Source organism: Lacticaseibacillus camelliae DSM 22697 = JCM 13995 (assembly GCF_001311195.1).
Lineage (GTDB): Bacteria > Bacillota > Bacilli > Lactobacillales > Lactobacillaceae > Lacticaseibacillus > Lacticaseibacillus camelliae.
The window spans coordinates 1-44,130 of the sequence record NZ_BBAJ01000013.1; the positions used below are offsets into that span (position 1 = coordinate 1).

The following is a 44,130-nucleotide window of genomic DNA, read 5'->3' on the forward strand; positions in this document are numbered from 1 at the left end:
TTTTTTTAAGTATTACGCAATCGATGCGGATAAAAATCAGCAGCCCTCTGAGAACATTACCATCAAGCGTTGTCTGATAAACGATATCGGCCGGCTGATCAGCTACAATCGCGGCGACAAATCTGTCATGCAAAACGGCTCTTACATGCGGACACTGACTTTTGACTCTTGCGTGATCGATCACGTCTCGGCGCCATCCGTCATTCACGGCAACGGGACCGCGTTGACCGTCACCTTCACCCATGTTCAATTTGGGCATAACGAAGCGACCCAGCTACTTCAGCTGATTCCTCAGTCGCAGTCATCTTAGAAGACGTCACCTTTCTTGAACCAACCATGATTAAGCAAGGCACCGATACGTGCTCGCTGTGCGGGCATGTGACTCGCATGGTACTGTCCGATAATGGCTAACTGGTATTCCTCGTTCATGGCATTAAAAAAAGCAGCGTCTGCTCGCTGCTTGGCAACTCTATCCTAAGGAGGGGGATAAAAGACGCTGGAGGAAACGTCTTCGTGGAACCATCTCATATTGGAAGTGTCTTATCTCTTCCATAAATTAAGTTTACCAGATGAACGGATCACATTGCAAGCGCTTTCTGGAAAATCTTAATAGCATTCACCAATCCTGCTAGAAGGCGCTGTTATCGACCAGCACGACCGCAAACCAGTTGGACAACCCGGGCCCAAAACGCAGAGCCGTCGCGGTGCAGCGGCAGCCGCATAAAAATGCGTGAATAAGTTCAGTATCAGCAGCAAAATCACTCACCGAAGCGTAAGATTAACTGCAATAACGGACTGGCTGACACGTCAGCCTGCACAAACGGTTAAGGAGCTTTAACATGACCAATATCCAAATCATCCCTGTCACCGAACCCCAAATCCCCACACTGGTGCGCCTGGCCCGCACCACTTTTGCCGATACCTTCAACGCCAACACGGCCCCGGCCGACATGGCGGCCTTCCTAGACACGGCGTACTCGCCCGAACAGCTCACTCAGGAGCTGCACACGCTGGGCACGACTTTCTGGTTCATCACAGTCGCCGGCACCCCGGCCGGCTACCTTAAGCTCAACGTCGACGGCGCGGTGACCGCCGATGTGAAGGCGAAAAACGCGCTGGAGCTGGAGCGGATCTACATTTTACCAGCGTACAAGCGCCAAGGTCTGGGCAGCAAGCTTTACGCTCATGCGCTGAAAATGGCAAAGGACCGGCACAAGGACACCATCGCGCTCGGCGTCTGGGAACATAACGAACCGGCCAAGCTTTTTACGCCGCACGCGGCTTCCACAAAGTCGGCGAGCACGCCTTTGTCGTGGGCAGCGACCCCCAGCGCGACTGGCTGATGGAGGCGGCGGTGTAGCACCATCCCTTACCAATCTTTCGAAATTAAAGTAAAAACTCTCCTCACGTTTGCGTATTCCTGCAAACATGGGGAGAGATTTGCTGTCATTTAAATTTAGTTGCCGCTTAGATGGAACGTGATGGGGACGCTGGTGATTCCGCGGGCTGCAGTGCCTTTTTATCTCTCACAGCCTACGCGAAGAACCAGTTGCTGGCGTCCGCGTATACTTTCTCGACTGTCACAGGCTTGTCATCGCCCGGCAGATCCGCACTGCTCTTGAGGCCGGTCCGGGCCAGGACGTAGCACAAGCCCTGGTAGCTTTCGCGGTAGGAAGCCAGCTCCTGCGTGTCGATCTTGATCGGTTGGCCAGGGACGACCGGGACCAACTCATCGCGTTCGTAAATGCAATCGCCGGACAGGATCTTCCAGACCCCGTTTTGCTTCTCCAACCGGGTGAAAATGCGCGCGTAGGAGTGCAAATCAACGGCCTGGCCGTCCAGCTTAATGCGCGGCGACAGCATCATCACCGTCATCTCACCAATCGCCTTGGTCCCATTGACCCAGACAGTGGTGTAATTGATTTTGTGTTTCGACCCACCGCCGTTGGCCTGCGCCAATTTTTCAAAATAACCCTTCGCGGGGCCGTCATACCAGGACACGTGAATCTGGGCGTCGTCACTGTAGCAGGCCGCCTCTTGGGCATACAGGCCGTTGTCCCGCGTGTAACGCTCGTACTCGAGTAGTTCGCGGATCTCGGCCCGGTCGGCGAGCGCTTGCTTATCAGTTTGATCCAGCGGGGCATCATAGAATTTTTTATCAGTCATCATAAAAACCTCCTAAATGTTGAGTGCGTTATACATAATGACAAAAGTCGTGCCAGCAATTTTGTGCGTCCGCGGATGCATGGTGTCACTGTCGGTGACTGGCCCGGTCGGCATCTGCGTAATCGGCGTATCGGTTTGACCGCCGCCCGCCTTGATGTCGGCGACCCCTTGGATCAAGGTGCTGAGCACGTGAGGTGGAAACGCGTCAACGCGGTGACCGCTGTAAAGCTGTGCGTCATCCCCGACCAGGTGTTGAAGCTTAGCCAACCCATTCGCCCAAACGGTGAGCGAGGCACAGCGCGCATCGTAAAGCTCGCTCATGGTCAGGGTAGCCAGCTGTCGCCAGTAAAGCCCAAGTGCCGGTCAACATCGACAAACACCATGCTGCCGGCCGAGTGGCCTGGCAGAGCTAATGCGGTCAATGTGGTGCCGCCAAGGTCGAAGCGGTCGCCATCATGCAGCGGCTGATAGCTGAAACTGGCGTCTTGCGGCTCTTCGGCTTGCATGTGGGCAACCAGCTCAGCGTTGTGGCCACTGGCCACGTCAATCGCGTGCAGGCGAAAGCGCGGATCAAACGCGGCTTCATCACCGCGTCGTCGGCGGGATTCATGTAAACCTGGTCGAACAACTCCGCTCCGCCGGTATGGTCGGGGTCACCGTGCGTCAGCAGGCAGATGACCGGAAGTTGGGTAATTTTACGAATTTCCTTCAGCAGGTCCCGGTCAATGCCGAACCCGGCATCGATCATTGCGGCGCGCTGAGTACCGACCACGAGCTGCTGGGAGAACTTGATGGGGCGATCTGTAATGTTTTCGCTGATGTTGTAGACGCCAGGGTCAACTTGCGTCAAGGTATATAAGTTTTTCATGAGGCCCCTCCTTAATTCAAATGCAGCAACGCGGCCGCATTCTGATTGGCGATTTTTTCCTGATCCGCTTGCGTCAAGTCAGATTCAGTCAGAAACTTCTGCGCGTCCGCCGGGTGATTGTAGGGGTAATCCAGCGAGTAAAGCAGATGATCGGCCCCGACCTCGGTCATGGCCAGCGTCAGCTGCGCCGGGAAGAACATCCCGCTTGGCGTGATGTAAAAGTTGTCGCGGTAGGTTTGGCTGATGCTGCGGTCGAGGTGGACAGTCAGGCCCAACGTTTGGTCCATCCGTTCGAGGAAATTCGGCACCATTTCGCCCCAGTGGCCGGTGATGATTTTGAGCTTCGGGTGGCGATCAAACACACCGGCCAGGATCAGGCGGATCATCTGCACGCCGAGGTCTTCGTGCCAGCCCCAGCCGGCGCCGGCAAAGGTGAAGGCGGTCAGCTCCGACCAGCCCTGGCCCTGATAGTAGTGCTCACTGATTTCTTCAGGGATCACTGCCGGATGGAAGTACAGCGGCACATCGAGTTCTTCAGCCTTGGCGAAAATGGGCTCGTACATCGGGTCGTCGAACATGTGCCCATCGTAGTAACCGTGAATCATCGCACCTTGCAGGCCGAGCTGCTTGACGGCGCGTTCGAGTTCCGCGGCGGCCGCTTCGGGATTGCCAACCGGCAACGTCGCCCAGCCGCCAAGACGGTCGGGATGCGCACTGATGGCCTTCGCTAAATCGTCATTCGCCATTTTGCACAGGTCAATGGCGACCTTTGGATCCAGATTTTGTGGCGTGTCGTCGCCGTAACCCATGATCTGCATCTGAATCTCGTTTTGATCCATGAAAGCCAGGCGCCGCTCACCGGCGCTGATGAGCTCAGTGTTGTCGCGCTTGGTCTTAGCAACAAACTCTTCAATGCTGTGGTCATCCGAATTTTTGTGCGGATTGGCCGGCTTTGGCATGTACGGCTTAGCAGCGTCATTAACGCGCTGTGATTCCCAGTGTTCTTCTAGTGTGATTAATTTCATGTTGGTTGCCTCCTGATTGAATAAACCCATTGTATGAGGCAGCACCTACTAAAAATAGCCGTGTTTGTTGTCAAACATGGCCATTCTGTCATTTTTCTTCGAATTGGGGTTATAGGTCGCGGAAAATCTTGGCCGGCGCCGGCAGCATCTTCTGAAAAATTGTGATCAACTGACTGCGGCTCAGCTCAGGGTGTTCGTTGACAACATCGGCGAAAGCGAGATACATGCGCGCCAGCAGGTCGATCATGATCCCCTTCATCGGAATGTTGGTCCCTTCAATACTGCTCACACGCCGAATCTCGCGGCTGAGGTACGCAACAATGAGATCGCCGGCGTGGGCCCAGCGGACCATGGCGATCAAATCGCGATGTGCAAGCAGCAAATCGACCTTCAAAGGCGCCCCTTCCTCACTGGGATCGAGAGCTTGATCGGCTTTTTGCAGGGCCGAATTGATGACCCGGGCGACGGTGACTTCGATAATTTCGCCAATACTGTCGTAATGCTGGTAATAGGTCTGGCGGGCGATTTTGGCTGTTTGACACAAGGCGCTCACGCTGATGTTGGCAAACGCCTCACCGGCATCGAAGTGCTGTTTCAAGGCAGCGAACAGCTTGTCCTGGGTCGCCTGCAGCCGCTTGTCAGGCGCCTGATAATAGGCAACTGGAATGTGAACTTTACTCATGACGCACCCTCCCTTGGTCGATGCAGCAATTGCCAGACTTTACATCTATTATACGGTCTAAATAGAAAGCATCATCGTGCCGCCAGAATTCAAGCGGTGAGTTCGAAGTCTCCCCCCTGACAGAGTTCCTTTGATTCCTTCGGCTAAACCAGAATTTGCCGTTGACAAGGCAAGTGCTGCCGTTATTTAATCGGCTGCTTTCTCACCTGGCAAGTTTGCATCATCGCATCCAAAAAGGCGTGCGCGGCCGGTGACAGCTGCCCTGCTTTCGGCCAGATCAAGCTGGCATGTCCTTCCAGCTGTGGGTTCAGCGGAACGAATTGCAGATCCGTCCCTGTCGTATTGACGATGCCATCTAAACACACGGCCACACCGATCCCAGCGCTGACCATGAGTGATGCGTTATACAGCAGGTTGTAAGTCGCGACCACTGGAAACTGCTTGGCGCTGGCCCCCAGCCAATCCCGCAAACGGTCGACGCTGCCCCGCTGCCTGGTCATGATGACGGTTGATTGTGCAAATCACTGGCGGTGACACCCTCAAGCTGCGCCAGTGGCGAAGTTTTTTTCACTAACACGCCCCAGCGGGTGGCGCCTGGCAGATTGATAAAATGATAATCCTGCTTGTCCGTCGGCTCCATGACGACCCCAAAATCAAAGAAGCCGGTCTGCATACGGGCGTGCACATCCTCCGCGTCGGTGCTGTAAATATTCGCTACGACTTTCGGGGCCGTCTCCCGCATGTGTCTGATGGCCGCCGCCACACTGACCATCATCGGGGCCTCAGCACTGCCGATCATCACGCTGCCGCGGACATCGTGCTTGCGCTGGACGTTTGCGACAGTTTTGTCCGCCAACAAAACGATCTGCCTTGCCTGCTGGGCGAAGTATTCCCCGGCGACGGTCAGCTCAATGCGACGCTGGCCGCGTTCGAACAGCGTCACGCCCAATTCAGCCTCCAGCTCGCTGAGCTGCCGGGAAATCGTCGGCTGCGACACGTGCAGCTTTGCGGCCGCCCGTGAGATGTTGCGCTCGTCGACCACCATCAGAAAATATCGCAGAACACGCAGCTCCATTGCGCCCACCTCCATGCTTTTTAGCTATAGTGTAGCATCCGACATAGGTATTAGACAGAACAGCCGGCCGTCTTTATGATAAATCTTGTCATCAAAAGGAGGTCATCTCGTGAGTATCCCATTGCCACAACTAATCAATGCCGGGGCGGTCAGCTGGACCGGCGCGCTGCCAGCGCAGGTTGACGCCATCGTGGCGCAAACTAGCGCGCAGCTGATTAGGTTCAATCAGACCAGCGAAGACGCCGCGCGCCGCACCCTGCTGGCTCACCTGCTGAATGCCCCACTACCTGCCACCTCGGCAATCAACCCACCGTTTCAAACCGACTTCGGCCCGCACACGTTTATCGGCGAGCACGTGTTCATCAACCGCGACTGCTTTTTCGTCGATTTGGGCGGCATCACCATTGAGGACACGTCTTGCTTGGCCCGCGCGTGATGCTGATCTCCGTCGGCCATAACGAGGACCCGGCCTTCCGCCGCGACTTGGTACTCAAGTCCGTCCGCATCAAAAAAAAGGCGCCTGGCTGGGCGCCAATGTGACGGTCAATCCTGGCGTGACGATCGGCGAGAACGCCATCGTCGGCTCCGGCGCAGTCGTGACTCACGACGTCCCGGCCAACACCGTTGTGGCTGGCGTCCCGGCCAAAATTATCCGGCCCATTCGTCAAAATTAGGAGGAAATACTTATGATCGAAAATAAAGTTGTTGTCATTACCGGCGCCTCAAGCGGCATCGGTGCCGAAACCGCCAAGCTGCTCGCCAGCCACGGCGCCAAGGTCGTGCTGGGCGCGCGCCGCGAGGAAAAACTCAAGGCACTGACTAACGCCATCAACAACGCCGGCGGTCAGGCTGCTTACCGCGTCACTGATGTCACTAAGCCCGAGGACAGCAAGGCACTCGTGCAGCTGGCCAAGGATACGTTTGGCGGCATCGACGTGATGTTTTTGAACGCCGGCTTGATGCCGAACTCGCCTCTGTCCGCGCTGAAAGTTGAGGAGTGGAACCGCATCGTCGACGTCAACCTGAAAGGCGTGCTCAACGGCATCGCCGCCGCCCTGCCGATTTTTAAAGCGCAACAGTCCGGCCACTTCATCGCGACCAGCTCCGTCGCCGGCCTCAAGGCTTACCCTGGCGGTGCCGTTTACGGTGCGACCAAGTGGGCCGTTCGCGACCTGATGGAAGTGCTGCGCATGGAATCCGCTCAGGATCAAAGCAACATTCGCACCGCGACGATTTACCCCGCCGCGATCAAGACTGAGCTCCTGAACACCATCACGGACAAGGGAGTCGCCGCTAACATGAAGCACGAGTATGACACCTACGAGATTACGGCGGATCGCATCGCCAAAGTTGTCGAATTCGCCATCGATATGCCAGAAGACACCAACGTCAACGAGTTTACCGTTGGGCCGACGAACCAGCCGTGGTAAAGGCCACACTCAGCTAACAATGTGCACGCTTCTACGCGGTGATCCCTGGTCTCACTTTCTTCTGACTAAGGGGAACCGGACATAATAAATAGAAGTTACACAAGTGAAAGTACACCACAGGGTCAGGCGCGATTCTCACGCCCCCCAGCCCTGTGGTGTTTTTAGTTACAGCGTGGCTCAGATCTGCATCGAATTATTCCGGCTCGGCAAAATAATCTTCAAAATCCGCTTGCCTTACAGCTACTGTAATGGACTATGCTTCTTCATGAGCAATCCGGTTTGCCCATGAAGGAGGTCGATCATTTGAACAAAACACTAATTGCCTATTACTCTTGGTCTGGTCACACAGCGGCTTTAGCTGAGCGGTTGCACGCCCAAACTCATGCAGATCTATATGAGATCAAGGCCCCTGCAGACACCTTTTCAGTTGACATGTACGAAACCGCCGACATTGCAAAAGCGCAACTAAAGGCTGGTCAGCTGCCGCCACTGGCCGAGCCGCTACCAGACCTGAGCAAATACGACACTATCTTGGTTGGTGGCCCGGTCTGGTCCGGCGCCCCCGCTACGCCAGTGCTGAGCTTTTTAGCCGCAATTCCAGATGATGATGTTCGACTCGCCCCGTTCTATACCGACGCCGGTACGCCCGGCGATTACGAGGCAGTCTTCAAGCGCGCCGCGGGTAAGCATTCAATCGCGTCTGCCCTGGGTCTGCCAGGTTCAAAAGTGGCCACTGCCCAGACGCAAATTCAGCAATGGTTAAACCAACTATAAGGAGCAAATAAAAATGAAAACGACAGTATTTGAGAAACCTGGTAAAGTCGTCCTCAAGGATTTTCCCATGCCAGAAATTCAAGAACCCAAGGACGCGGTCGTCAAAATCCTGCGTGCCTGCGTCTGCGGCTCTGACCTCTGGTGGTTCCGCGGTCTCGACAAGCGCGAAACGGGCACCACGGCTGGGCATGAAGCAATTGGCATCGTGCAATCGGTTGGCGATGGGGTCACCCACGTTCAGCCCGGCGACTTCGTTATCTTACCGTTCACACATGGCTGCGGTCACTGTGCCGCCTGCAAGGCCGGATTCGAAGGCAACTGCCTGAATGCCAAGGGCCATGGCAGCAGCAGCTTTCAGGGCGAGTACGTTCGCTACACCGAGGCCGACTGGTCTCTGGTCAAGATTCCGGGGCAGCCTGAGGATTACACCGATGAGCAGCTCAATGACCTGCTGGCCCTCTCTGACGTCATGGCCACCGGCTACCACGCGGCGGCCAGCGCCGAAGTTCACCCAGGCGACACGGTCGTGGTCATGGGCGATGGTGCGGTCGGCCTGTGCGGTGTGATCGCCGCCAAGCTGATGGGGGCAACGCGCATTATCGCGATGAGCCGTCACGCCGATCGGCAAGCCATGGCACGCGAATTTGGCGCCACTGACATTGTCGAGGAACGCGGCGACGAGGCCGTTGCCAAGGTCCTCGCCATGACCGACGGCGGCGCGGACGCCGTGCTGGAATGTGTTGGCACAGCGCTGTCCGTTGATACCGCGATCAAGGTCGCGCGGCCAGGGGCCATCGTCGGCCGCGTGGGTGTGCCGCAAGAAGCGACCAATGCTAACGCGATGCCGTTTTGGACCAACGTCGGTCTGCGCGGCGGGATCGCCAGCGTGACGACCTACGACCGCGGCGTGTTGCTTGACGCAGTCCTGCAGGGCAAAATTCACCCGGGCCACGTCTTCACCCAGCGCTTCGACCTAGCAGATGTCCAGTCTGCCTATGAGGCCATGGACAAGCGCGAGGCCATCAAATCTTTGCTCATCGTCAGCAAGTAATTAACAAGCCACTCGCTGCCTAATCCAGAAAAATGCACGCTCACCTTGCCTGGTGGGCGTGCATTTTTCTAACTAGCTAACTATGCTTTGGTGAGCTGCATGTCTGGTGCTTTGTCCGGCGCTTCGGCCACGTTTGAAGGCTCATAACTATCCGGCTTTTGGTTGATCAAGACGTCAGCGTAATGGGCAACCTTCTTATTGATGGTTTCCAGATGGTGATTTAACTCATCGATTTCCTGAAGCGTCCGCTGCTGCTGGGCCAGCATAATCTGGTATCGCTCAGGCACGGTGTCACTGCCTGCAATGACCAAGTCCACATAATGCTTGATGTTGGCCAGCGGCATTCCTGTCTGGCGCAGGCACGTGATTAGGTGCACCCATTCCAGATCCACATCATCGAACACGCGATTGTTGTTCTCGTCCCGCTTCACGTATGGCAACAGGCCGTGATCATGGTAAAAGCGCACCGTATATGTGGTCAATCCCATTTTCTTTGCTACCTCTTGAACCGTGTATGTCATTGGTCTACCTCGTCTCTTGATTTTCTCTATCATAATCCCTTAGACCCACTGTAAGCCAAGCCCTAATTACAGTTACTTTAACCCCCGTGATGAAGGCATTACCGTTGGGCTACTCGCCAGCGACTAAAGCTTTCCCCCACACAGTTTTTATGCTAGAAGTCCCCAAAAGGCTGTCCTAACGGCGCCCAAAATTATTTTAAAAAAAGGCTTGCGCTTCAACCAACTGTAACCCTTAAGCTGATGACATCAACAAAAAGGGGTACACAAAATAGGAGGAACAACATGAAACTACTCATTTTAGCGGCGAACGGGCAAATTGCCCGCATCGTGGAACACCGGATTTTGACTGAACCGCAATTCAAAGGCGTTGAGTTGACCCTGGGTCTTCGGCGCGCAGAGCGGTTGGCTAGCCTCGCAGATAACCCGCGCGTGAAGGTCGTCGAGACTGATCTTGAGAATCCTGCATCAGTGTCTACCGCCGTCTTCGGACAGGATCTCGTCTTCGTTGCCGTCGTCGATCACGATGCCGATAATGCCATGACCAAAAACGTGATTGCCGCTATGAAGGGGCACCATGTTGACCGCGTCGTCTTCACCAATATCCTAGGGATCTATAACGAAGTCCCTGGTGAGTTCGGCGAATGGAACTTGAACCAAGTCCGCAGCGGCCTAGATGCCGCGATCAACTCGGATCGGCTGCTCGCCGCTTCTGGGCTGACCTACACCACCCTGCGGCTGCCATGGCTGAACGACCGAGACGAGGTGAAATACACCGTGACGACGAAGAGCCAGCCTTATAACGGTGTCTCCGGTTCTCGCCAAAGCATCGCCGATGTTGTGTTGAAAATCGTCGCAGACTCCAGTTACGCGGCTAACGACAGCATTGGCATCGCAGATCCCGATACCCAAGGGCAAACGCGACCAGTTTACTGATCGATCAACAAGGCACCTGGCAAAAAATTCGTCAGGCGCCTTTTGCGTACTTACTTTTCAGTACTTTTGCAGGCCCATGATCACCCAGAAAATGGCGGCAAGCAAGGTGACAATCATCATTGTCGGCGGAAAGGCGAAGGTCAACAGCAATGCCGCGCACTTCACCACCACGTCCCAAAACAGCAGGCGATTGCGAGGCGCATCCCCCAGCACCGACCGGTACAGTGCCAAGTTGGCCAGCGTCACGCCGATGATGATCAGGCCGTAGAAGACTTGCGCGCCGACGCTCATGAAGTGGGCCGAGACGATCCGCGTCGCATAAGGCACCAGCGAGCTAAAAAACAGCAACACGATACCGAGCCACGGCGCAGCCGCGTGATCGTTTTAACCCGGCGCCAGTTGTTGTGCAGCCCGACCCACATTGCCCCGATCCAAAAGAAGCTGATAAAATACGCGATGAACTGATCTCTCAGGGCCCAAAAGCCGCCCACCGTTATTGCTCAGGCAGCTTCAGATCCAACACTAGAATGGTCATCACAATCGCCAACACGGCGTCGATAAACGTGGTCAAACGCTCTTTGCTCATAGGGACTCCTGCCTTTCAGACATGCCTAGCAGATCATACGGGCTTAAAAAGCGCGTTTTCATGATGATTGCGCAAACCGTCTCCGGTGACTCTGGGTTGGCGGACTGCAGCCAGGTCTTGACGATGCTAAACAAGCCAGAAATGATTAGCTCCCAGGCGTAATCTTGGGGAATCGTGGTCGTCACCGCCACCTGTCCTTTGAGTTGATTCAGCCGTTCACTAATCGAGGCGCGGACCATCTTCTCCAGCTGAAATTCAAAGCGCGGATCACCCGTTGGCCCGAACAGAACCTTGAACATGTCAAATTCCGCGGCCACCAAGCCGACGACCTCCCGCACCACGGGGTACGTCATCTCCCCGGTCCTTTCCGCTGTTGCGACAATCATCGTGTCCGCAAAGTCAGCGCGAAAGAACGCCGTGATTTGGCTGACCAGATTGTCCTCGTAATGCTCAAGTAGTGCGTATTTGTCAGCGTAGTGGAGGTAAAACGTCCCCCGATTGATACCCGCCGCCTGCGTGATATCACGCACCGAAATCTGCTCAAATGGCTTCATCCTCATCAAGGCAATGAACGCTTTCTTAATACTGCCCTCAGTTTCCACAATTTTCTTATGCACTGGCTCTGCCTCTCGGATTTAAATTTGTTTCTATTATTCGGCGCCAGTCAAAATAAATCAACACGCGGTTCAGTTGGTCACGAGATGGCCTACCCAATTGTGACAGTGAACTCAACACTTTATAGAAAGATGGTCATTGCCCGGACCCGTGAACCGTCCTACGATGGGTTTGAAATAGACGCGGTGTTGATAAAAAATTTGGAGATGTTCTGATGACTGGTATTATCGATGTTCACACGCACTACCTACCCAAGATCTACACTGAGGCATTAAAACGCCATATCCCAGGTAATCCAGACGGCTGGGCGACTCCTGATTGGACACCGGCAACGACCTTGGACTTCATGAAGAAGAATAATATTAGCTACTCGGTGCTGTCGCTGTCTTCGCCACACTTCAACTTTGGCGATCGGCAGGAGACACTGGAAATCGCGCGCAAGGCCAACGAAGAAGGCGAGCGCTTGACCATTGCCCACCCGGATCAGCTGGGCTACCTGGCCTCACTGCCGCTGCCGTATGTCAACGATGCAGTGACTGAGGTGAACTGGGCCCTCGCCCATCATGCCCGAGGCTTCACTGTCCCGACTAATACTCGCGGCATCTATTTTGGGTCGCCCATATTTGACGAGGTCTATGCGCAATTAAACGCGGCCAAAGCGGTCGTCGCGATGCACCCAAATCAGCCTCAGACCTGCCTAAAAACGTCAATATCGACCTACCTACCCCCTTGATGGGGTTTTTCATCGACACGACGATGACCTTCATGAACTTGCTTGAATACCATTTCTTTGACCGTTTTCCCGACATCAAGCTGATTGTCCCTCATGCCGGGGCTTTTCTCGGGATTCTTGCCGACCGCGACGAGACGTTCGTAAAAGCGCAATACCAGACAGACCTGTTCGCGGCCATGAAGCACGTCTACTTTGACACTGCGGGCGCGGTTTTTCCCCGGCAACTGCCAATGCTGCTGACGCTCGCAGATGAGCAACACATTCTCTACGGCAGCGACATACCCTACACTGAACTGGGGCTTTCCAGTCAGCTGCTCAGCATAATCGTTGATGCCGACGATAAGAAAGCAAGCCGCAAGATGAAGCTGGTGCAAACCGCTCACCGTTTTGATCACTTTTACGCCAAGCACAAAAAAACTCGCCGAAATCCCAACCCTGCTGGACATGGTCATCAAAATGATGAACGGTGCCGAGATCCTGACGCCAACGCTGAAGAAGGAGATTTTGACCGACAATGCGAAAACGCTGCTTGGCCTGTAAGCATACTTATTAGACAATAGCATCCCCGACTAAGCAGGGTTAAGACTTCCACGATGGTGTACCCTTGTTGATGACACCCAGCTGCTCAGTCTGCCCAGGCCTCACAAGAAAACAGGCGACCCCAAAGGACCGCCTGAGTGAAACTAGTATTTTCTCGTCAAGCTTGTACTTTTAATACTTGCCTTCGTTGCTAAACAGATAATAGATCAGCATGCCTGCGCCGAGCAGCGCGCACACCCCGCCGATGATGGGAACGACTTTGCCGAACTGAGTGACCGTCATAATGATGGCGCCGCCCACGAAGAGGAAGCCGCCAGCCTGCAAGTTTTTCATCGGGTATCTCCTTTCACGTATGTGCTCAAAGCTTATCATAATTCTTTATCAACTCGCACCATGAAAAGAGTTATCCTCGCCGACGCAACAAAAGCCTCGATGAGAGCCTTCAGTTCTCCTTCCTCAACTACGAGACTGGTGCATAAGGACGTCGAGATCAGGCCCAGCTACCCTTATCCCGACGTTTTTTGCGTGGCCGCCATCAGCTTAAATATAATCAAAGAACAGCGTCTGACGTGAGGTAAAGGCCCGACTCAACTCAGTGATTTTCTGAGGATCGCCATGAACCTGCCCTAGCCAGGCCAGTTTCTCAAACGAGCGGACGCCAAGCTACCCTTAACCAGCTGCTGGCCAGCGATCTGGACCTGGGGCTCGGCATCGGTGCGTTCAACGAAGACTCGCCCGCCCTCAATCGCCAGTCGCCATGAGCCTGAGTTGACCGGCATAAACTCATCACTAAGCCCAATCACAATCGGGCCGAGGTCATTCGTGGTGTACGGGTAGCGCTGCAGAAAATCCTGCACGTTCAGCACTCGCACCATCCAAACGCACGCGTCGTGCTGGTTAGTGCGCCCGGCTCCGGCAATAAATCTCCCAGCCAACCGGCATCGGGAGTGCGGTAGATATAGGTCTTGACCGTATTGCGGTGGGCGAAAGCAAATGCGACCAGCACCTGAGCAGTCTCAGCATCATCATAGAAGCATTCATCGACACTAAACTCGTCGTCGGCTCGTTTGTAGATTAGGTAGCCACTGGCATTCCCATCACGGTATGCGACTGCGGCCTGCAGCCCAGTATCACGCAACGGGCGCAGCTGCCACCACCATTTTTGGCGCACTAAACCACCGCGCCGGGTTGCCGGGTTTCGATCATACACCGTCTTGAGCGTAGGAATCGCGGTCGCCCATGCCTCACGGCGCACCTCAACGCCCGCCGGCATCTTCACCTTCGGCAGCCGCGCCGTTTTGACCTCATTGGTGGTCTCTGTGATGGCATCCTCAAACCCGAATCGCCGATAAAAAGGCGCTGAAAACGGCATGAGATACGCGAGTGTAAACCCTTGATCAACAAGTGTATCCAGCGCTCGCCGCATGAGCAATTCAATATTGCCTGCCCACTGGCTTCGGGATATGAAGCAACGTCGCTGACGCCGGCCATCTTAAAAGTTGTTTCTCCCATCCGAACATCAAGATGAATCGCGGTGAGCGCACTGACCAGCGGTTCGCCAATACCCCAGGCGCTGGCATGCTGAAATTCCATGATATTTGCTTTTTCCTCATCGTCATCCATCGACCAGTCAAAAGCATATTTAAGCAGCTGTCGGTACTCTGCGTCGTCGCTGTCGTGTAGTTCTCTAATAGTCATACAGCCCTCCCAGACACAATGAAGTTAATATTCTCGTTTAGTTTTGCTTCTATTTTCTCGTTCATTGTAGTTGAAGCTTTGCTCCGTCGCACAAAAAAACGGACGCCCGTAAGCATCCGCACTCAATTTGCCGGTAGCTGTCCGGCTGAGCCACTGGAAATGTTTTCTGAGTGCGCCGGCGCTACCCATCATGCCGCCAATAGTACTTCTCAGTCGCCGCTTTGAACGCGGCCTGCCAGGCAGCCGTGGCCTTCTTCGCAATCGCGGTCTTAGGCGCCACAATGTCGACGCCGTGAAACCAGCCATCGTAAACGTCGCAGTGCGCGGCAACGCCGGCATCCTGCAAATGCTTAATGTAGGTCAACGTTTCTTGGTAAAACGGCTCGATCGTACCGACAAACGTGTACGTCGGTGGCAGATTGCGATAGTCCGTGGCTCTCGCCGGGGCAGCGTACGGCGAAACGTGATCGGTGCGATAAGCCGCCCCCAGGTACAGCCGCCAAGCGTTGGCGTTGCTCTTCGTATTCCAAATCGGCGCATCGTTTTCCGCAGAAGACGCGGTTGGCCGATCATCCAGCATCGGGTAAAGCGGCATCTGAAAGGCAATGGGAATCTCGCCCTGGTCGCGGGCATACAGCGTGAGGGCAGCGGTCAAGCCGCCACCGGCACTTTCGCCAGCGACAAACAACTGCTCAGGATTGATGCCGAGCGCCGCATGATGATCATTCATCCACCTCAACGCTAAATAAGCATCGTCAAGCGCCGCCGGGTACGGGGCTTCCGTAGACAGGCGATAATCGGGCATGACGACGACGGCATTGCTCACGGCTTGCACGTGCCGGGCATACGACAGGTCAATTTCCGGTATCTCCATTGCGTAGCCGCCGCCGTGAAGCCAAAGCACGCCAGTCGCCAGCGGTTTGGGCTGCATCGGCTGGGCAACGATGATCCGCAGGCGACTGCCATCTGGGCGCTGCGCCCAGTGCTCAGTCACGTTCATGTCCTTGGGAAAATGCCTTTGGGCGAAGTGTCTCATGAACCAGTTCCCACGGCGGAAAAATTTCGCACTCATCTCTGGCACCAACTTGCGGACCACTACCCCTAATTTCCGCACATCCGGGTGAATCTGATTGTTTTTAATGTGTGCCAAAACGCTCACCTCTGCTGACGATCCTTTTCTATACTATCACTGACTAATACTGTGGCGGTGATCAAGAAACTGCATGTTCAGACCAGCCGCGCCAAAACGTAAAAAAACACGCCGGACAGCTCGCACACCAAGTGCATGCGAAACCTCAGACGTGTTTTTTTGATGGCCGCAGCTCAGTCGTGCTGCGGGAAAAGACTACTTCGCGTTTTCGTCGTAATCGGCCATCATCTCATCGATGACTTCCTTGACTGGCTGAATGCTGTGCACCATTGAGATGCCAGTGCCCACGGACACATAGCCGCGCTCCAGGTCACCATCCAGCATGCCAATCCGCATGCCGCTGGTGCCGCCCATCAGCTTGGCGTTGGCCTTTTTGGCTTCGGCTGCCGGCAGCGTGCGGTCGTTTTCGGCCAGCTGGTCAACCAACTTGGTCGGCAAAGACCGGTAGTAGTCTGGCAGCGTCCGGAACAGGGTCAGGTCCTCGGCGTTTGAATCCACGATCAGCTGCTTGACGTTCTCCGCAGCTGGATTTTCCGTTGTCGGGATCAGGCGAGAACCAACGTAGACCCCTTCCGCGCCCAGCGCAAAGGCCGCGTTGACAGTGCGCGCATCGGCGATCCCGCCGGCCAGCAACACCGGAATTTTCACGGCGTCGGCGATCATCGGCATGATAGCAAACGAACCGATCTCGCCGCCGGGCATGGTGCCGCCTTCGTCAAAGCCAGTCGCCACGTACACGTCCGCGCCCTGCTTTTCGACGGCCTGGGCGTCCTCGATCGACGGCTGCAGGGAGCGCACGATGGTTTTAATACCGTGGTCCTTGAGCGTCTTCATGGTTGCCGGGTCGACGCCGTAAGTGTCGCTGGACACGCCGCCGAGCGAGTTCAGTAGCACGGCCGGCACGTGTTCTTCGATGACGACGTCCAGAATTTTCTTCGTGAAAATCGATGTGTCGCCACCGGCCACGATCAGCGTGACGGCAAACGGTTTGTCGGTCAGCGCCTGGGTCTGCTTGACCTGTTCGCGCATGCGCTCAGCGGTTTCATCGGCGCTAGGCGTCACCGTGTGCGCGCCGGCGTTGGGGCCGAGAATGCCCATTCCCCCGGCATTGCTGACGGCGGCGACAAACTTGGCATCCGTCAGCCACGACATAGCGCCTTGGACGAATGGATACTTGATGCCTAGAATTGATGCGACTCGATTCATGTTTTATCCTCACCTTTCGTTATCTAACCTCACTATACAAAGCGCCATGACGGGCTTCAACTGGCAAAGTAGGGTTTTCTGTGCGTTAAGTGTCACTTAAAGGGTATACTGTCCGGTAAGAGGAAAAATCATGAATAAAAACGATCTGCGTTACCGCAAAACCGAAACCAACTTGAAACAGGCCTACCTGGCGCTGCTGGCCGAGCACGACTGCCGCACCATTACGGTCAGTCAGCTGTGCACCCTGGCCCAGTGTGCACGCAATACTTTTTACCAGCATTACCCCGACCTCGAGACGCTAAAAGATCACATCATCGGCGAGGTCCTAGACGAAATCTCTGGGGCCTTCCACACCACCGATACGGACCTGGCGCAGATCGACGCCAACCGGACGCGCCAATACGTTGAAGGCATCATTGCAGGTGTCACCAATCAGCAGGAAACTCTCCAGCGCCTATTCGCCAAGGACGACGGGACCTTCCAAAAACAGCTGACAGACGTAATTTACGCGCAAGTGATAGCCGGCGACCGCTCGTTATCCAAAGTCGCCGACACGCCGGTCAACCGTCTCAACGCCGCGTATCTGGCCGCTGCGGTTGCCGGCTTCATCGCCAGCTGGCTCAGCGACCCTGAGGTGACACCGGCCATGGCAGAGCAAACGCTGCTGGCGCTTCATCAGCCGACCATCAACACGAGTACCGCTTACCTGACAACGGCATCGCAGAAGGGGTAGCACTACCCCATTGGCATCACGCTCGTGTCTCGCTATTCTGGCCGCGGCACTTTACCCATCAAAAAGGCCTGGCCATCCCATAGCTAGACCCGAAACGCGAAAGAAAGCAGGAGAGATACCCTATCAATGTTTCCCGTGAAACATTGCCAACCTTACCCCGACAATCACCGGGCATGATCACATCATAGAATCCCTACCCCACCGGTATCGAAGGCGATAATCTCTCTCAGCGCCGCAATGCCATGACCATCACCGGTCAGATTAGTCGCGGCAGTGGTTGCCGTTACACCATGACCCCGGTCTACACAGCCCATCACAAGCTCGCACCGCAAACTCAACAGCGGCCGCCCTCCAACAGGATACATGTTCCTCTTTGGTTGGCTGCAAACCTTTTCAGGAGAACATCATGCGCGTACGCAAAAAGCCTGCCAGATCAATTTCTGACAGGCTTTTCGTGAGTCGCATTGGTCACCTGATCCATCAGGGAAAACAAAGGGTGCCATCGGCTCAGAAAAAATCATCATCCGCATCGAGGTCCAGGACCACCTCGCGAACGTCTTTTTTTAGCATTCTTAATGGCTTTACTCAGCGGCACCGGATCAGTTGGAGAGGCCAAGACCAGTTGCAGCACTAAGGCCAGATTCATCCCACCGACCAGCCGGACATTCGGCAGGTCGAGCAGTGCCATCGCGGCGTTGCACATTGACCCGCCGACAATATCTGCCAAAATGACCACGTCTTGATCCGCAGTGATCGTTTGGCGCAGGTTGGCGATGATCGCGTCAGGCAGTTCACCAGGCATTAACCCGTGTGCCTCTAAGTTGGCCTGAGGCCCCGCAATCATTTCGACCGCGGCCTTCATCCCCAGTGCCAGTTGATTGTGGGATACCAGAATTATTCTCGACATCTATAAGACTCCTTCAGGTTGATTCATCCCTTCACAAGCAAGGAGTATGCCAAGGGACTGTCGAACTATGGCAAAGGCAACGCTAGTCCGTAAACACAATGTCGTAGAGATAATTCAGCTCCCCCTCGGGAACTGTCACGCCATAAGTGGTTTCGATCTCGGATAACGCGCGGCGCAGTTGGGCCAGCCCCTGGACCCGTGGCTCAACATCGGTCACATGCGCATACTCCAACGGCTTGTCATTGCGAATCAGACGCTCGATCAACGCCGAGATGTGCACGTACAGAGTCGCCCGCTGATTATTGGAAAGATGGATTTTCGCGCTGTCCTCCAGCCGCTCAATCATTTTACCAACGATTTTGATCACCTTATGAACGTCTAGGATCGTCACCGCCGAAAGCAGCCGCTCCAGGGAGAGATTCTGGATGAGTTTGTCATTGATCGAGGCCAGCTCCTCAGCGTCCGTAATTGTCGGAAACAACTGCTGCACAACCTCGGTCCCCTTGTTTGAAAAGAGCATCTCCAGTGAGATGAAGGGCACGTCCGGTAGTTTCGGATCGTTGGTGCCCACGATTGCGACCACGTCGTATTGCTTAAACATCGGCGCTTCCCGCTGATATTTGAGCAAAAAGGCGTAGTCGACAGACTCCACTTTATAATTCACGGAAGCCGGAATGCTGTGTTCTAACAACGCCTCGATTTGGCGTGCGGACCCCACCCCGGTGTGGCAGGTCGTGACGATCATTGGTGTCTTCTCGATCACCGGGTAAGTTAGCTTGTACTGTGGCAACAATTTATCCTGCACTCGGCGCCCAATCTCATCGATGCCCGCGTCCTGCTGGATCATTTCGCCAACGTAAAGCGCCTCTTGCGTCGACACATTATTGATCAGGAGCAGCGGCCCGGTCAGCAAGTCGCTCAGGGTCTCCGGCAGCACCATCAGGGAACCCATGTCAACCAACACGATCAGCCCTTTGTGACAATCATACTTTTTGACGTAATCGACCAGAAAACTTTTGACCTGATCGACAGACACCGTCAGCGGCATGTCGTACGCATCAAAAACCTTGCCATTGAGAAACTGGTTGGTGACATCCGCGATTGAACTGGCGGTCGAAAACCCATGGGCCAAGATCAAGGCGTGCTGCCCAGTTTCTTCAGCATTCAGCTCAAGGCTGACCAGGTAGCTCAGCAAAAGTAGCCGGTTCAGGGCATCCAGCCGAAAGTCCAGCTGGGTCCGGACCAGGTCCAAGAACGCCTTTAGCAGCTGATTTTCGACTGTCGCGTGTTCGGTCAGCAGCGCCAGCAGGTGCTCAATTTTGGCCTCGTTAGCCGGAGTCAAGGTCAGTTCAAAGTCGTGCTTGCGATACAGAAAATTAGCAATGGTGACGACGGCGTTGCCTTTAATTTTCACAAAAAAGCTTGAATTCAAGTAGTCAAACAGCTTCTGAATCACCGCCGTCAGGTACTTCAGCGACTCGTTTTCGAAACGCTTGTCTTGGTGGACCATCTGTTCCATCAGCGCGGCCGTTTCTCGGGCCAGTTGTTGCTTCACGACATCCGGTGTGATCTGCTGGGTCTGGTAGTCATTTTCCAGCCGTAAGAATTTCTGAATCAGCTCCTTCACCAGCGTATTGTCGTCATGCCAGGCTTTCAGGTAATCCGACAGCACGCTTTTGGGGGTGAAAACCACCGGCTCTTGGACAATCGTCTCCTGCTCGTTGACGGCCAGCAAATTGGTCAGCAAGCCGTTGCCGATATTCTCAGTGGCGATCGTCATGGCCTGCTTGCTGTCTGACTGGGAGAAAACGCGGGCGCAAAGAATCCGCACATCCGATCGCAGCTCACCAACATTGGCTTTGTAGGTGTGATTGTACAGGCGGTTGATGATCCACGGGCTGACCGTGATCTGCATATCGAGCCGTTTGGCTCATTGATGAACGCCTGGTAGATATGCGTCCGCAGCTCGATTTTGGACCGGTCGTTGAGATTCGGCACGGTCACCGCGATTGGAATCCGCCGCATGAACGTCTGGAGGAAAGTCTCCTGCAGATCCTCGGTCGTCGCAAAGACAAGGCGGACGTTTGATCTGCGAATGGCACTGGTGTCCCCCATGCGCTGGAACGTCCCGGTATCCATGAACGAGAAAAGCTTCTCCTGGCTTTCCGGATCCAAGCGATGGCACTCATCTAGGAACAAGATCCCACCATCGGCCGCCTCCAGCATCCCCTTCATGTCACTGACAGCCCCGGTGAAGCTGCCCTTGACGTAGCCGAACAGGTTGCTCGAAAGCAGTTCCGGATTGTGGTAATACTGCGCGCAGTTAAGCGTTAGAAATGGCGCGTGCGCTTTTAGGATGCCTTCCTGCACGCAGTACTCATACGACAGCTTAGCCAAATAGCTTTTGCCGACCCCGGTGCTCCCGGAGAGAATAAACGGCAATCCGTTGGGTGGGTATGCCAAGGCGGTAATAATGCGGTCAATGTCCTCCTTCATGCTTTGGTCGCTGCCGATGAATGACTTGAAGACATTATTTCTCGCCGTTTGCTCGTGTTCAAGGGCGGCTAGTGATGGGTAAACGTCCAGCTTGGGGACAAAAAAACTGCGCCGCAAACGCCTCGTGGTCGGCAAAATACGTCGGCCGTGACTTGATCTGCAAGACCTGGTGCGCTTTGAGCAACTCATTCAGGTACTGACTGGTCGTATTACGGCTCAAGTGCACCGCGCTGGCAATTGCTTCCGTCGTGATCGCGGTCAGGTCGGCCAAGCTTGAGGCCGCCTCGGTCAACTGCCGCACTTGTGCCCCAACTTCATGAACCCCCATTGAGTGCGCCTCCTTCGACACATTATAGAATCGTGTCTGTTCTGTCGAAAACATCATACCATTTATTCACTGGTTCACAAGAATTTCCTGAAGGCGCTTTTATAAATGTCTTCGCCAGCCCCGTCAAACCACGGTTCACGTCTTATTCGCCAATTACTGGCACCATAGTTGCTTATTCAACGGTGAAGGCCTAAGTTCCAAATTCTGCAGAAAAAAAGATGAGGTGATCTTATTGATAAAAATGTTACGCATTGACGAACGCCTGATCCACGGTCAGGTCGCACTGATCTGGAGCCGAAACCTTGGCGTCAGTCGGATCATTGTCGTGAACGATAAGGCAGCAAATGATCCGATTCAGACGGCCTCCTTGAAAATGGCGACCCCTGACACCATGAAAGCAATTGTGTTGACGCGCGAAAACGCCAAGGTCCTGTTTGCCGATCCGCGGATCCAGCAACTCGACAGCTTGATCGTCGTGAATAATCCGCAAGACGCGCGCTTCGTCACGGAAATCGTCTCCGGGATCCCACGGGTCAACATCGGCAACTTCGGCCGGGTCGGTAAGGCAGAAGAAAAGAAACAGTACACGGATAACCTGCGGCTGAGCGACCAAGACGTCGCCGACCTGCAGGCCATCGAGGATTCAGGCATCACCCTCAATTACCAAATTGTACCTGATCAGCAACTGATTGCATTCGACAAACTCATTAGCAAAGGAGCTTAAACATGGTTATTCAAGCCTTACTAATTGCCATTATCATGTTCCTCACCAAATTCCTCGACTGGGGTTTCTTCAACATTCAGATCCGGCCGATCTGGATCGGCCCTCTCGTTGGGTTGGCGCTTGGGGACTTGCGCGAAGGCGTTCTAATGGGGGCAGCAATCGAGGCCGTCTTCTTGGGCACCTTCAGCGTTGGTGGTTCAGTACCTTCCGATGTCGCCTCTGCTGGGGTGTTCGGCACTGCCTTCGGGATCTTGCTAGGCAAGGGCACCTCGGCGGCCGTCGCGTTATCCATCCCGATCGGCTTACTCGCGGTGTTACTCTTCAACCTGATTGCCGGTGTCTTCTTCAACTTTGTCGTTGACTTCGAAGACCGCGCCGTTGCAAACCACAATGATAAGCTTTTCACCGCCGCTCACTACTTCGCCATCATCTTCTACCTACCGTTTATGCGATCATGGCGTTCGTGATCATGATGGTCGGCGTTGAACCCGTTAAGAGCCTGATGGACAGCATGCCGGGCTTCGTCAACAACGCCTTGACTGCCATGTCCGCTGCACTGCCAGCCTTAGGATGGCGATCCTGGTCAACTCGATGTGGGATAAGCAATTGATCCCGTTCTTCTTCATTGGTTTCATCCTGGCTGCTTACCTGAACCTCGGCACCATGCCGATTGCCGTTCTTGGGGCGGCAATCGCGGTTTACTACGTCCTGACCGACTTCAGCAAGCGTAAGAACAACAAGAATAACCCTAGCGGACCGGCCACCGGCGACACCGGGAAGACTGGCTCCAAAGAAATGGAGGACTTCTTATCGTGAGTACAAAAAAATACGACTTTGACCACTGAAGACAAGAAAAACATTCACAGCATCTTCTGGCGCGGCTTCACTGTCATGGGTGAAATGACCTATGTCCGGATGCAGGGACCAGGTTTCGGCTGGACCATGATGCCGCTGCTGCGCAAGCTTTACAAAAATGACGACGACTACTACGCCGCACTTACCCGGCACATGCAGTACTTCAACACCAACCCTGTTTTCCTGCCGTTCCTTCAAGGGATCGTCTACTCCATGGAGAAACAGAACGCGGAAAAGCCCGTTGATAACATCGAAGAAAGTGTGCAGGGCCTCAAAGTCGGCTTGATGGGACCACTGGCCGGCTTGGGCGATTCGTTCTTTACCGGCACCTGGCGTGTCATCACGACCGGGATTGCTTTGGGACTGGCCACTCAGGGCAACGTCCTGGGGCCGATTCTCTTCCTGCTGCTGTTCCACCTGCCGTACTACTTCGTTCGTTACTACGGCGGCGTCTTAGGTTACAAGGTTGGGGCGAACTACATTTCTGAAGCCCAAGAAAGTGGGCTCCTCACCTCCATCACTAAAGGTTGCTCCATGCTGGGTCTGATCATGATCGGCGCCATGAGTTTCCTCAACGTGCCCCTAAAGTTCACGGTCAACACCAAGTTTGGCGGTGTGCCGTTCAAACTGCAGGACACCCTGGACGGGATCCTCAAGGGCATCGTGCCCCTGCTCATCATCTGGCTGATGATTTGGCTGCTCCGGAAGAAGAAGGTCTCCACGACCGCACTGCTGATTGGCGTCATCGTGATCTCTGCGGTGCTCGGCGGCTTAGGAATCATGATTTAGGGGCAGAACGCACATGATCATCGAAGGAAGTTATTTTGCAACTGCACTCTCTCGTCATCAGGATTATGTCGCGGTGCTACCCAAACAGTTGTCACCCGAGACGCACATCATGTTCCTGTTGCACGGCGTGAACGCCAACGAAAAGACCTGGCTCGTGAACACGCCCCTGCCAGACCTCGCCAATCAGCACAATATCGCGTTCTTCTGCCCCACCGGCGAAAACAGTTTCTACACGGACCACATGGACGGCGAAGACTACGGTGTGGCGGTCGGCGAGCAGTTCTACCAAGCAATGAGGGCCACGTTTAACCTGCGCTTCACTTACCTCAACACGGCCATCGCAGGCTACTCAATGGGCGGATATGGCGCGGTCAAGCTGGGGCTGCAATTTCCCTACTACAGCCAAATCGGCGGCTTTTCACCGGCGTTCATCTTCTATAAGCGCCACCGCGATGATCCCGTCTTCAAGCACGTCTTCGTCAAGGGCCTTGAAGGCAGCGAGAACGATGCCGTTTATCTGTTTCAGCAGCGCCAAACCGCCGGCGGGCCGGTGCCAGCGACCCATCTGTACTGCGGCGACGCTGACCCGCTCGATGCGCACACACGAGCGTTCAAACAGGCCGTTGATGAGATCGCCCCGGGAACGGTGACCTATAAGCAGCAGCAAGGGTTTCATGACTTCTCGCTGTGGCGGCCGGCACTGGTGGATTTCATTCAAACCATCTGGCACTAACTGAAAAGAATCGCGGTTTTGGGGACCGCGATTTTTTTCGCCAAAATTTCGCGCCCGACTGGCATAAAATCGACACAATCTGGCATTTTGCTTGCTTATTCAAGCACGTGGGCGATTTTATCCAGGAGGTGAAAGTATTGCATGCTTCAAGGTTCTTACAACATTACAGGAGGAAAGATATGAAACACAGATTAGCCTGGTTTGGCTTTATCATGTCAATTGCTGCTGTCTTCACGACTGCACTGCTACCAAATCAAGAAACCAACGCCGCAGCAGATCCTGCAATCAGTGATGCGGTGACACTCAACATCACCAAAACAAACGGCTTCTTACACCCCGCGATCAGTGTCGATCCAGAGCAACTTCAAAACACGCGCCGCGAGTTAGCGACGGGGGCGCAGCCATGGCAAGCTTACTATGAAGGCATGGTTCAAAGTCCTTATGCAAGCCGCGACTTCAAGGCGGCCAACTTGAAAAGCGGGACCTTCGATACACCAAAAGATGCCACTTTTGCTTCTTCTGGCCAGGAGTTAACCCTTAGCGCCGATGGCTTCCGTGCCTACACGCAGGCCATTATGTATTACCTGACTGGGCAAAAGCAGTATCGTTATAATGCCATCCGCCTGGTCCGAACTTGGGAGAACATGGATCCCGCCGGATTCAAATATTACGCAGACGCTCACATTCACGCTCCCGTGCCCTTTTACTATATGGTCAGTGCAGCGGAACTGTTAAAGTTCACCTCCGTCGACGGCAATCTCTACACTGATGCTGAGGGTAATCAGGTCAATCTGAACTGGACCAGCACGGACAACAGCAAGCTGACTCAGAACTTGATCGATCCTTTAGTCACCAACTTGCTGATCAAAACCAAGGATCAATACTTTGCCCAACATCTTTATCCGTTGACCGGCGCCCTAGCCGCCGCCATCTTTAAAAATGATCAGGCCGCGTACACCGATGCGGTTGAGCAGACCTTTGTTAACGCTGGCTCGTCGCGACCAAACATCAACGGTGCATTAAACAATCTCTTCCACCAAATGAGTGCTGACGACCCCCGTAATCCCGTCAAGCAGGACTTTGTTGAACACCTGGAGATGGGGCGCGATGCCAACCATGCAAAGGACGATGTATTCTGCTTCACTGGTCTGGCGCGCGTGATCAATAACCAAGGGACATTAGTCGATCCAACCACTGGTGAACCCTCGACTGCAGCCAACGCTGTTGACCCTTATCAGTTCGGCAACAACCGGCTAATCGAAGGCGCCGAACAATTCTATCGGTACAACGACGGGGAAACCATCCCCTGGATTCAAGTGTCCAAACCGGGTGACACTACGCACCCAGCCATTGAGGCCGATGGCGTTCAAAACATCATCGATTTCGGTGGTGCCGTCAGCACTGATGGCCGAGGCCGAATGAACAAACCGTATACCTCCAGTGAACTATACGACTACTACCGATTCCAGGAAGGCCTATCCGCAGCCGAAATCGCCAAGCGCTACCCGGCAGTGGCAACTCAAGCCACCCACCTGAATGGGACCACCTTCTATGAAGGCACAACCGCACTGAACTACTGGGGCGTGTACAGCGACAATAAGATCACAGAAATTGGCACAGACTACTGGCTCTCGATGCCGGCAGCTAAGGGCAGTGACAGCGCCACTTTCCCGTCAGCGCCTGCAACCAATGCTGATGTTAGCTTCATTCAACACGGCACGATTCTTGACGAGAATCACGCCAGTTGACAAAGGATGGGATAACCGTCGAAGCCGTATCTGACCAGAAGGACATCAAAGAAACAGCTTACGACAAGCGTTATCCGCAAGACACGACCACCGCTCGTGGCGGCTCACAAATTGCCTTAGCCGGGTTGGTCAAGCCGACAGATGGTTATTTTGCAATCAAGCTGAAGACCAATGGCGTGGCAAAGTTGTTGATCAGCTCAAGCAATTTGCCTAACAAAGCCTATCAAACCCTGACCCTTCCAAATACCAAAAATCAGTGGCAAACCGTCGCTTACCCGACCAACGGCGGCCAAGCTTACATGGACTTCTACGCTGTGGTGGGCAAGTCATCTACTAAGGTCACTTTTGCCGCAGCCAGCTACACCGATCAGGCCGCACTGCCAGTCATTGGTGAGACCGCTCGTGACACGGCAGTCTTCTTGGGTCACACCATCACTCTGAAACTCAGCGCCACTAATGCCACCACCCTAACGTTGGCCGACGGTCCAAAAGGGCTACAACTTGCCGCTGATGGCACCCTATCTTGGAAGCCGACCGCTGCTGGTGACTACCCGGTCACAGTGACGGCAACGAATGGTCAGCGAACCGTCAACAAGACCTTTACAATCAGCGTTAAAAAGGACCGGACCACCGCGTACAACCAAGCCACCCAACAACTCAGTGAAGGCGTTTATACAACCGCTTCGATGGCAAAAATTAATACAGCTGCTAAGGCCGTCATCAATCTGCTCGATCATGGTGACGATGCCGCCTTCCAATCAGCGCTTACAGCATATACCGAGGCAATCAAGCAAGGCGAGCTGCTCAATCCAACGCTGGAAGACCATAGCTTGAACTACGCAGCATATCCTGACATGACGATTGCCAATTTACTCACCAAAGACACATTGAGCCTCGACCCTAAACAAACCTTCAATACCACCGCACTGGTCGACAACGATCCGGCGTCTTACGGCGGTGACTGGATGACTCCGGCCGTGCTAGACTTCGGCGAGAATTATCGGGTGACACTCACCTCCTCCTCATTTCTTGCTCGTACCGGTTTTCCGAATCGTACGCAAGGCGCTAATCTTTATGCTCAAACGACGCCAAAACTTGGACGAAACTGACCACGACCACAACAAAGCGCGATAACCAGATGCAGACAGTGGCAATCGATCAAGCCCAGCAGGGTATTGCTTACCGGTACATTAAGATTCAAGTTGATGAGCCCGGTGAGCCGACCGACCCGGCCTGGCCTGGAATCGCTAGCTTTGCCGATATCCACTTATTTGGCACTCGGACTGAAGTAACGAAAGATGCCGCTGGTAGTACCCGGCCAAAGCTGCTCAGTGAGCCAAGCCAACCGGCGCTCGATGACCACAGCACCAACCAAACCGAAGTGACCAACCCGACCAAAAAGCCGTCACAACCTACTGGAAGCGATGCTAGCTTCAATCATGGTCAGTCCACTGCCGCTTCACGTGGTCACAACCACCCTTCAGCTGATCAGTCTTCAATCAAGGCTGAGGCCAAATCAAAGAAACCAGCCCCTATCAAAGCAAACCGCACAAGTGTGAAACAGGATAAGCATGCAAGGAAGGCTTATCCTCAAACGGGTGAATCCCATCGCCTGACGTATAGTATTGCTGGTTTACTGATAGCAGCCGTCAGCGCACTGCTGATGATTGCCAGAGTCAAACGCGCCAACAGATAACGTCACCACTCAGTAAAGGCTTCGAGATAAAAGTGATAATAACTAAATAAGAGATCTAGAATCTTTGGCATTGGTCATGAGAATGCTGGAGATTCTGGATCTTTTTATGTGAGACGACAAAAAAAGCGGTTATTCACCGCTCTTTGCCAATCACTGCCGTGCGCCGGTCGCATTGGCCTGCTTGAGCCAGCCTTGGCGCTTGGCATCGGAACTCTTTTTCACCATGTTGCAGCTCATCCACTTCACGTGCTTGAGCCCCATTTTGACGAACGTACCGCGGACCAAGGCGCGCTGGATGGCATTGCCGAAGACCCAGCGGTACAGGCTCTTGGGCGTGTTCATCGTGGTCATGATGGTGGTCGACTTGAGATTCGGCAGGTTCGAGGCCATGCCGACGCCGCCCTTGGTGTAGTTAAAGGTTTCGCCAGGGAAAACCACCTTGTCGATGAAGCCTTTCATCATCGCTGGCATCAGCTCCCACCAAATCGGAAAAATCAAGATCAGGTGATCGGCCGCCTTGACGCGTTCAATGTAGTCAATGGCCTGCGGGTCCTGCGCCTTGTGCTTCAGAAAACCAATCAGGTCCTTGCTGTGCATGACCGGGTCAAACCCGTCCGCCTCCAGATCGATCACGTCGACGGTGTTGCCCGCCTTTTCCGCACCAGCTTTGGCCGAGGCCATCAGCGCATGGCAGAAGCTGCCGTCATAGGGGTGACTTGTTACGATTACTGTGTTTGTCATATTGTTTGCCTCCAAATGTTGATGAGGTAAGCATAACGAGGTTTGAACAGCGCAGCATTAACGATTGTTAATTCTGAAATTATTTTTTGACGCGGCTGCGAATTCGGGACAGCGAGACTGGCGTGATGCCCAGATAAGAGGCTAACTCGTACTTCGGCACGCGCTTGACCAGCTTAGGGTCGCTGGCCAGCAGCACCTGGTAGCGCGCTTCCGGCGAGTCCTGAATGCGATTGAGAAAATACTGCGTGTAATCGATAAACCGGTGGCACACATAATCGGTGAACACCGCCATCAGCTGGGGCTCTTTTTCCAGCGCCTGCCGCAGCGCCTCACCATCCACGACCGTCACCGTCGTCGGCTCGATCGCCGTGATTGAAAACAGGCTGGGCTTGCGCAGATAAAAGCTCTCAAACGACGACACGACCTGCCCTTCGAAGAAAAACTGCACCGTAATATCACGGCCGTCATCGTTGTGCCACAGCCGCACTGCGCCGCGTTCGACGAAGTACAGCTGGGTGGCAACATCCCCCTCGCGCAGCAGGTCATCCCCGCGGTCGATTGTTTTCTCGTGACCCATTTGTTTGAACCGGTCGTAGTAGTCACTCAGTTTCATCTCAGCGCCTCGTTTCTCTTTCAGATTACTCCGGGCGATTCCACCTAACAGTATATAGAAGAACCTCGACTGTGAGTGCATTTCTTCAGCTTTTGCTCTGGTAAATACCGAGGCTCACACCATTTTAAGCAAAGATAAGCGATTTTAAGCATAAATCCTTAAAACGTGTTATACTCAAGCTAACATAACCAAGAAAGTAGGGATCTGAATGTCCGAAGTCGATTACTCTTCTAAGGAATATTTTGACAAGCTGACCGCATACTGGCGGGCCGCAAACTATGTCTCCGTGGGTCAACTGTACCTGCGCGACAACCCGCTGCTGAAGCGGCCGCTCAAGTCCAGCGACGTGAAAGTCAATCCATTGGGCCACTGGGGCACCATTGCCAGTCAGAACTTCATTTACGCGCACCTGAATCGCCTGATCAACAAGTATGACCTGAACATGTTTTACATTGAAGGCCCAGGTCACGGTGGTCAGGTCATGATCTCCAATGCGTACCTCGATGGCACCTACACCGAGACCTACCCGAACATCACCCAAGACGAAAAAGGTATGAAGATCCTGTTCAAGCGCTTCTCGTTCCCTGGTGGTGCCGCCAGTCACGCCAACGCGCAGATTCCCGGCTCCATTCACGAAGGCGGCGAACTCGGCTACGCGCTGAGCCACGCGACCGGCGCGATCCTCGACAACCCGGACGTCATTGCGGCCACCGTCATTGGCGATGGCGAAAGCGAAACGGGCCCCTTGGCGGCCAGCTGGTTCTCTAACACGTTCATCAACCCAATCACCGATGGTGCCGTTTTGCCGATCATCAACATGAACGGCTTCAAGATCTCCAACCCGACCATCCTATCCCGCAAGACCGATGAGGAACTCACCGAGTACTACGGCGGCATGGGCTGGAAGCCTTACTTCATCGAAGGCGATGACCCGGAGAAGCTGAACCCAGAAATGGCAAAAGCCTTCGATTCCGCCATCGAAGAAATTAAGAGTATCCAGAAGCACGCCCGTGAGACCGGCGACACCACAATGCCGCACTGGCCAGTGATGATCGTCCGCACGCCAAAAGGCTGGACTGGCCCGAAGAGCTGGGACGGCGATAAAATCGAAGGCTCGTTCCGTGCCCACCAGATCCCGATCCCGGTATCCCGTGATCACATGGAGCACGCCGACGCTTTGGAAGCTTGGCTCAAGTCCTACAAGCCGGAAGAGCTATTCGATGACAACGGCGTGTTGAAGCCTGAGCTTAAGGCCATGGCTCCGACTGGCACAAAGCGCATGGCGGATAACCCGATCACCAACATGGGCAACCACACCAAGCCACTGGTCCTCCCTGACTTCCACAAGTACGCCCTCGACAACACCGAGCGCGGCAAGAACGTGCGTCAGGACATGCTCATCTGGTCCGACTACCTGCGCGATTTAATCAAGCTGAACCCGGATAACTTCCGCGTCTTCGGCCCTGACGAAACCATGTCCAACCGCCTGTACGGTCTCTTTGATACAACCAATCGTCAGTGGTTAGAACACATTTCCGACAACGGCTCTGACGAGGACATGAACGCGTCCGGTCGCATCATCGATTCCCAGCTGTCTGAACACCAGGCGGAAGGCTTCCTTGAAGGCTACACCCTGACCGGTCGTCACGGCGTGTTCACGTCCTACGAAGCATTCCTGCGCGTGGTGGACTCCATGCTGACCCAGTACTTCAAGTGGATTCGCGAAGCCGCAGACGAGCCTTGGCACCGTCCATATCCGTCACTGAACGTCGTCTCCACTTCGACCTCGTTCCAGCAGGATCACAACGGCTACACCCATCAAGACCCGGGTATTTTGACGCATCTGGCCGAAAAGAAAGGCGAATTCATTCGTGAGTATCTGCCGGCCGACGCCAACTCCCTGCTCGCAATTTCGCCGAAGGTTTTCAGCAGCGAAAACACCATCAACCTGCTCATTACCTCCAAGCAGCCGCGGCCGCAGTTCTACTCCATTGAAGAAGCCACAGTTCTGGCCAACAATGGCTTGAAGCGCATCGACTGGGCTTCTAACGACGATGGCGTTGAACCGGATGTCGTGCTGGCCGCAGCCGGGACCGAACCGAACATGGAAAGCCTCGCCGCCATCAACCTCCTGCACGATCAGTTCCCTGACCTCAAGATCCGGTTCGTCAACGTACTGGATCTTCTGAAGCTGAAGAAGGACGATCCGCGCGGCCTGAGCGACGAAGAATTCGACTCGTACTTCACCAAGGACAAGCCGGTCTTCTTCCAGTTCCACGGCTTTGAAGACCTGATCAAAGACATCTTTTTCGATCGTCACAACCACAATCTGTTTGTTCACGGCTACCGTGAGGAAGGCGCCATCACGACACCGTTCGACATGCGGGTCCTGAACCAGCTCGACCGGTTCCACTTGGCCAAGGACGTCGTTGAACACGTCCCAGGTTACGCGGAAAAGGGCGCGGCCTTCGTTCAGAAGATGGACGACACCCTGCAGTATCACTACGATTACATCCGCGACACCGGCGAAGACATCCCAGAAGTCCAAAACTGGGTCTGGAAGCCGATCAAATAAGACATTCAACATCAGTTTGAGAAACGTGCAATCCCCAGCCGGACTGCACGTTTTTTTTGCCTACCAGGTCATTATGTTTCACGTGGAACGCGACGGTACCCGCTGCACTCCGGTATAATAAGCAATGGATGCGGTTTCACCGTATCATGCTGAATGAAAGAAGGAATCATATATGAGTTTTCCTAAAAACTTCCTGTGGGGCGGTGCCACTGCCGCTAACCAACTTGAAGGGGCATACGACGTCGACGGGCGCGGGCCATCAATCGACGACATCGCACCAGCGGCAAGGACCGCATGAAAATTATTAAGAGTCCCGATTTTGACTGGCAGCCCCACCCCAAGTACACGTACCCGAACCACGAGGGCATCGACTTTTACCACCACTACAAAGAAGACATCGCCCTGTTCGCCGAAATGGGCTTCAAGGCTTACCGCTTCTCCATTAGCTGGAGCCGCATTTTCCCACGCGGTGATGAGGCGCAACCAAATGAAAAAGGGCTGACTTTTTACCAGAACGTAATCGATGAGTGCTTGAAGTACAACATCGAGCCGGTCATCACCATTTCCCACTACGAGCTGCCACTGTACCTAGCCGAGCACTACGGCGGCTGGAAGAACAAGCAGCTGATCGGCTTTTTCAAGCACTACGCGGAAACGGTGATCGACCGCTTCGGAGACCAGGTCAAATACTGGCTGACGTTCAACGAAATCAACTCGGCGGCCAGCTTCCCCTTCTCCAGCCAAGGCATGATCGCCAAAACCGGGGCTGACGACAAGCGCAACGTCTTTCAGGCTTGGCACAACCAGTTCGTCGGCTCAGCCTATGCAGTCAAAGCAGCGCACGAGAAGAACCCAGACAGCCAGGTCGGCAACATGATCGTTTACGCCACCAATTACGCGTACGACGCCAACCCGGTCAACCAGCTGGCCGCGCTGAAGTTCGACCAAGGCTTTAACTACTACACCACCGATGTACAGGTGCGCGGTGAGTACCCGGCTTATAGTGAGTCGCTGTACAAGCAGTACGGCTTCACCGGCGCCGACCTCGACCGCACGCCGGAGGAACTCGCCCTGCTCAAAAAGTACCACGTCGACTTCCTGTCGTTCTCCTACTACATGTCTAGCGTCACCGAAGTCACCGGCAAAGTAAACGAAAAAAACCGCTGGCAACATCCTGGGCGGCCTCAAAAACCCGTTCTTGAAGGAAAGTGAGTGGGGCTGGCAGATCGATCCAGTCGGCCTGCGCGTTGGGCTAAACCGGCTCTACGACCGCTACCAGGTCCCGCTGTTCATCGTCGAAAACGGTCTCGGTGCCGCAGACACGGTGGAACCCGACGGCAAGATCAACGACGACTACCGCATCGACTATCTGAAGTCACACATCGAGGCGATCCAAGGGGCGATCGACGATGGCGTGCCAGTCATGGGTTACACCCCATGGGGTTGCATCGACCTGGTTTCCCTATCGACCGGCGAAATGAGCAAGCGTTACGGCTTCATCTACGTCGACATGGACGACCAGGGCCACGGCACCCTCGCCCGGTCGAAGAAGAAGTCCTTCTACTGGTACAAGCAAGTTATCGCGTCAAACGGTACCGATCTGAGTTCTGATCATCTCGACTACTAAAACGCGTTTTTTCATCGTTTTCAACCCGGTGTATCAACATTTCCCCCATTTCATCTCACAGCCTAACGTCAAATACAAAATCCGCGTTTTTTTCACCTGATAAGGCGCGTGGTTGAGCTGTTTTATCAAAAAAACACCCACTTTCGACAATGACGAAAGTGGGTGCTTTGCGTTAGCCCTGCTTAGCCCATGCTTCAGCTTCTGCGTAGACCTTCGCGACTTTATCTTTTTGATCAACGCCCAGCAGATCCTGGCTAATGGTGCCGCCATCCTGGGTGCGTGTGTACGCCATCCAGCGGTACGGCAGGCGTAAGTCTTTGACATCCGCCGGGTCGATTTTCAGGTCCGTGCCTGGAATCGCAGGAGTCAGCTTGTCGGCCTCGTAAATCGACAGCATGTCAGCGATGCGCCACTCGCCGTCGCGTTTTTCCACGCGGTAGATCAGGCGCATGAACTCTTCAAGGACAACCTCAACCCCGTGCAGCTGCTCCCAGTAATCGGAGAGGTTCGGCATCTCGACGTACGCACGGGTCGCGCTGAGCTGATGGACGACCGGCGTGGACACGCGGGTAATGATTGTACTGTTCATCTCGGCTGTGCCCTTGCCAATAAAGGAACTGATTGGGCCGCTTTGCCAGCTAGTATGTACGGTCGCATCCGGCCAGTAAACGCTGGTCAGCGCATCATTGGCGTTGCGGACCCGGTACTGCCGCTCTGCGGCGACAACTTGTTCAATTGCTGTTGTGTCATCCATATTAATCATACCTTCCTGGTTTACGTGTAATTACAACTTAACTGGTGACAAGCTTACCACCCTGCCAATAAAATACAAGCAGAAATTAAATAACTGCCCTGCACCGGGAGCAGCTCGGCACAAGGCAGCTATTTTAGAGGTGGTGTTAGTTGGAATTAACGGTCATTAATCCTCGTCGTCATCATCGTCGTCAACTTCAACAAGGTCTTCCCAGGCCGTTTTACCCAGGAAACTCTGAAGCTTACGGACCGCCTGGTTGTTCTCCCCGCGTAACTTCGTGAGGTAAGCCGCCATGGCTGGGCGTTCCTCGCGCTCGGCCAGCTTGATGGCGCGGTCGATGTACATGTCTTCAGTGGTGAAGTCCTTGGCGGTCTGTGCGACCATGTTGGCGGCGGTGTCGTACTTCAACCGGCCGTCTTCCTGCAGCCCGGTGTACTTCGCGAATTCACCAGTCGTGCTGGGGACGATTTGATCCTCATCCAACAGCACCTCGCCGATTTCGTCGATTTGCTGGCGGTTCTGCGCGATCAGCTGCTGATAGAAATCTGCAACGGCCAGGCTTTGCTCGCCTTTCACGTACCAGGCGACCTGGTGCATCTTGACGTTCATCACGAACAGATTCGCGACGATGTGGCCAGTCATGGCTCCAGCGGTTGGCTTGTGGTGATCCAGATCCGCTTGCTTCACTTCTGCTTCGTATTGTTCATCAATTGTCATGATTTGCCCCCTACTCGTTGTCCTTCACGCGCACTTTTTTGACTTCGTAACCCAGCTTGGTGACGACGTCCGACAACTGATCGGCAGAGGTCTGGGTGTCGTCGAAATCGGCCTTCACCTTTCCGGCATTGAACAGCACCTTCACATTGGAAACCCCAGGCTGCTGCTTAACGGCGCCTTCGATCTTGGTGAGGCAAGACGGGCAGGTTAGCTGATCCAGTTGCATCGTAATTTTTTTACTCATTGAAAAGACTCCCTTTCGCTTATTTACAAGTTCATTCTACCGGGTTCGTTACTTCGTGGAATTGACCGCGGTCAAGTTCGCGACATTTTCTGATTTTTCTTTGTCGTCGTTTTTCCCGTAGTTGATCAGGCGCATCGCGTTGAAAATAACGACTAAGATAGAAGCCTCGTGAACGAACATCCCACTGGCCATGTAGATGAAGCCGGCGATCAGGCCCAGCAGCAGGAAGGCGACCACGGCAATGGAGATGAAGATGTTCTCACGCGTGTTAAGCACGGTCTTCTTGGCCAGCTTGTACGCGTGGTCCAAGGCCGCAAAGCTGGACTTCATCAGGACAATGTCAGAGGTTTCAATCGCGACGTCGGTGCCTGAGCCCATCGCGATGCCGATGTCGGCAGTGGCCAGGGACGGGCTGTCGTTGATGCCATCCCCAACGAAGGCAACGGTGCGGCCTTCGTCTTCAAACTTCTTCACATAAGTAACTTTGTCCTGCGGCAGCAAGTCAGCGTGGACCTCATCGATCCCCAGCTGATCCGCGACGTAATTCGCGGTTTGCGTGTTATCACCGGTCAGCATGACCAGGTGCTTGGCACCGGCCTTTTTCAGCTCGGCCAGCTCATCTTTCAGGCCTTCGCGAATGGTGTCGGCGATGGCGTAAATCGCGGCGACCTGCGTATCAACGGCCACAATGACAATCGAACTGCCGGTGGCCTGGAACTGACTTAGCGTCTGCGCCTGTTCGTCGGTTAGCTGAACGTGGTGCGCCTCAAGCAGCTTGCGGTTCCCGGCGCATACGGTGTGACCGGCAACGGTGGCAGTGATGCCTTGGCCCTTAATGGTGCTGCTGTTTTCGATTGACAGAGACTGATAATCCAGGTGAGCGTCATCGGCGGCCTGCGTCAGCGCACGGCCCAGTGGGTGATCGGACAGCGCCTCGACGGCGGCGGTCAGCTGTAATACCTGGTTGGCGTCTGGACCGTAAACTTTGCTGTCTGCCAACGCGGTTTTGCCTGTGGTCAGCGTGCCGGTTTTATCAAACACGAAGGTGTCGACTTTCGAGAAGGTATCCATGGCGGAGCCCCCCTTGACCAAAATGCCGCGTTTGGCGCCGTTGCCGATGCCAGCCACGTTGGAAACCGGCGCGCCGATGACCAAAGCCCCAGGGCACCCAAGCACCAACACCGTGATGGCAAGCTTAAAGTCGCGGGAAATCAGGCCGACCACCAACGCGATGACCAGCACCGCCGGGGTGTAATACTTGGCGAAGCGGTCGATAAACTTTTCGGCATGGGACTTCGTGTCCTGCGCGTCTTCAACCAGCTCGATGATCTTGGCAAACGTCGTGTCGTCCCCGACCTTAGTCGCCTTGATCTTCACGTACCCGTCGCTGAGCAGCGTGCCGGAGAACACGGTATCCCCGGCGTTCTTGGTGACGGCGCGCGACTCGCCGGTCACGGCAGCTTCATCGGCGTACCCTTGACCGTCGACGATTTCACCGTCGACCGGGATCGAACCACCGGTTTTGACTTGGACCACGTCGCCGACATCCAGGTCGTCAACGTCGACTTCTTCAATTGTCCCGTCATCGTGGACCAGTTCCGCGCTGGTCGGTGCCATTTCGGTCAGGCTCTTAATGGACTGACGGGTCTTGGTGAGGGTTTTCTGTTCCAGGAAGTTCCCGAACAGGAAGAGGAAGGTCACAATGGCACTTTCGTTGTACTCACCGATGATAAACGCCCCGATCACCGCGATAGTGACCAGCAGTTCAATGCTGATGACCTTCACGCGCAGCGCCTGGTAGGCATGCAAGAAAATCGGAATGCCGGCAACAATCGAAGCAACCATCAAGCTGACCGTATAGACCAGCGGTGCATTCAGCAGGTATCGGCCTGCGTACCCGAGCACAATCAGAAGCGCCGAAACGGCGGTGAGCTGAGTCGTGTGCTTTTCGATCCACATCTGAAATTTCATATCTTCCACTCTCCTTGAAGTTGACCGTTTCGACGCCTGCCGAATGGCCTTTCCTTATTGACAAGTTCAGCTTAAGGCATAGCAGAAAGATTCGACTTGACCAGCATCAAGTTCGCAGAAAATCGCTGAAAAAGTTTTTTTAGTTAGTCCCTATTGACAAAAACTAACTAAGTGATTACACTTGTTTCGTTAGTTAGTCTTATTATATGGCTAGCTAAATAAAATTCTTGGAGGTAATCGCTGATGACTCAAGATACTCAACAATTGCTTAGACTCTTTGGCCGCCTGTTCACGCAGCGAGGCTTTGCGCAAAGTGCCATGTGGACGCTGCATTCCGACCACCGCGAAGGCGACGCCCCGCGCGGCCAACTTCGCGTGCTGCGCCTGATTGCACAGCACGATCACCTGACTAATGCCGACATCGTTGAGGCCCTCGACATCCGGCCCAGCTCCGCCAGCGCCATGGTGGCAAAGCTCGAGGACGCAGGTTTGATCACCCGCATCCCATCCGAAGCCGACGGCCGCGTGCAGTTGATTTCACTTACCGATGACGGCAAACAGTTCATTGAAAGTGTCCGGAACGACAAGGACCAGCTGGCGGATAAAATGTTCGCCGGTCTGACTGCAGACGAACAGGCGCAGTTGACCGGGTTGATTCTGAAGCTTGTCGGTAGCCTGGAAACCGGGGACCAGGACCAGGCTGTCGATGCCTACTTTGAAAAGCTCGGCCAGTTTGGCCCGCGGCGGCACCACGGCCACCACGGCTACCGGCAGGAGTGGGACGGCGGGCCCAGCCGCGGCTTTGGCGGTTATGGCGAACGCCCTGATTTTGGCGGCAGACCGCACGGACCTCGAGGCGGCAGACCCGGTTCGCACCCTGGTGATAAGGCCGCCGACTAGACGTACCCCACACACGAAAAAAGGGGCGCCACTCTCACATAGAGTAGCGTCCCTTTTCGTCGCGGCAAAGAGTTTCACTCAAGACTGGGCCGGTTTCACAACGGTCAGCAGCATCTGAAAACCCTCCTTGGCATACAGAGAGTGGCGCTGACCGGCGGGAATCACAATAGTCTGACCAGCCGCCACCATGTACGCCTGATCAGCAATCGTGATTTCTGCCACGCCGCTCAACACGTTCACCATGCATCGCCAGCGGCTTCGTGACCGCCGATCTCTTCGCCAGTACCCACCGCAAACAGGGTCAACGTCAAATCGGGGCGCTGGACCAGGGTGCGACTGGTGACTTCACCGTCGGCTAAGTCAATCAGCTGCTTGAGGTCGACCACGGTGGCTTGTGGAATTTTATCAATGTAGGTCATTTGCGAACCTCACTTTCGATTTGCATGAACTTACAGGGCTGCTCAGCGCTTAACGTATGCGCCGTGCCGGCTGGGACCACGAGCATCGCTCCAGGCTCGACGACGGTGCGATGATCCGTAAAAATGACAGTCAGTGCTCCATCGAGGCACTGAAAAAGACGTGTTCGGCTGGCAGTTTCGGTGCTGATGGTTTCCCCTGCTGCCATCGCGTACACTGTCAGCGGCAGCGTAATGCCCAGGCGGCGGGACAATGAGCGGCTGGCGATTTGATGGTCGTGGTACGGGACCAAAGTCGCCAGTTCAAGCTTAGTTTCTGACATCGTGTTACCTCCACTATTCATTACATTAATCATAACCTAGGACCGTCTGGAATTGATACCGTCAAGAGCCTCGGCTGACGGCCGCACTGACGCCAAGGCAAATTAGTTGCCTCAACTCAGCGCCCCAGCATACACTAACCGCGAGACTGGCTAGCACCAGCCACTCACCGGGCACAAAGGGAGGCCAGCGGGCATGTACACCTACAGCAAACAACAGCTTTTCTTCACCGCCGAGATGTGTCTGGGCATGGGCTCGTTGATGAGCGGTCTCAACATCCTTTTCCGGCTGGGCTTGACCGCGGCTGCCTTGACCACGTTTCTCAGCGGCTGGACGCCCACCATCCTGATCGCATTTGCGTGGAATCTGACGATTGCCGCACCGGCCGTGAACCTGCTGATCAACGTGTTCGCCACCACCCCAGAGCACGCCCTTGATCCCGTACGGCACAACGCATTCATCAGTGGGCGACAATCATCATCATGTGCCTGAGCATGTCGACCTGGGGCATGGTAATGGCGGGTGCGCTGCCCGGCATCCCCGTTTCTGCTCTTCTGATCACCTGGCGCGCTCCTTCGTGCTGGCCTACGCGATTCGCGGCCTGCTCGTGCGGCCCGCCGCCACCGCATTTTCGCACCGAATATTTCCTGGGTGATATCAAAAAGTGGTCCAGTTGACGCGCCATGCGTGCCAGCCGAACCACTTCACTATTTCCCGGGAAAAGATTGGCCTACATCTTCATACCCATCTTTTTGTATGAATCCATGCCGGCCATCCACATGGTGTCTGGATCCACGCCACGCTCTTTGGCGAAGGCTGAGTCAGCGTCTCCATATCCATGAGCCTGTACTTCGGCATCGGCTTGTTCGGATCGTAAGTCTGAATCTGGGCCATCATGCCGCCGTCTTCGTGCTCGATGATGTGGCAGTGATACATGTAGACGCCTGGCAGGTCGAACCGCACAAGTAGCCGAACCGTTTCACCAGGGTTAACGCCAACGGTATCCTTGTACCCATGCTCGTTCGGATAAGGCGCACCACCGTTGCGGGAAATGACCAGGAACTGGGTGCCGTGCACATGGAACGGGTGAACCATGCCGCCGTGCATGGTGTTGGTATTGGTGACATCCCAGTACTGAGCTAAGCCAATCGGCTGCGTGGCATCGATGCGCTGCATGTTGAACTTCTTACCGTCGATGGCAACTTGCTCATCCATCCCCGACATCACGATCTTGCGGACCGGCGTCGTCGGCAGCACTTTTGGCGCGTGAATGTCGATCAGGTGATCCGGCAGCACACTGTTATCCGGCTTGAAAGCGTGAATGCGGAACTTCACGATCGGCACATCATCGGAGAACAGGGTAACCGTGTCGCCTTCCTTATAGTTCTTAAAGTCGACAATGATCTCGGCGCGTTCCGCGCAGGTCAGCATCAGGTGTGTGAAGTGAACTGGCTCCGGCAGCAAGCTGGAATCACTGGCAATCTGGGTGAATTCCAAATCGTCGGAGAAATGCAGGCGCCACTCACGGCGGTTGGCCCCATCAAGGATCCGCAGACGCAGCTTTTGGGTGGTGACATCAAAGACTGGGTTGACGGTCCCGTTGATCATCGCAGTCGGGCCCTGCACACCATCTGGATCGTAATCGGCGTGGTAGTCCCACTGGTTATTTTCGTGGAAGCGGCGGTCTTGGAGGACCAGCGGAATGTCATCAACGCCGTAAGTCCGCGGCAGCGGCAGGCTGGCCTCGTGCTGATCACGCACCAGCACCATTGCGGCTAAACCATGCCAGACCTGCTCAGCGGTCGACGGACACGGGTGCGCGTGCAGCCAAGTCGTCGCGGCCGGCTGGTCAAGCGTGAAGTCGATTTGCTTGCTTTCGCCAGGGTAAACCGGCGCGTGGCAGCCGCCATCCACGTACGGACCGGATACCGACAACCCATGCCAGTGGAATGTGGTCAATTCATCAAGCGAATTTTTCAATGTCACATGAATGTGCTTGCCGACTTCAAACGCCAGCGTCGTGCCGAGCAGCGGCGCGTTGTAACCCCAAGTCTTGGTCTTGGCGCCGGGCAGGATCTGGGTCTCGCCCTTCTGCGCCTCCAACGTATACCACGCATCGGTGTCAGTCTCTTTGTCAGGCTTTAACAGCGGCGGGATCGCCAGCTGGGACTCCGGCGCGTCCGCGACTTCAAGCGGCACATAGCCGCCGTCGTGGGTGTTGTACGCCGGTTCATCGAAAAAGTAATCATCATACACATGCTGTGTCATAATCTTTCCCCTTTCATCATTGGCAAGGAAATTGTGCCTCACCTAAGTCCGATTCCATTTTAACACGCTTCCAGCCCGAAAACAGTGTAGAATAGAATCGTTATAAATAGTGGATAGATCTGGAGGGGTGTAAAATGTCTAAGCTATTTACCTGGTTAATGTTTGCCGCCAACGCTGTCCTAGTATGGATGGTCTTTGCCACTAACATTAGCATGAATATGGTCAACATGACGCACGCCATGTGGCTCATGGCCATCATCATGCTGGCTGACTCTATCATGTCGCTCTACATGATGTACCGCAAGAAATAAGTGTCAGGCCGGGGCAGAGGCTTCGGCCTTTTGATTACCCTAAAATCACTTAACAGCTATGGCATAATAAACCTAGGAGGTGAGACGGATGCCCAACATGCTGGATTACGCAAGAAGCTACGCGCAAGAACCGTTCAGCGCCGTGCCACTCGGGCCAATCGACGGGGTGCTCCTTTCGCAGCTGGCTTACTTCGATTTTGCACAGTTGCCGGTGACCAGTGGCACCCTGCACGCCTTGGATAAAAGCACTCAGCTCACCGCCTTGACCCAGCACACCTGGCGGCCCGCGGAAAATCTGGCACTGCTGAAACTGATGACTCACGCGCCGCGGTATCGGCCAATTGCGTGGCACGATCAGGTCACCCAACTCGACGTCGAGGCGCAAAAACAGTTTTCGGCCCTGACGCTCACCCTACCGCACGGCCAGTTCATCGCCTTTCGCGGCACCCGCGCCGATTTTGTCGACTGGAAGGAAGACTTTAACATGGCCTACATGCAAGCCATCCCGTCTCAGAAAGCCGCTCTGGCCTACTTCAAGCGCATCGCCGCGACCTATCCGGGCCCGTATTTTCTGGGTGGGCACTCCAAGGGCGGGACGCTGGCGACTTATGCCTTTGTTGAAGCACCTGGTGCCCTTCAGGATCAAGTGCAGGCCGTGTTCAACGCAGACGGCCCGGGCATCGGGAAGCCGGTCCCAACGCCGCTTTCACCGCGCGTGCACAAGCTGGTGCCGAAAACCAGCCTGATCGGCACCCTGTTTGATCCCGATTCTGATTTTACTGTGGTGCAAAGCCGCGCCCACGGCTTCAGCCAGCATGATCCTTTTTCCTGGACCGTTTCAAGCGAAGATTTCGTCTCGTTGCCGAAAACTGACCTGCTGTCTCAGCTCAGCCAGGACACAATCGCGACCTGGACCGCCAGCCTGTCAGACGAAACCAAGCAAGCCTGCCTCGACGCGGCTTACGCGTTGGTCACGCGCACCGACGCGACCAGTTTTGCCGAGCTGAAAAGCAACTGGCCGCAAAATGCCAAAATCATTCTAGCTGGACTACGGCACGGCGACCCCACGGCGCACCAGCAGTGGCAACTCGCGATTGGGCAGTTGACTGTCGCCCTGCGCGGTGCCCTGCCCAGGCCGCACCTGCCAGTTGTTGACTGGCCCTGGACCACTGTGGATTCACCACAAGATAAGGAGAAACCTTCAAATGATCACGATTAGACCAGCCACTGATGGCGACATGTCCACCGTCTGGCAAATTGAAACCGGCGAAATGGATGAAACCAAAACGCCGCACATGATGCAGCCGGATGAATACGATGGGTTCAAAACGGATCTGCTACATCACGCGGCAGTGACACTGGTCGCCTGCACTGACGCCGGCCAGGTATGCGGCTACATCACGTGCCACTTTGCCGGACCATACGCCAGCATGCGCCACCAGTGGGTCGCCGGCCTGGCTGTCAGCAAGATGGCCCAAGGCGAAGGTATCGGCCGCGCGCTGATCGACGCAGTCAAGGCCGAGGCCGCCCAGCAAGCCGTCGGCAAAATCAGCTTCCGCGTCCTTGCCAGCAACACTGCCGCCATCGGCTTTTACCAGCACCTCGGCATGACCCAGGAAGCTCACCACCGCCGCGAATTTTGGCTCGCCGACCAGTGGCAGGACGAGTATCAGTACGCGCTGTACGTCGGCGTGTAAGCAAACAGCGCTGAACCTTGCCGCCCAGCGCCGTTTTTAAAATTCCGATCAATTTGTTTCACGTGGAACAGCAAGATCAGTGCCGCGAATTTTTGTCCTTAACCAACTTCTTAACCTGCTTCATTGAAATGACCCGCCCACCGCTTTGCTTCGCTTTAGTAGCAGCGTCTTGCCCCGCCTGCCTGAGCGTGGCGGCGCGCTTCATGGTCATGATCTTATGCGCCGCAAGATAGTCCAGGTACGTATCCAAATCAGCGATGAAGCTGCCTTGTTCCTCTTAAGGTGCGTCAGCTAGCTGCTTGATCACTGCTGCACTGATGATGTCCGGCGCGGAACCTGCCCAGACGCGAGGCTAGTGAGTTCGCCAATTAAGGCAGACTTGCCACTGGCACTTTGAATGATGCGAATCCGTGTTGTGATGGGCGCGGCCGAGAGCAGCGCCGCCAAGCGGGGCTCTACCCGGCTGCGAAAAGTCACCGCATACGTTAAAAAATCCAAGTAGTCTCGGTCCAAATGTTCCTGAAAGCCTGGCGCCATGTCCGGCCGGCTCTGCGGATCGTGGTGGAAGGCCAGTGAACGGCGAACTAGACGTAGTGGGGCCACTAGGCTTGGCACCCGCAGCCACACCACTAAGTCGGCGGAAGCGAGCCGCAGCGGAATGGTACTGGTGAAATTACCATCGATCAGCCAGTCCTGATGCGCAGCCATAAACTGCGTCTGCTTGGTGATGAAATGGACCTTGGCGGCAGCGGAGTAATCCATCGCGTGCCAGACCCGGTCCAGCGCCAGCAGCGGCCAGCCAGTTTGCTGCGCCAGCTGTCGGGCCAGTGTCGACTTCCCACTGCCAGGTGCGCCGATCAGCATCACTTTCATTATCTGCGCCTCCACTCAAAAAAGTCGCGGTACTTCATTG

The 44,130-nt window shown here is 54.9% G+C and carries 49 protein-coding genes and 8 pseudogenes; 24 read left to right on the forward strand and 33 right to left on the reverse strand.

The features are described from left to right. Positions 1–310: pseudogene (locus tag JCM13995_RS14865) on the forward strand (hypothetical protein); the annotation flags it as partial. A gap of 529 nt (positions 311–839) precedes the next feature. Further along, positions 840–1,343 (forward strand): GNAT family N-acetyltransferase, encoded by a 504-nt coding sequence (locus JCM13995_RS03755; RefSeq protein WP_054662622.1) that lies wholly within the window; start codon positions 840–842, stop codon positions 1,341–1,343. 190 nt (positions 1,344–1,533) lie between these two features. On the opposite strand, the gene JCM13995_RS03760 is transcribed toward JCM13995_RS03755, so the two are convergent. The 7 genes and pseudogenes from JCM13995_RS03760 to JCM13995_RS03785 form a co-directional block, all read right to left on the reverse strand. Beyond that, entirely contained in the window at positions 1,534–2,169 is a 636-nt protein-coding gene (locus tag JCM13995_RS03760) for a nuclear transport factor 2 family protein (protein ID WP_054662625.1), read from the reverse strand. Between the two features lie 9 nt (positions 2,170–2,178). Beyond that, complete coding sequence (locus JCM13995_RS03765; protein WP_054662627.1) at positions 2,179–2,487, reverse strand: hypothetical protein; 309 nt, start codon at positions 2,485–2,487, stop codon at positions 2,179–2,181. Between the two features lie 2 nt (positions 2,488–2,489). Further along, the gene (locus tag JCM13995_RS17500) at positions 2,490–2,672 is read right to left on the reverse strand and encodes an MBL fold metallo-hydrolase (protein WP_156314306.1); all 183 of its coding nucleotides are present in this window, start codon (positions 2,670–2,672) and stop codon (positions 2,490–2,492) included. Further along, complete coding sequence (locus JCM13995_RS03770; RefSeq protein WP_054662630.1) at positions 2,585–3,034, reverse strand: MBL fold metallo-hydrolase; 450 nt, start codon at positions 3,032–3,034, stop codon at positions 2,585–2,587. The genes JCM13995_RS17500 and JCM13995_RS03770 overlap by 88 nt, the downstream gene beginning before the upstream one ends. Before the next feature lie 11 nt (positions 3,035–3,045). Beyond that, positions 3,046–4,059 (reverse strand): amidohydrolase family protein, encoded by a 1,014-nt coding sequence (locus tag JCM13995_RS03775; RefSeq protein WP_162230900.1) that lies wholly within the window; start codon positions 4,057–4,059, stop codon positions 3,046–3,048. A 109-nt stretch (positions 4,060–4,168) separates the two neighbouring features. Continuing rightward, the gene (locus JCM13995_RS03780; protein WP_054662632.1) at positions 4,169–4,741 is read right to left on the reverse strand and encodes a hypothetical protein; all 573 of its coding nucleotides are present in this window, start codon (positions 4,739–4,741) and stop codon (positions 4,169–4,171) included. A gap of 182 nt (positions 4,742–4,923) precedes the next feature. Beyond that, positions 4,924–5,831: pseudogene (locus JCM13995_RS03785) on the reverse strand (LysR family transcriptional regulator). 94 nt (positions 5,832–5,925) lie between these two features. Between JCM13995_RS03785 and JCM13995_RS17990 the strand changes: the two are divergent. The 5 genes from JCM13995_RS17990 (at position 5,926) to JCM13995_RS03805 (ending at position 9,071) form a co-directional block, all read left to right on the forward strand. After that, positions 5,926–6,252 carry an LbetaH domain-containing protein gene (locus JCM13995_RS17990; protein WP_082397701.1) on the forward strand — a complete coding sequence of 109 codons (327 nt, stop codon included), beginning with the start codon at positions 5,926–5,928 and terminating at the stop codon, positions 6,250–6,252. 100 nt (positions 6,253–6,352) lie between these two features. Beyond that, positions 6,353–6,490: an LbetaH domain-containing protein gene (locus tag JCM13995_RS17995; protein ID WP_439645196.1), complete on the forward strand. Its 138-nt coding sequence runs from the start codon at positions 6,353–6,355 to the stop codon at positions 6,488–6,490. 12 nt (positions 6,491–6,502) lie between these two features. Then, a complete protein-coding gene (locus JCM13995_RS03795; protein ID WP_054662635.1) occupies positions 6,503–7,246 on the forward strand; it encodes an SDR family oxidoreductase in 744 nt (247 codons plus the stop codon). 303 nt (positions 7,247–7,549) lie between these two features. Then, the gene (locus tag JCM13995_RS03800; protein ID WP_225350701.1) at positions 7,550–8,020 is read left to right on the forward strand and encodes a flavodoxin; all 471 of its coding nucleotides are present in this window, start codon (positions 7,550–7,552) and stop codon (positions 8,018–8,020) included. A 13-nt stretch (positions 8,021–8,033) separates the two neighbouring features. After that, positions 8,034–9,071 carry a zinc-dependent alcohol dehydrogenase family protein gene (locus JCM13995_RS03805; RefSeq protein ID WP_054662641.1) on the forward strand — a complete coding sequence of 346 codons (1,038 nt, stop codon included), beginning with the start codon at positions 8,034–8,036 and terminating at the stop codon, positions 9,069–9,071. A gap of 80 nt (positions 9,072–9,151) precedes the next feature. Here JCM13995_RS03805 and JCM13995_RS03810 read toward each other — a convergent pair whose 3' ends face one another. Further along, a complete protein-coding gene (locus JCM13995_RS03810; protein ID WP_054662644.1) occupies positions 9,152–9,592 on the reverse strand; it encodes a MerR family transcriptional regulator in 441 nt (146 codons plus the stop codon). A gap of 282 nt (positions 9,593–9,874) precedes the next feature. Here JCM13995_RS03810 and JCM13995_RS03815 point away from each other — a divergent pair, with 282 nt between their 5' ends. Then, entirely contained in the window at positions 9,875–10,525 is a 651-nt protein-coding gene (locus tag JCM13995_RS03815; RefSeq protein WP_054662648.1) for an NAD(P)H-binding protein, read from the forward strand. A gap of 57 nt (positions 10,526–10,582) precedes the next feature. On the opposite strand, the gene JCM13995_RS15630 is transcribed toward JCM13995_RS03815, so the two are convergent. Genes JCM13995_RS15630 through JCM13995_RS03825 form a run of 4 tightly spaced genes read right to left on the reverse strand, consistent with a single transcriptional unit; the run spans position 10,583 to position 11,728 of the window. Next, complete coding sequence (locus JCM13995_RS15630) at positions 10,583–10,876, reverse strand: hypothetical protein (protein WP_054662651.1); 294 nt, start codon at positions 10,874–10,876, stop codon at positions 10,583–10,585. Beyond that, on the reverse strand, positions 10,813–11,016 hold the full coding sequence (locus JCM13995_RS17345) for a TMEM175 family protein (RefSeq protein ID WP_305068813.1): 204 nt from the start codon (positions 11,014–11,016) through the stop codon (positions 10,813–10,815). The genes JCM13995_RS15630 and JCM13995_RS17345 overlap by 64 nt, the downstream gene beginning before the upstream one ends. 2 nt (positions 11,017–11,018) lie before the next feature. Next, positions 11,019–11,111 carry a TMEM175 family protein gene (locus JCM13995_RS16675; RefSeq protein ID WP_263849553.1) on the reverse strand — a complete coding sequence of 31 codons (93 nt, stop codon included), beginning with the start codon at positions 11,109–11,111 and terminating at the stop codon, positions 11,019–11,021. Next, entirely contained in the window at positions 11,108–11,728 is a 621-nt protein-coding gene (locus tag JCM13995_RS03825; protein WP_054662654.1) for a TetR/AcrR family transcriptional regulator C-terminal domain-containing protein, read from the reverse strand. The genes JCM13995_RS16675 and JCM13995_RS03825 overlap by 4 nt, the downstream gene beginning before the upstream one ends. Positions 11,729–11,940: 212 nt before the next feature. Between JCM13995_RS03825 and JCM13995_RS03830 the strand changes: the two are divergent. Continuing rightward, a pseudogene (locus JCM13995_RS03830) lies at positions 11,941–12,999 on the forward strand (amidohydrolase family protein). A 171-nt stretch (positions 13,000–13,170) separates the two neighbouring features. Here the strand turns inward: JCM13995_RS03830 and JCM13995_RS15150 are convergent. The 6 genes and pseudogenes from JCM13995_RS15150 to JCM13995_RS03850 form a co-directional block, all read right to left on the reverse strand. Then, a complete protein-coding gene (locus tag JCM13995_RS15150) occupies positions 13,171–13,332 on the reverse strand; it encodes a hypothetical protein (protein WP_164506147.1) in 162 nt (53 codons plus the stop codon). 293 nt (positions 13,333–13,625) lie between these two features. Then, a complete protein-coding gene (locus JCM13995_RS03835) occupies positions 13,626–13,865 on the reverse strand; it encodes a sterol carrier protein domain-containing protein (RefSeq protein WP_054662657.1) in 240 nt (79 codons plus the stop codon). After that, positions 13,859–14,272: a GNAT family N-acetyltransferase gene (locus tag JCM13995_RS03840; RefSeq protein WP_225350705.1), complete on the reverse strand. Its 414-nt coding sequence runs from the start codon at positions 14,270–14,272 to the stop codon at positions 13,859–13,861. The genes JCM13995_RS03835 and JCM13995_RS03840 overlap by 7 nt, the downstream gene beginning before the upstream one ends. Positions 14,273–14,389: 117 nt before the next feature. Beyond that, a pseudogene (locus JCM13995_RS15640) lies at positions 14,390–14,697 on the reverse strand (GNAT family N-acetyltransferase); the annotation flags it as partial. 181 nt (positions 14,698–14,878) lie between these two features. After that, positions 14,879–15,847: an alpha/beta hydrolase gene (locus JCM13995_RS03845; RefSeq protein ID WP_202813290.1), complete on the reverse strand. Its 969-nt coding sequence runs from the start codon at positions 15,845–15,847 to the stop codon at positions 14,879–14,881. A gap of 195 nt (positions 15,848–16,042) precedes the next feature. Beyond that, the gene (locus JCM13995_RS03850) at positions 16,043–17,053 is read right to left on the reverse strand and encodes an NAD(P)H-dependent flavin oxidoreductase (RefSeq protein ID WP_054662663.1); all 1,011 of its coding nucleotides are present in this window, start codon (positions 17,051–17,053) and stop codon (positions 16,043–16,045) included. A gap of 130 nt (positions 17,054–17,183) precedes the next feature. On the opposite strand from JCM13995_RS03850, the gene JCM13995_RS03855 reads away from it, so the two are divergent. Then, positions 17,184–17,786, forward strand: a complete 603-nt coding sequence (locus JCM13995_RS03855; protein ID WP_054662666.1) for a TetR/AcrR family transcriptional regulator — start codon at positions 17,184–17,186, stop codon at positions 17,784–17,786. 520 nt (positions 17,787–18,306) lie between these two features. Here the strand turns inward: JCM13995_RS03855 and JCM13995_RS03860 are convergent. The 4 genes from JCM13995_RS03860 to JCM13995_RS15655 form a co-directional block, all read right to left on the reverse strand. Then, positions 18,307–18,693 carry a PTS sugar transporter subunit IIA gene (locus JCM13995_RS03860; RefSeq protein WP_054662669.1) on the reverse strand — a complete coding sequence of 129 codons (387 nt, stop codon included), beginning with the start codon at positions 18,691–18,693 and terminating at the stop codon, positions 18,307–18,309. 82 nt (positions 18,694–18,775) lie between these two features. Further along, complete coding sequence (locus JCM13995_RS15645) at positions 18,776–20,473, reverse strand: PRD domain-containing protein (protein ID WP_225350702.1); 1,698 nt, start codon at positions 20,471–20,473, stop codon at positions 18,776–18,778. Further along, positions 20,470–21,306 (reverse strand): sigma 54-interacting transcriptional regulator, encoded by an 837-nt coding sequence (locus tag JCM13995_RS15650; RefSeq protein ID WP_225350703.1) that lies wholly within the window; start codon positions 21,304–21,306, stop codon positions 20,470–20,472. Before JCM13995_RS15650 ends, JCM13995_RS15645 begins: the two co-directional genes overlap by 4 nt. After that, on the reverse strand, positions 21,248–21,517 hold the full coding sequence (locus tag JCM13995_RS15655) for a hypothetical protein (protein WP_225350704.1): 270 nt from the start codon (positions 21,515–21,517) through the stop codon (positions 21,248–21,250). The genes JCM13995_RS15650 and JCM13995_RS15655 overlap by 59 nt, the downstream gene beginning before the upstream one ends. 241 nt (positions 21,518–21,758) lie before the next feature. Between JCM13995_RS15655 and JCM13995_RS03870 the strand changes: the two genes are divergently transcribed. The 7 genes and pseudogenes from JCM13995_RS03870 to JCM13995_RS03905 all read left to right on the forward strand — a co-directional run bounded on the left by JCM13995_RS03870 (position 21,759) and on the right by JCM13995_RS03905 (position 28,062). Then, a complete protein-coding gene (locus JCM13995_RS03870) occupies positions 21,759–22,241 on the forward strand; it encodes a PTS sugar transporter subunit IIB (RefSeq protein WP_054662673.1) in 483 nt (160 codons plus the stop codon). 35 nt (positions 22,242–22,276) lie between these two features. Further along, positions 22,277–23,057, forward strand: a pseudogene (locus tag JCM13995_RS18000) (PTS mannose/fructose/sorbose/N-acetylgalactosamine transporter subunit IIC). A gap of 18 nt (positions 23,058–23,075) precedes the next feature. Then, complete coding sequence (locus JCM13995_RS03885) at positions 23,076–23,885, forward strand: PTS system mannose/fructose/sorbose family transporter subunit IID (RefSeq protein WP_054662681.1); 810 nt, start codon at positions 23,076–23,078, stop codon at positions 23,883–23,885. Between the two features lie 13 nt (positions 23,886–23,898). Beyond that, positions 23,899–24,618, forward strand: coding sequence for an alpha/beta hydrolase (locus JCM13995_RS03890; protein WP_054662684.1), 720 nt, complete (start codon positions 23,899–23,901; stop codon positions 24,616–24,618). A 179-nt stretch (positions 24,619–24,797) separates the two neighbouring features. Then, a complete protein-coding gene (locus JCM13995_RS03895; protein WP_054662687.1) occupies positions 24,798–26,366 on the forward strand; it encodes a hypothetical protein in 1,569 nt (522 codons plus the stop codon). Continuing rightward, on the forward strand, positions 26,363–27,475 hold the full coding sequence (locus JCM13995_RS03900) for a putative Ig domain-containing protein (RefSeq protein ID WP_054662690.1): 1,113 nt from the start codon (positions 26,363–26,365) through the stop codon (positions 27,473–27,475). The genes JCM13995_RS03895 and JCM13995_RS03900 overlap by 4 nt, the downstream gene beginning before the upstream one ends. 38 nt (positions 27,476–27,513) lie before the next feature. After that, on the forward strand, positions 27,514–28,062 hold the full coding sequence (locus JCM13995_RS03905) for an LPXTG cell wall anchor domain-containing protein (RefSeq protein ID WP_162230903.1): 549 nt from the start codon (positions 27,514–27,516) through the stop codon (positions 28,060–28,062). 150 nt (positions 28,063–28,212) lie between these two features. Here the strand turns inward: JCM13995_RS03905 and JCM13995_RS03910 are convergent, their stop codons facing one another. Together JCM13995_RS03910 and JCM13995_RS03915 are read right to left on the reverse strand one after the other, a co-directional pair. Beyond that, positions 28,213–28,803, reverse strand: coding sequence for an NAD(P)H-dependent oxidoreductase (locus JCM13995_RS03910; RefSeq protein WP_054662696.1), 591 nt, complete (start codon positions 28,801–28,803; stop codon positions 28,213–28,215). A gap of 79 nt (positions 28,804–28,882) precedes the next feature. Then, on the reverse strand, positions 28,883–29,416 hold the full coding sequence (locus JCM13995_RS03915; protein WP_054662699.1) for a Crp/Fnr family transcriptional regulator: 534 nt from the start codon (positions 29,414–29,416) through the stop codon (positions 28,883–28,885). A gap of 208 nt (positions 29,417–29,624) precedes the next feature. Between JCM13995_RS03915 and JCM13995_RS03920 the strand changes: the two genes are divergently transcribed. Further along, positions 29,625–31,991 (forward strand): phosphoketolase family protein, encoded by a 2,367-nt coding sequence (locus JCM13995_RS03920; protein ID WP_054662702.1) that lies wholly within the window; start codon positions 29,625–29,627, stop codon positions 31,989–31,991. Between the two features lie 172 nt (positions 31,992–32,163). Next, a pseudogene (locus JCM13995_RS03925) lies at positions 32,164–33,618 on the forward strand (glycoside hydrolase family 1 protein). Between the two features lie 172 nt (positions 33,619–33,790). Here the strand turns inward: JCM13995_RS03925 and JCM13995_RS03930 are convergent. The 4 genes from JCM13995_RS03930 to JCM13995_RS03945 form a co-directional block, all read right to left on the reverse strand. Further along, on the reverse strand, positions 33,791–34,372 hold the full coding sequence (locus JCM13995_RS03930) for a hypothetical protein (RefSeq protein WP_054662704.1): 582 nt from the start codon (positions 34,370–34,372) through the stop codon (positions 33,791–33,793). 165 nt (positions 34,373–34,537) lie between these two features. Next, positions 34,538–35,089: a ferritin-like domain-containing protein gene (locus JCM13995_RS03935; protein ID WP_054662706.1), complete on the reverse strand. Its 552-nt coding sequence runs from the start codon at positions 35,087–35,089 to the stop codon at positions 34,538–34,540. Between the two features lie 10 nt (positions 35,090–35,099). After that, a complete protein-coding gene (locus JCM13995_RS03940; protein ID WP_054662709.1) occupies positions 35,100–35,333 on the reverse strand; it encodes a heavy-metal-associated domain-containing protein in 234 nt (77 codons plus the stop codon). 48 nt (positions 35,334–35,381) lie between these two features. After that, the gene (locus JCM13995_RS03945) at positions 35,382–37,304 is read right to left on the reverse strand and encodes a heavy metal translocating P-type ATPase (protein ID WP_054662712.1); all 1,923 of its coding nucleotides are present in this window, start codon (positions 37,302–37,304) and stop codon (positions 35,382–35,384) included. A 243-nt stretch (positions 37,305–37,547) separates the two neighbouring features. Between JCM13995_RS03945 and JCM13995_RS03950 the strand changes: the two genes are divergently transcribed. Further along, positions 37,548–38,204: a MarR family winged helix-turn-helix transcriptional regulator gene (locus JCM13995_RS03950; protein ID WP_054662715.1), complete on the forward strand. Its 657-nt coding sequence runs from the start codon at positions 37,548–37,550 to the stop codon at positions 38,202–38,204. A 78-nt stretch (positions 38,205–38,282) separates the two neighbouring features. On the opposite strand, the pseudogene JCM13995_RS03955 reads toward JCM13995_RS03950, so the two are convergent. Then, a pseudogene (locus JCM13995_RS03955) lies at positions 38,283–38,623 on the reverse strand (cupin domain-containing protein). After that, positions 38,620–38,943 carry a cupin domain-containing protein gene (locus JCM13995_RS03960; protein ID WP_054662718.1) on the reverse strand — a complete coding sequence of 108 codons (324 nt, stop codon included), beginning with the start codon at positions 38,941–38,943 and terminating at the stop codon, positions 38,620–38,622. Before JCM13995_RS03960 ends, JCM13995_RS03955 begins: the two are co-directional and overlap by 4 nt. A gap of 193 nt (positions 38,944–39,136) precedes the next feature. On the opposite strand from JCM13995_RS03960, the gene JCM13995_RS03965 reads away from it, so the two are divergent. Further along, entirely contained in the window at positions 39,137–39,433 is a 297-nt protein-coding gene (locus JCM13995_RS03965; RefSeq protein ID WP_054662720.1) for a DUF2798 domain-containing protein, read from the forward strand. 238 nt (positions 39,434–39,671) lie between these two features. Here the strand turns inward: JCM13995_RS03965 and JCM13995_RS03970 are convergent. Continuing rightward, a pseudogene (locus JCM13995_RS03970) lies at positions 39,672–41,209 on the reverse strand (multicopper oxidase family protein). 134 nt (positions 41,210–41,343) lie between these two features. Between JCM13995_RS03970 and JCM13995_RS14295 the strand changes: the two are divergent. The 3 genes from JCM13995_RS14295 (at position 41,344) to JCM13995_RS03980 (ending at position 43,217) form a co-directional block, all read left to right on the forward strand. Beyond that, a complete protein-coding gene (locus JCM13995_RS14295) occupies positions 41,344–41,520 on the forward strand; it encodes a hypothetical protein (RefSeq protein ID WP_156314311.1) in 177 nt (58 codons plus the stop codon). Positions 41,521–41,608: 88 nt separating this feature from the next. Next, entirely contained in the window at positions 41,609–42,739 is a 1,131-nt protein-coding gene (locus JCM13995_RS03975; RefSeq protein WP_054662723.1) for an Mbeg1-like protein, read from the forward strand. Then, positions 42,726–43,217: a GNAT family N-acetyltransferase gene (locus JCM13995_RS03980; protein ID WP_054662726.1), complete on the forward strand. Its 492-nt coding sequence runs from the start codon at positions 42,726–42,728 to the stop codon at positions 43,215–43,217. The genes JCM13995_RS03975 and JCM13995_RS03980 overlap by 14 nt, the downstream gene beginning before the upstream one ends. A 76-nt stretch (positions 43,218–43,293) precedes the next feature. On the opposite strand, the gene JCM13995_RS16690 is transcribed toward JCM13995_RS03980, so the two are convergent. Both JCM13995_RS16690 and JCM13995_RS03985 read right to left on the reverse strand, forming a co-directional pair. After that, entirely contained in the window at positions 43,294–43,428 is a 135-nt protein-coding gene (locus JCM13995_RS16690) for a hypothetical protein (RefSeq protein ID WP_263849555.1), read from the reverse strand. 92 nt (positions 43,429–43,520) lie between these two features. Then, positions 43,521–44,090: an AAA family ATPase gene (locus tag JCM13995_RS03985; protein ID WP_054662729.1), complete on the reverse strand. Its 570-nt coding sequence runs from the start codon at positions 44,088–44,090 to the stop codon at positions 43,521–43,523. Positions 44,091–44,130 lie beyond the last annotated feature (40 nt).

Excerpts from the sequence above, each read along its gene's own strand:
- JCM13995_RS03755 (WP_054662622.1), top strand. The coding sequence starts at position 840 with ATGACCAATATCCAAATCATCCCTGTCACCGAACCCCAAATCCCCACA.
- JCM13995_RS03760 (WP_054662625.1), bottom strand. The coding sequence starts at position 2,169 with ATGATGACTGATAAAAAATTCTATGATGCCCCGCTGGATCAAACTGAT.
- JCM13995_RS03765 (WP_054662627.1), bottom strand. The coding sequence starts at position 2,487 with ATGAGCGAGCTTTACGATGCGCGCTGTGCCTCGCTCACCGTTTGGGCG.
- JCM13995_RS17500 (WP_156314306.1), bottom strand. The coding sequence starts at position 2,672 with ATGCAAGCCGAAGAGCCGCAAGACGCCAGTTTCAGCTATCAGCCGCTG.
- JCM13995_RS03770 (WP_054662630.1), bottom strand. The coding sequence starts at position 3,034 with ATGAAAAACTTATATACCTTGACGCAAGTTGACCCTGGCGTCTACAAC.
- JCM13995_RS03775 (WP_162230900.1), bottom strand. The coding sequence starts at position 4,059 with ATGAAATTAATCACACTAGAAGAACACTGGGAATCACAGCGCGTTAAT.
- JCM13995_RS03780 (WP_054662632.1), bottom strand. The coding sequence starts at position 4,741 with ATGAGTAAAGTTCACATTCCAGTTGCCTATTATCAGGCGCCTGACAAG.
- JCM13995_RS03795 (WP_054662635.1), top strand. The coding sequence starts at position 6,503 with ATGATCGAAAATAAAGTTGTTGTCATTACCGGCGCCTCAAGCGGCATC.
- JCM13995_RS03805 (WP_054662641.1), top strand. The coding sequence starts at position 8,034 with ATGAAAACGACAGTATTTGAGAAACCTGGTAAAGTCGTCCTCAAGGAT.
- JCM13995_RS03810 (WP_054662644.1), bottom strand. The coding sequence starts at position 9,592 with ATGACATACACGGTTCAAGAGGTAGCAAAGAAAATGGGATTGACCACA.
- JCM13995_RS03815 (WP_054662648.1), top strand. The coding sequence starts at position 9,875 with ATGAAACTACTCATTTTAGCGGCGAACGGGCAAATTGCCCGCATCGTG.
- JCM13995_RS16675 (WP_263849553.1), bottom strand. The coding sequence starts at position 11,111 with ATGAGCAAAGAGCGTTTGACCACGTTTATCGACGCCGTGTTGGCGATT.
- JCM13995_RS15150 (WP_164506147.1), bottom strand. The coding sequence starts at position 13,332 with ATGAAAAACTTGCAGGCTGGCGGCTTCCTCTTCGTGGGCGGCGCCATC.
- JCM13995_RS03840 (WP_225350705.1), bottom strand. The coding sequence starts at position 14,272 with ATGCCGGCGGGCGTTGAGGTGCGCCGTGAGGCATGGGCGACCGCGATT.
- JCM13995_RS03850 (WP_054662663.1), bottom strand. The coding sequence starts at position 17,053 with ATGAATCGAGTCGCATCAATTCTAGGCATCAAGTATCCATTCGTCCAA.
- JCM13995_RS03855 (WP_054662666.1), top strand. The coding sequence starts at position 17,184 with ATGAATAAAAACGATCTGCGTTACCGCAAAACCGAAACCAACTTGAAA.
- JCM13995_RS03860 (WP_054662669.1), bottom strand. The coding sequence starts at position 18,693 with ATGTCGAGAATAATTCTGGTATCCCACAATCAACTGGCACTGGGGATG.
- JCM13995_RS15645 (WP_225350702.1), bottom strand. The coding sequence starts at position 20,473 with ATGACGATCGCCACTGAGAATATCGGCAACGGCTTGCTGACCAATTTG.
- JCM13995_RS15655 (WP_225350704.1), bottom strand. The coding sequence starts at position 21,517 with ATGGGGGTTCATGAAGTTGGGGCACAAGTGCGGCAGTTGACCGAGGCG.
- JCM13995_RS03870 (WP_054662673.1), top strand. The coding sequence starts at position 21,759 with ATGTTACGCATTGACGAACGCCTGATCCACGGTCAGGTCGCACTGATC.
- JCM13995_RS03890 (WP_054662684.1), top strand. The coding sequence starts at position 23,899 with ATGATCATCGAAGGAAGTTATTTTGCAACTGCACTCTCTCGTCATCAG.
- JCM13995_RS03895 (WP_054662687.1), top strand. The coding sequence starts at position 24,798 with ATGAAACACAGATTAGCCTGGTTTGGCTTTATCATGTCAATTGCTGCT.
- JCM13995_RS03910 (WP_054662696.1), bottom strand. The coding sequence starts at position 28,803 with ATGACAAACACAGTAATCGTAACAAGTCACCCCTATGACGGCAGCTTC.
- JCM13995_RS03915 (WP_054662699.1), bottom strand. The coding sequence starts at position 29,416 with ATGAAACTGAGTGACTACTACGACCGGTTCAAACAAATGGGTCACGAG.
- JCM13995_RS03920 (WP_054662702.1), top strand. The coding sequence starts at position 29,625 with ATGTCCGAAGTCGATTACTCTTCTAAGGAATATTTTGACAAGCTGACC.
- JCM13995_RS03930 (WP_054662704.1), bottom strand. The coding sequence starts at position 34,372 with ATGGATGACACAACAGCAATTGAACAAGTTGTCGCCGCAGAGCGGCAG.
- JCM13995_RS03935 (WP_054662706.1), bottom strand. The coding sequence starts at position 35,089 with ATGACAATTGATGAACAATACGAAGCAGAAGTGAAGCAAGCGGATCTG.
- JCM13995_RS03940 (WP_054662709.1), bottom strand. The coding sequence starts at position 35,333 with ATGAGTAAAAAAATTACGATGCAACTGGATCAGCTAACCTGCCCGTCT.
- JCM13995_RS03945 (WP_054662712.1), bottom strand. The coding sequence starts at position 37,304 with ATGAAATTTCAGATGTGGATCGAAAAGCACACGACTCAGCTCACCGCC.
- JCM13995_RS03950 (WP_054662715.1), top strand. The coding sequence starts at position 37,548 with ATGACTCAAGATACTCAACAATTGCTTAGACTCTTTGGCCGCCTGTTC.
- JCM13995_RS03960 (WP_054662718.1), bottom strand. The coding sequence starts at position 38,943 with ATGTCAGAAACTAAGCTTGAACTGGCGACTTTGGTCCCGTACCACGAC.
- JCM13995_RS03965 (WP_054662720.1), top strand. The coding sequence starts at position 39,137 with ATGTACACCTACAGCAAACAACAGCTTTTCTTCACCGCCGAGATGTGT.
- JCM13995_RS14295 (WP_156314311.1), top strand. The coding sequence starts at position 41,344 with ATGTCTAAGCTATTTACCTGGTTAATGTTTGCCGCCAACGCTGTCCTA.
- JCM13995_RS03975 (WP_054662723.1), top strand. The coding sequence starts at position 41,609 with ATGCCCAACATGCTGGATTACGCAAGAAGCTACGCGCAAGAACCGTTC.
- JCM13995_RS03980 (WP_054662726.1), top strand. The coding sequence starts at position 42,726 with ATGATCACGATTAGACCAGCCACTGATGGCGACATGTCCACCGTCTGG.
- JCM13995_RS16690 (WP_263849555.1), bottom strand. The coding sequence starts at position 43,428 with ATGACCATGAAGCGCGCCGCCACGCTCAGGCAGGCGGGGCAAGACGCT.
- JCM13995_RS03985 (WP_054662729.1), bottom strand. The coding sequence starts at position 44,090 with ATGAAAGTGATGCTGATCGGCGCACCTGGCAGTGGGAAGTCGACACTG.